The following is a 57,671-nucleotide window of genomic DNA, read 5'->3' on the forward strand; positions in this document are numbered from 1 at the left end:
CAGTAATATGCAGGCAATTCAACAAGCCTGTGAAGAGGGTAAAGTAGCCGGTGAAGTGGTTGCCGTTATTTCGAATAAAACGTCAGCCAAAGGTCTGGAAAAAGCGTCCGAAAAAGGTATTAGCACCGAAGTGCTGAGCCACAAAGAGTTTGATACGCGAGAAGCTTACGACGCTGAACTTAAAGCATTAATTGATAGCTATCAGCCTGACTTAGTGGTACTCGCCGGCTTTATGCGCATTCTGACCGGTGATTTTACGCGTCATTACGAAGGTCGTATGTTCAACATACATCCGTCTCTTCTGCCTAAATACAAAGGTATAAACACGCATCAACGGGCGTTAGATGCCGGCGATACTGAGCACGGTGTCAGTGTCCACTTCGTAACGGAAGAACTCGACGGTGGTCCGGTCGTATTACAGGCAAAAGTGCCTATTTTCGAGGGTGACACCGTTGACGAAGTTCAAGCCCGTGTTCACGAACAAGAGCACCGCATTTATCCGCTTGTAGTCAACTGGTTCTGCCAGGAGCGTTTAAAGCTCGAAAACGGCCGAGTGACCTTAGACGGTGAAGTATTAGGGGCCCAGGGCTACGCCTCGGAGTAATTAGACACCGCGTAGCCTGATCCTATTGCATCAGGTGAGATGGCTGACCTGACGTAAATAACGTCAGGCTACATCAAGGTGAATTGGTTACATCTCTAGGCTTCTCAAAGACATGGTGGCTTGTTCGTCACCTTCTTTGAATTGCTGCATTTTAACCATCACGTAGTTTAATTCGGGGGCAAACCAAAAAAACGTCTGGCGGCGATTGTTGTCACGAATTCGCCCTACTTTTATCGCTTCAACCTCGCCATACGGCAGTTTTAGTAGTTCACTGTCGGCCATCACTCTAAAACGATACTCATCTTCCCGGCCTTTTTCATCAACCAGTCGATACTCAAACGTTTTAGCTCCTCGAGCCAGGTCTATGCGCAGCTGCTCTGTTACATTGGCTTCATCAAATAAAGCGTCTTTCCAGTTAATGTCGAGCATGCGACCAGTATCGACATTGCGAACCGTCTTATCATCTGCTCGGAATTCACCATGAAAAGACTTGTCTGATCCGGTTCCCGTACGCATGTAAATAAACTCGCGGGGCTCCAGTCGGTTATTTTCATCATCCACAATAAAGACAGACCGAGCTTCTCTTGTGTCCGACAAAATGAACCAGGAAATGTCAGATTTTGTGCGCAACTGCCACTCGTTGTCAGGCGACACTTCTAAGTATCGATAGCCCTCACCATATTCACTATCGCCACGCGTAATAACGTAGTTTGCTTCATAAGGTTTCATGGTATCGTTAATGCCCTGAGTTGCTTTTGCAGTATCGTCTGCGTGAACTGGCGCAAGCTGAGAGAAACTCAGTACAGTAGAAGCCATTAAAAAATACATTGTCCGTTTTAACATCACCACTCCATTCGCCGTGACAACTGGATACTTACATTGACAGAAAATTCAAACGCGCGTTCAAATTTTTCTTGAAAATAATGTCTGGTTGATCTAACTTGCACAGTATAACTGGTCAGACCTCCAAATCGGAGTATTACACTATGAGTATTGCACTTTGGATTATCGCTACCGTTATTGTTGCGGCAGCTCTCATTTACAAGCGCGCCAGCCTACTGTTATTCAGCGTGGGCATGGTCGCTATGTTTGCTATTGGTAACGTACTGGAAATTGTCGGCCCTGTGCTGTGGACAATTCTTGCCGTTATCTTAATTCCTCTTAATTTAGCACCCGTTCGCCTGAACTTGCTAACTAAGCCAATTCTTAAAGCGTACCGCAAAGTCATGCCAGAAATGTCTGACACCGAACGCGATGCGTTAGAAGCCGGTACGGTTTGGTGGGACGGCGACTTATTCAGCGGCGACCCTGACTGGAAAAAGCTATTAGATGTGCCAAAAGCAGAATTGACCGCAGAAGAGCAAGCCTTTTTAGATGGCCCATGCGAAGAAGTCTGCAAAATGCTGGATGACTGGGAAGTCACGCATGAGCTAACCGATATGCCTGAGCACGTATGGCAGTATCTGAAGGACAATAAGTTCTTCGCGATGATCATCAAAAAAGAATACGGTGGTCTGGAGTTTTCCGCGTACGCTCAATCTCGCGTGCTGCAAAAGCTTGCGGGTGTTAGTACGGTATTAGCATCGACTGTCGGTGTACCTAACTCATTAGGCCCGGGCGAGTTGCTTCAGCACTATGGTACAAAAGAGCAGCAAGATCACTATCTGCCACGCCTGGCAAGTGGTGACGAAATCCCGTGTTTCGCTTTAACCAGCCCGGAAGCAGGTTCTGACGCCGGAGCGATTCCTGACTCAGGTGTTGTCTGTAAAGGCGAGTGGAACGGCGAAGAAATCGTTGGTATTAAGCTGAACTTCAATAAGCGCTATATCACATTGGCGCCAGTTGCGACCGTATTAGGTCTGGCTTTCAAAATGTACGATCCTGACGGCTTAATCGGCGAAGAAAAAGAACTGGGCATTACCTGTGCACTGATTCCTCGTGACACCAAAGGCGTTGAAATTGGCCGTCGCCACTTCCCGCTGAACGTTCCGTTCCAGAATGGTCCGATTCGCGGTAATGATGTATTCGTACCGTTAGACTACATTATTGGCGGCCAGAAAAATGCCGGTAAAGGCTGGCGTATGCTGGTTGAGTGTTTATCCGTAGGCCGCTCTATTACTCTGCCATCAAACAGTGCCGGTGGTATTAAATCTATTGCTCTGGCGACCGGTGCGTACTCACGCATTCGTCGTCAATTCAAGCTACCGATTGGTAAAATGGAAGGTGTTGAAGAGCCAATGGCTCGCATCGCAGGTAATGCGTACTTAATGGATGCGGTGACGACTCTGTCCACTAAAGGCATCGACTTAGGCGAGAAGCCTTCCGTTATCGGTGCTATCGCTAAATACCACATGACCGAGAAATTGCGCGCCTGCATGGACGACGCGATGGATATTCATGGCGGTAAAGGCATCTGTTTAGGTCCAAACAACTACTTAGGTCGTGGTTACCAGGGCGTACCTGTTGCAATTACCGTTGAAGGCGCGAACATTCTGACTCGTAACATGATGATTTACGGTCAGGGTGCCATTCGCTGCCATCCTTACGTATTAAAAGAAATGGAAGCGTCAGCAGAACAAGGCCCTGAAGCGCTTAAGAAGTTCGATAACGCTTTGTTTAGTCATATCGGTTTTGCTGCAAGCAACTTTATGCGTTCAGTGTTTTACGGCTTTGGTGGTCACCGCTTAAGTTCAGTACCAGTCAGTGGTCCTGCACGTAAGTATTACCAACAAATGAACCGCTTCAGTGCCAATATGGCGTTATTGTCTGACGTAGCTATGGGCGTGCTTGGCGGCAGCCTGAAGCGTAAAGAGCGTGTATCGGCCCGCTTAGGCGATATGTTGAGCTACCTATACATTGGCTCTGCAATTTTGAAACGTTTCCATGATGAAGGGCAAATTAAAGAAGACTTGCCACTGATGCATTGGGCTATGCAGGATACCTTGCACAAGCTTCAGGAAGCTCAACTGTCTATGTTGGATAACTTTGGTGGTGTTGGCTCTGTCATGCGCGCCATTATGTTCCCGTTGGGCCGCATTGCGAAGCGTCCAAGCGACAAGAACGATCACAAAATTGCGCGTATGCTGATGTCTCCAAATGATGTTCGTACTCGTCTGGGTAAAGGTCAGTTCCTGAGCCCTGAAGGTCACTTTGGTTTCTTAGAGGAAACACTGAAGAACGTTATTGCTGCTGAGCCACTGTACGACAAAGTCTGCAAGGCTGCCGGTAAACGCTTCAGCTTTACTCAGTTGGACCAAATTGGTGCCAAAGGTAAAGAACTGGGCGTACTAAGCGATGACGAAGTTGCTCTTCTGGAAAAAACGGAAGAAGGTCGTTTACGCACTATCAATGTTGATGACTTCGCACCGGAAGACTTACTGGCAGGTAAAGCGGCGTTTGATTACGCGCTGAAAAACCTAAAAGAAAGTGACGCAGCTTAAAACGTTAAGCACTCGAAAACCAATAAGGCGACTCTGTTTTGCAGAGTCGCCTTTTTTTTATGCTAGAATTCGGCGCTGATTTTTAAATTATGACGTTAAAATAATAAAGGCGAAAGCTATGCAGTCTTCCAATAATGGCTATTCAGAGACCAGTAAGCGCGGCTGGTTTACCCGATTCCTCGATATGGTTGAATGGTTAGGCAACTTGTTGCCTCACCCTATCACCTTATTCGCAATTTTTTGTTTACTGGTTATTGTTGCCAGCGGTGTGGCCGCCTATTTTGGCGTTAGCGCTATTGACCCTCGCGACGGCGAAACGGTCATTCAGGCGGTTAGTCTTTTAAATGCCGAAGGCATACAAAAAATTGTGACAAACCTGGTCACTAACTTTACTGGTTTTACGCCATTGGGAACGGTGCTTGTCGCTTTATTAGGTGTTGGTGTGGCTGAGCGTTCCGGGCTGATTTCTGCGGCTATGCGTGGCTTGGTTATGAAAGCCCCGCCTAAGCTTATTACGGTGACGGTCGTTTTTGCGGGCGTTATTTCGAATACCGCATCAGAGTTAGGTTATGTTGTTCTCGTACCTTTAGCGGCTATGATCTTCTATGGCCTGGGTCGCCACCCACTCGCTGGTCTGGCAGCCGCGTTCGCTGGCGTTTCGGCGGGCTATAGCGCCAATTTATTAATAGGTACCGTTGACCCATTACTTTCCGGCATCACTCAGGAAGCAGCAAAAATAGTCGACAAAAACTATACCGTGGGCGCTGAAGCCAACTGGTATTTTATGATGATAAGCACCTTCCTTATTGCCATTATGGGTGCGGTCATTACCGACAAAATCGTTGAACCTAAGCTGGGTAAATACAATAAGGACGAAGCGTCCATTGATTTATCCGATCAGTCATCGATGGAACCACTCAATATTATGGAGAAACGCGGTTTGAAACTGGCCGGCGTAAGTGCATTAGTCTTAGCCGGTATTCTTGCATTAACAGTGGTACCTGAGTGGGGTATTCTTCGCCACCCTGAAACCGGTGATGTGAAAGGATCTCCGTTCTTAAAGGGCGTTGTGGTTTACATTTTCTTCTTCTTCGCCATTCCGGGCTTTGTTTATGGTCGAGTCGTAAAAACCATGAAAAACGACCGTGACGTCATTGATGCGATGTCACACAGCATGGGTACCATGGGTATGTACATTGTGCTGGTATTCTTCGCAGCTCAGTTCGTTAACTTCTTTAAGTGGACCAACTTTGGCACCATCTTCGCTATTAACGGCGCAGAGTTTCTTACCAATATTGGTATGACCGGCCCGCTCATCTTTGTATTCTTCATTATGGTCTGTGGCTTTGTAAACCTAATGCTGGGCTCCGCATCGGCACAGTGGGCTATCACTGCCCCCATTTTCGTGCCTATGCTGATGCTTATTGGCTACTCACCGGAAGTGATTCAAGCGGCTTACCGTATCGGAGACTCGGTCACTAACGTGATAACGCCGATGATGAGTTACTTTGGCTTAATACTGGCTGTTGCTGCACGCTATAAGCAAAACTTAGGTATTGGCACATTGGTGGCTATGATGCTGCCTTACTCAATGATTTTCTTCTTAGGGTGGACAGTGTTGTTCTTTATTTGGGTATTTGGATTTGGACTACCGGTTGGTCCGGCAGCCCCCACCTATTACGGATAACTTTTTACTCTGGCCGGCGCATTACACGGTACGCTAGTACTGCTAATAAGCCGGCCACGCCTATTACCCACGCCATCGCGTAGTCCGTGAAGCTCCCCGCTTGACTCACACCGGCTGACACTAAACCTGCAATTAAGAACTGTAAACTTCCGGTAACCGCAGACGCTGAACCAGCGCGTTCCTGTTGCTCCGCTAGGGCGCCCGCCATAGCGTTCGGAAAGACCAAACCCAGCGTTGAAATATAAGCGAATAAAGGCAGTAAAATGCCCCAAAAGCTGGCATTAATATAGGCCATGACACACATAACGGTCGACACAATTGCCAGTATTGGCAAAGAAACATTCAATATTTCCCGGGAAGAATAGTACTTCAATAACCAGCCATTTAACTGAGAAAAGCCGATAATACCAATGGCATTGACACCAAATAGCCAACTGTAATGCGTCGGATCCAGCCCAAAAATTTCAATAAACATTTTCGGTGAGCCGGTAATGTAAGCAAATAATCCCGACTGGGCGATAGCACCGGTAAGAGAATAGCGCAAGAAGGAAGGGTCTCTGAATACCGCCCAGTAAGTAGTGCCGGTATGGCGCATACGCACGTCATAACGGCGACCGCGTGTTTCCGGCAGCACAAAGTGAATAGTCACTGCAGAAGCAACTCCCAGAGCAGCAACAATAAGAAACAGTGCTCGCCAGCCCATCCATTCGGTAATATAAGCGCCGAATAATGGTGCCAAAATAGGCGCAACACCCATAACCAGAATTAGAAACGAAAAGACTCGAGCTGAAGCTTGCGGCGTATAGAGATCACGCACGACAGCCCGGGCTATAACAATCCCCGCGCAGGCTCCAATAGCCTGAAAAAATCGCAGCACAATCAGCCACTGAATGTCCGGTGCAAATGCACAGGCAATGGACGTTACTACATAAATCGCCAGACCGATATAAAGTGGGTTCTTACGGCCAAACTTATCGGTTGCCGTACCGTACAGCAACTGTCCTATAAATAAGCCAAAGAAAAATGCAGTCAGTGATAGCTCAACGTGATGCGTGTCGGTGGCGTAGTCACTGGCAATTGCGCTAAACGCCGGCAAATACATATCAATAGACAGCGGCGCAAACGCGGTAAGTAACGCCAGAATGACAACAATAAAATCGAATCTGGCGTTATCGGAGACAGGTCTTGGCTCAAACGAGTGAGCCATTATTGAGCCTCTACAGGCGTATATGACTGAGTTGCAAACTCCTCAGGTCGTTGCAGAACCTCTTGAGCTCTGGCGTAATTCACCAGTGACTCAGCATAATCAATACCGGTATTACGGGCGCGGCCTCGTTCACTAACACGGTAAAATGTATCCCAACCGTCCTGGCCGCCGGCAATAAAACTGTTTGTTACCAAGATATAAGTTGCTCTGGCCGACATAGGCTGCCAGCTCTGGCTGCCTTTATCCCACACTTCCAGGTTAGATACGCGGGAGCCGGTTTCTTCGGTTAAATCGACTGAATAACGAATGCCGGCACCGTAAGGATATGCGCCTTGAGAGCCGCCATCAGAAACAGCATAGGCTAAAGCTTCTTCCATTGCCTGTTTAAACTCGGACCCAGTCAACTCTAGTTTCACCAACGTATTCGCGAAAGGCAGTACGGTAAAAGCGTCACCAACGGTAAAGTCGCCTTCAGCAATGTCCGAGCGTACCCCACCACCGTTTTGAATCGCAAAGTCAGCCTCTGGTACAGAGTGCAAAAAGGCTTCAGCAACCACTCGATGAGCACCTGAACTAATTACTTTCGCACAACCGGCTCGACGGTTTCTATCAACTTGTTGAGAGCAAATTTGCTGAGGCACGTCCGCAATAACCTCTGCTGAAAAATCGTCAACTTTGCTTCGATAGTCTTCTAATATGGACTGAAGCTCGGCATCAGGTTCTACGAAGCTGTAAACGCCGCTCTCTTTTAACGCAGTTTTAATCGGTTCATAAGTCGTCACAATACCATCAGCTACTTGAATATCTTCACTCAACAGATAATGTGGGCGACCGCTGCATTCTGCTATTTTGTCGCCATCAAATGTTGCTTTTAATTCGCCCACCACCAACGAATATTGATACGCATGAGCAACACAGACCTTTTCGCCGTTTACATTGGTAAGCTCTGTCGGATAAGGGCCAGCGGCGGTCATTCCAAACTCGCTAAAGTCGCCCAGTAAAGTATGTGAGTCTCCACCAACGACAACATCAACCCCCGGCAGCTGTTGAACCAGTTCCATGTCACGCTCATATTGGATGTGCGTCAACAAAACAATTTTTTCAACGCCCTGCTGCTGAACCTCAGCAATGTATTTTTGTGCCGTTTCAAGTTCGTCTAAAAACTCAGTACTTTTATCCGGCTGTGAAGATTTTTTGGTTTTACTGGCAATGGTTAAACCAATAATCGCCACCTCTTCACCACCACGCTTAACAATGGTGTAAGGCTTAAACATTTGCCATTGATTATCTGGCGCCAGCGGTGACTGACCCACTTCGGGTTGTATATTCGCACTCAGTTTGGCCGTCTGACACTGAGGTGACCCTAACTGCTGTAAGAACTTGGCAAGACCGGCGTCCCCCGTGTCAAACTCGTGGTTGCCTATGGTAAACGCATCGAAGCAAACGTTATTCATCATGCGGGCGTCGGCTTCACTACCAAACAAGGTAAAATACAAGCTGCCGGTTACCGCGTCTCCGGCATGCAGGGTAAGAACATGATCATTAGCGGCTCTTAGCGCTTTTATCTGCGCGCCAATACGAGGAAAACCACCGGCTTCTACCTGCCAATCCTGGTCAGCCCATACCAGCGTTTGCTGCTTTGCGTCTAGCGTTGAGTGGTGGTCGTTGACATGCAACACCGTCAGCTCAAAATTTTCGCTTTTGGGCATTGGTTCAGGTGCAGACGCACAACTGAGCACGGCCGCCGAGCCGAAAACGATAGTCATACCACGCGCTAGCTGACTGAAAAGACGCTTGTTCTTATTCACCTGCATACTCCTTCGTGTGGATTGCTATTAGTCTTTAATCAGACCAATTTCACGCAAACGCTGCATTAAATAATCATCGGCCGTAATCGGCTCGTCTCGCTGCGGGTTTTCGGCTGTAATACAGCTCTCAAGCGGCGTTATCATTACGTTCGGATTAAAGTGTAAAAAGAACGGAATTGAGTAACGCGACTTTTCATTATACGGCGCAGGCGGATTAACCACTCGGTGCGTTGTAGACGGTAATACATGGTTGGTTAAACGCTGCAACATGTCGCCCACATTACAAATAATCGCACCTTCGATAATCGTCACAGGTACCCAGCTGCCGTCTTTTGCTAAGACTTCTAACCCAGGCTCCCTCGAACCAACCAATAAAGTCAGTACATTAATATCTTCGTGTGCGCCTGCACGCACGGACGGCGTGTCTTCATCAATAATAGGCGGGTAATGCAGTGGGCGCAAAATTGAGTTGCCGTTATTCACTTTGTCGCGAAAAAAGTCTTTAGGCTGGCCTAAGTATACAGCCAACGCATCCAGCACCTGGTTACCCAGCTTATCCAGTGCTTCATAGATAGCTAGCATGTCGTCTTTAAACTTTGGTAACTCTGCTGGCCAGACATTCGGTAATAGTTGCGGATACGCAGGCGTACCCTCTACTTCTCGACCAACGTGCCAGAATTCTTTTAAGTCCACGTGCTCTGCGTCTTTGGCTATTTCTGTGCCAAATGGCGTATAGCCGCGCGCGCCACCTTCTCCGGGACGGTGATATTGTTTTTTCACTTCGTCCGGCAGTGCGAATAACTCACGACACGTGTCCAACGCACGTTCAATAAGCGCAGTATCAACACCATGCTGGGTGAGTGCAATAAAGCCATATTTTTCATAGCCCTGCCCAACATCCTGAGTAAAAGCATCGAAATTATCATGATAACGTCGCATATCGACGTGAGGAATAGACTGCATGGTGGTGTTCCAACTTATCAATTTAGAAATAACGGAAAGAGCCGATATTTTAAGGCTTGGGAGATAAAATCACAAGTTAGCCAAGGCCTCACGAACCGGCTTATAGTCGCGCCGATGAATAGGACACGGTCCATACTTTTTTAATAACTCAATGTGGCGCGCCGTTCCGTACGCTTTGTGCTTATGAAACTCGTATTCCGGATAGCGCTCGTGCCATTCGAGCATTTGCCGGTCCCGCTCAACTTTCGCCAAAATAGAGGCGGCGGCAATACAAGCTTCACTGGCGTCACCGCCCACAATGGCTTCGGCGGGTACATTCAATTCGGGAACGCGGTTACCATCAATCAATACCTTACTTGGGGCCACCGGCAAGGCTTCCACGGAACGCTGCATGGCTTTCATCGTTGCCCAGAGTATATTGATTTGTTCAATCTCGTCCGGATCAGACTGCGCTATCGCCCAGTACAGGGCTTTTTCTTTTATCTCTGTGCTGAGCTTTGCACGCTTTTTCTCACTCAACTTTTTCGAGTCATTGAGCCCTTCAATAGGACGTTCAGGATCAAGAATAACCGCAGCGGCGACAACCGGCCCTGCAATAGGACCTCTGCCCGCTTCATCGACACCACAAATCATGGGGAAATTTTCACCTTGTTGCTTTGTTCAGACACTAAATAATGGTTATGATACCTGCGGATAATAATTAGACCAATAAAATAACAATCAGGAATATACCATGGCTCAATCTCCTCAACCGGATCGTTCGCAAAAGGAAAAACCGAACAGTCTGCTCAACCGCATGCTCGACGGCGTAGAAAAAGTCGGCAATAAGCTTCCTGACCCGGCCGTTATGTTCTTCGGCTTACTCATTATTGTTTGGATCATGTCCTGGGCGATGTCAGGCGTTAGCTTTGACGAAACTCACCCACTAACCGGCGAAGCTATTAGCGTTACTAATTTGCTCAGCGGCCCTGAAATAACCGCATTTTTGGCCAACATGGTCGATACCTTTATGGGCTTTGCGCCGTTAGGCGTTGTATTGCTGGCAATGCTGGGGGTCGGTGTGGCTGAACGCTCAGGTTATATTGACGTAGCCATTAAGCTTATGCTGAACGTAACGCCAAAAACCTTACTCACACCAATGCTTATTTTGGTGGCTATTGTCAGCCACACTGCCGTCGACGCGGGCTACGTGTTGGTCATTCCGTTAGGTGGCGTTATCTTCTATGCGGCAGGTCGTCATCCACTAGCAGGTATTGCTGCAGCATTTGCCGGTGTTTCCGGCGGGTTCAGCGCTAACTTTGTGCCTTCCGCGATAGACCCTTTGCTGCAGGGCTTTACTCAAAGTGCGGCCCAAATTATTGATGCTGACATTCAGTTAAACCCGCTGAACAACTACTTCTTTACCGCAGCGTCTTCTGTTGTGGTAGTGGCTATCGGTTGGTTCTTAACTGACAAAGTCGTTGAACCTCGCCTTCGCGGTGCCGAGATCGACGGACATCCTGACGATATGCCGGCGGTTGATGATGTCTCTCCACGTGACCGCAAAGCGTTTTATGCGGCTTCTTTAACCATGTTGGCTGGCATTGTTCTACTGTACTTTTCAGCAACAGCAGAAAATTCGCCACTGGCCGATCCACAAACTGGTGAATTAGCCTCTCTGGGCGCACCATTAATGGGCATGATTGTCCCGCTAATATTCCTGCTGTTTATTATTCCGGGTATTGTTCACGGGTACGTATCAGGTAACTTCACCAATTCACAAGACGTTATCGGGGCAATGACCAAGTCAATGGAAGGCATGGCTTACTATATGGTCATGGCCTTCTTCTGTGCGCTGTTTATTAAAGCCTTTGGTGACTCTCAGCTGGGCACGCTCATTTCAGTAAAAGGTGCAAACTTTCTGGCGAGCCTTGAACTGTCAGGTGGTGTCACTATGGTTGGCATCGTTATTTTAGTCGCATTCATCAACTTATTTGTAGGTTCGGCATCAGCCAAATGGGCGCTTATTTCACCTATTTTTGTGCCTATGCTGATGCAACTGGGTTACTCGCCCGATTTAACGCAAGCAGCTTATCGCGTGGGCGACTCGTCCAGTAACATTATTACTCCTTTACTGCCGTACTTCCCTCTGGTTGTGGTTTACTGCCAGCGCTACGTTAAGAAGACCGGTATAGGCACGCTGGTTTCCATGATGCTGCCCTACACCGTTTCATTGCTGGTGTTGTGGTCGGCGTTCCTGGTTATCTACTGGACACTCGGTATTCCTCTGGGCTTCCAGGCTAGCTACACCTACCCAGCAGGCTAAACCGTGACCGCTATTGCTAATAAAACAGTCTGGCTGACCGGTGCCTCTTCAGGCATCGGTTTAGCGCTGGCGCATCATCTCGCAGAAAAAGGCGCTCGACTTATTCTTACATCGCGTCGTGAAGCTCAGCTGGAGGAGTTACGCTTATCACTGGCAAACCCCGATGCTCACAGCGTCTTAGCTCTCGACTTAAACTATCCAGAAAAAGCAAAGGAAACGGCGTCGTCAGCGTTAGCGAGTAAAACGGTAGATATTTTAATTAATAATGCTGGTGTTTCTCAGCGTAGTCTGGCAATGGAAACAGAGCTTCCAGTTTACCGAACACTAATGGAAGTCGACTACTTCTCGGTAGTCGCGTTAAATCAAGTCGTACTTCCGGGTATGATTGAACGTCATAATGGGCACATCGTCACCGTTTCCAGCGTCGCCGGAAAAGTGGGCACCAAACTTCGTAGCGGTTATTCCGGTGCTAAGTTTGCTGTTATTGGTTACATGGACTGTTTACGAGCTGAAATGGCTGAGCATGGCGTGCAGTGCACCACCATACTTCCAGGCTTTGTACATACACAAATTGCGCACAATGCGTTAACCGGTGACGGTTCTTTAAGAGGCAAGGAAGACACCGACAACGCAGGCGGTATTAGTCCTGAGCAATGTGCATCAGATATTATTCAGGCAATAGAAAACAATAAAGCGGAAGTGGTTAGCGGCAAAGGCATGAGCAAATTAGCGCCACTGTTGCAGCGCTTTATGCCAGGATTACTAAGGAAAATGCTAGCTAACCGTTAAGCTTGCTAGGACAGATGACTGACGGCGTTAACCACATTCGTTGCGCCTTCGTCTATCTCATCCATTACCGCTTTCACTTTTTCTATTTGCTCTTGTCCTCGTTGTGCCATCTCCTGAATATCGTCAATCGATAAGGAAATGGCTTCAGAAACTTCAGAGCTGCGTTGCATCACCCCTGATATTTCGCTAGTGGCCTGAGTGGTTCGTGTCGCCAGGTTTCTTACTTCTTCTGCAACTACGGCAAACCCGCGACCATGCTCTCCTGCTCTGGCCGCTTCAATCGCCGCGTTTAGCGCCAGTAGATTCGTTTGATCAGCCAGAGCATTTATCGTTTTCACAATGTCTTCAATACTATTCGCCTGTTCTTGCAACTGCTCAATAATGGCATCCGTTCTCTGGCTTTTAGCGAGTATTTCACTCGACATTTCCACCGAGACATCCATAGAAGCTTTACCGTCTTTCACTATCATCGCCGTTTGCTGAGACGTTGAATACGCAATTTCCGCTGCTTCTGTGGTTTGCTCGGCTTTTAACACTTGCTCCGTTACATCGCTGGCGAACTTAATAACCTTCACAACTTGACCGCTGCTATCAAAAATTGGGTTATAACTGGCTTCCAGCCATATCGGTTGCCCCTGCTTGCTGACCCGCTTAAAACGCCCGGTTTTAAACTCGCCTTTAGCAAGCTCACGCCAAAACCCTGGGTTCTCATCGTAGAAGCTTTGTTCACAAAATAGCTTGTGGTGTTTTCCGGTAATATCGCTTAACGAATAACCTACTGTTTTCAGAAAGTTATCATTTGCCCAGGTAATCATTCCGTCAGGTGAGAATTCAATCGTCGCCATTGACTTATTAATTGCTGTATTAATAGCGGTTTTCTGCTCTAAGGCTGTGACTTCATCAGTGACGTCACTGGCAATTTTCGTAATGAAAACCACCTCTCCTTTCTCGTTTTTAACGGGAAAGTACGTCGCTTCTAACCAAATAATGTCGCCATTACTGCGTAGCCGTTTAAACCGCTCACGTTGCGACTTGCCCTCTGCCAAGTGCTGCCAAAACGTTCGATACGCTTGAGAAGACGAATAGCTCGATTCACAAAACATTTTGTGATGCTTAGATATCACATCATCCAGACTATAACCCATCGTTTCTAAGAACTGATTATTGGCGTTCAAAACGTAGCCCTGAGGGGTAAAATCAATGCGTGCAACGTTACTGTCAATTGCATTCATTAATTGTTTGTACTGCTCAAGCTCTTCGGTGGTCTTGGCAAGCTGGTGTTTCGTTTTAGCGCAGAGCATCTGGGCATTCCTACTACAAATAAGGGCATCTGAATGCAGTATTTTACGCGTCGCCGCCTGTATCAGATCAAAACAAATTCTATTTTAGAGTAAATACTCACATATATTTGATCTAAATCAAAACAATAACTTTAACCAAGACTAGGAGCTCCACTCCGGATTCCAGGTAACTTCCCAAATATGGCCGTCCAGGTCTTTGAAGAAACCGCCGTAGCCACCCCAAAATAAATCTTTAGCCTCATGAAGAGTGGTTGCTCCTGCCAATTTCGCTTCATTCATGACGGCATCAACTTCAGAGCGGGAACTGACATTGTGGCTCAGCAGTACCTCATTAGCATTTTTAGCAACATCAACACCCATTTCAGCAGCAATGCTTTTACGCGGCCACAAAGCCAACCTTATGCCGCCCGGCAGTTTAAAGAAAACAACCGCACCATTTTCAAGATCCTCACCGACTATGCCATCCGTTTCCCATCCTAAACCGTCCTGATAAAAAGCGAGTGCACGCTTTAAGTCATCAACGCCCAGCGTAATAACACTAATACTTGGGTTCATAGAATCTCACTGTCGCAAAAGTTACACTCTTACTTTAATTAACGCTTAAGCCATGGTCAAAATATGGATACAACGTTGCTTGAACACTACAAAAATACCGACTACTGGTTTGTCGTGAATGAGCGAAAAATCACTCTGTCCGCTGGCGACATCAACAGCGATTTTGACTCTCTATGTCGTGACGTTAATTGTAAAACCGGAGCCTTTATAACTGCCTTTAACCCACACAGTGCGCCTTTAAGTATTAGCGAAAATAGACAACGTAACCGACTTTTAGAATCTGATTTAGAAAAATTAACGAATATTCGCTACTTTTACGGTGCAGGAGAAGATCGCGATAACCAATGGCCCGCCGAAGAAAGCTTTATGGTTTTAGGGTTGAGTCAACAAACAGTCATTGACCTTGCCCGCCGATATCAGCAGAATGCCTTTCTCTGGATTGAACACCGACAAACTGCAGTGCTCATCGACGTATGAGTTAAGGGGGCGCCATGCCATCACACCATAGCCGCTGATAAACTCGCTTTTATCTACGCCATTATCGCCGTTTTATTATGGTCGACGGTCGCTACGGCGTTTAAAATTACACTAGAGTACATGACGCCGTTACAGATGGTGACAGCCGCCAGTGCGGTATCCTTTGCTGTTTTAAGCCTCGTCTGTGTGATTCAGAAAAAATCTCACTTGTTGTTGCTTGAACTACGAAAAATGCCCTTGTACTACGTATTAATGGGGCTTATTAATCCTCTTATTTACTATTTGGTGCTTTTTCAGGCCTATAAACTGCTACCCGCCTCCGAAGCTCAACCCCTGAATTACACCTGGGCAATAGCACTCAGTATTATGGCGGCCTTATTCTTAAAGCAGCATATCCGTCGCCGCGACTGGGTAGCCTGTGCATTGGGTTATTTGGGGGTATTAGTTATCGCAACACGAGGCGATATTTTAGGCATGAGCTTTAGCAACCCCTGGGGGGTTTTATTAGCCTTAATATCAACCTTCCTGTGGGCCGGTTACTGGATACTGAACACCCGGCGCAATGCTGATTCTGTTGTTAGCCTGGTTTTATCCTTTGGTTTAGCTCTGCCGGTTTTAATTGTTGCCAGCTTTATATGGAGCGACTGGTCCAATATCCCCTGGCAAGGCTGGGCGGCTGTCAGTTATGTCGGGTTATTTGAGATGGGTATTACGTTTTTGTTTTGGCTAAAAGCCATGAAAACAGCCACTAACACCGCACTTATTAGCAACCTGATTTTTGTATCGCCGTTTATTTCACTGCTACTACTGTCAGCAATTATTGGCGAAACCATTTATGTCAGCACTATTGTAGGCTTAGCGCTCATCATTACCGGATTACTCGTACAGAGGCTTCACTTTAAGAAAAAGCTTAAGCCATAGCCTTTTTGACAATTTCATCGGCAGCTTCTTTGTCTTCCTCGTCAGGCGAAGGGCCGTCATTAATACCATTTTCACCGGGCGCAAGAGCCAGTTCCGTGAGTAGCGGGAAATGGTCAGAGCCAAACCCAGGTAAGCGAGTCATTGAGACCAGCGCAAAGTGGTGACTATGAAAAATATGATCAAGCGGCCAGCGAGCAAACCAATAGTCCGCGTGGAACGTGTTAAACATGCCCCGCCCCACACGCGGGTCTAACAGACCGCTTACCTTTCGAAAGAGCAGTGTCGTTCTCGACCACGCCACATCGTTCAAGTCACCAGTAACTATCGTTGGATGCTTATCAGGCTCAACCTGTCGGGCAACCAAAAGCAGCTCACCGTCACGTTCTTCCGACTCCTCATTTTCCGTTGGACTCGGCGGAGCCGGATGCACAAAGTGCGCTTTCACTTTTTGCCCGGTCGGTAACTCAATAAAGCAATGTATCGACGGCTTATCGTCCTCAATTAAGTATTCAACGCTAACGTCGGACAACGGCAATCTCGAATAAAGATGCATACCATAGAGATTATCCAGAGGCACTTTAACCGTATGAGGGTAATTCTCTTCAATAGCCTCTAACTGCTTCCCCCACCATGCATCCGACTCAAGCGTTACCAGGACGTCCGGCGTATAATCCCGAACTAGCTGAATAAGGTCATCACTGTTACGGTTAGGCGTCAGTACATTCGCCGTCATCAGTCGAAGCCGACCGCCCGCCTCACGCTTATTAAGCGCTTTCACCTCTTTGGGAAAAAATACCGTATAAGGCACCACCCACCACAGCTGACAAACAAGACAACCAATAATAAGCCCCATAGCCACCGCAGTAACCGACGTCCAGTCACGTATAACCACGAAGCCGACTACCAACAACGTACTTAGCACCACCGAAAGCTGTAACCTGGGAAAATCCAACCCGCGAATCCACCAAACCTGCGACCACGACAACGGCGCTAACGTCAGCACAGCCAGTAATATCGCTAAAGAAAGGTAAATAATTTCAAACATCTTGGCTCTCTATGCTTTTCAGATAAGAAAACCATAGCACAGCTATAGAAAATAAGGGGAAAGGAAGTGTTAAGCTTGGTGGAGCTCCTACGGATAGAGCACTCCGCTTGGAGTCAAAACCCTCTGATACAGGAGACGCAACAAGCTCATCCATGAGGGCTTGACGAAGGCCATCCATGGCCTTCGACACTCCTGTATCAGAGGGTTTTAACTCTAGGCGCTACGCCCACAACCCGTAGGATCTGCTAGCTTTATTTAACTTACTGAACGCAGATGTAGATAGCCAGAAACAAAAAAAAGAGTTAGGCGTAAGTTAAGAAACTGTGTGACGCCAAGGAAGGGTTCACTCAAGCCCCCAAGGAAGGGGGCACGGCGTGTTTCTTAACTTTTCTAACTCTTAGTTTCTGGCTCTTCCGTTATCTCAGACCATGTTAACCAACATGCTGGTTGGGTCTTCGAGGTATTCCTGCCAGAGTTTGTTGAAGCGGGCTATGGTACCGCCGTCGATAATACGATGGTCGCCTGACCAGCTTACCGTCATTATCTTACGAGCTACCACGTTGCCGCTTTCGTCAAAACGCGGTAATTCCTGCACTTTGCCTAAGGCAACAATGGCGGCTTCCGGCTTATTAATGATAGGTGTTGCCACCGTACCGCCGATAACACCAATGTTCGAAATGCTAATAGTACCGCCTTTCATATCAGCCTGAGGCACTTTGCCTTCTCGAGCAGCTTGAGTCAGACGAGTCACTTCGTTGGCCACATCGATAATACTCTTGTTCTGTACCTGCTTTACGTTAGGTACTAACAAACCAATTTTGGTATCGACTGCCATGCCGATATTGTGGTCATCAAAGTAAGTAATTTCAGTGCAGTCTTCGTTCACCTGCGCATTCATTACCGGAAACTCTTTTAGTGCCAGCGACAAAGCTTTAATAAAGAACGGCATGACAGTTAAGCGTACGCCTTTTTCTTTGTATTGCTCTTTCAACTTTTCACGCAGCGCAATCAGGTTCGTAACGTCGAACTCATCGGCATAAGTGAAGTGAGGAATGGTGCTGACCGAGTTCATCATTTGCTTAGCCATAGCCGCTTTTACGCCACGAATAGCTTCAGTGCGCGTACCGCCGCTAGTCGCTGCTGGCTGCTGAGTCGGCTTGCTGTCCGTGCTGGTTGCAGCACTTTGACCACCCGACTTGAAGGCTTCAATGTCTTTTTTCAAGACACGACCTTTCTTACCAGAGCCAGAAACGTCAGCGATATTAATGTCATTCTCGCGAGCTAAGCGACGTACTGCCGGACTGGCAATCGCTTTACCCTGGCGTGCTTTCGCAGGTGGCTCAGCTTCTGCTTTTGTAGCTGCCTGCGGCTTAGACTCTGCATTGTTTTGCGAAGCGCTGCCTGAAGCAGTCTCGCCGGAGCCTGAAGCCTGAACGCCGCCGGCTGGCTGCAAGGCAAATAAAGGCTTATGTACTTCGGCGATATCGCCTTTTTTGTGGTACAGCTTAACGACTTTACCGTCATCTTTCGCTGGAATTTCAACCGTGGCTTTATCGGTCATAACCTCAACCACTGGTTGGTCTTCTTTCACTTCATCGCCTTCAGCAACCAACCACTCAACGATTTCACACTCAACAATACCTTCACCGATATCCGGTAAAATAAAGTCAGTGGTTCCACCGCCAGCTGCTTGGTTACTATCTGGCTTACTGTCAGATTTTGGCGCTTCTTTCTCAGCCGTTTTTTCTTCAGCAGCTTCGCTTGAATCGCCCGCAGCATTAATGCGGAATAACGGCTCGTGGACTTTAGCAATATCGCCTTTTTGGTAATACAGCTTTTCAACCACACCGTCGTCTTTCGCCGGTATCTCAACCATGGCTTTGTCAGTCATGACCTCAACAACGGGCTGATCTTCTTTAACTTCGTCGCCTTCGGCTACCAGCCACTCAACGATTTCGCACTCTACGATCCCTTCGCCGATATCGGGCAGAATAAAATCTTTACTCATGTCGATGGGTCCTTAGTAGTTCATTGAGCGTTTGATGGCTTCGTAGATCTTCAAATGATCAGCCATATACTCTTTCTCGTGACACAACGGATACGGTACATCAATACCTGATACACGCGCGATCGGCGATTCAAGGTAAAGGAAGCACTTATCCTGAACAGTCGCCGCTATTTCACTGGCAAAACCACCGGTGATTGGAGCTTCCTGCGAAATCACTAAGCGTCCGGTTTTCAGTACCGACTGAGTGACTGTTTCAACGTCCCACGGCAAAATCGTCCGTAAGTCGATCACTTCACAAGACACACCGTCTTCTTCGGCTTTCTCGACCGCTTTCTCGGTCATTTCCATCTGTGCGCCCCAGCCCAGTACGGTAATATCCGTACCTTCTTTAACGACGTCGGCTTTGCCTAATGGAATGGTATACTCTTCTTCAGGAACCTCACCCGTCGATGCACGATACAGGCGCTTCGGCTCCATAAATAACACCGGGTTTTTATCAAAAATGGCGCTCAGTAATAGACCCTTAGCTTCGTATGGATTACGCGGCGTCACAATTTTCATACCCGGGGTGTGCGCAAAATACGCTTCCGGCGACTGCGAGTGATAGTGACCACCAGCAATACCGCCACCGTATGGCGTACGAATGGTTAAGCCGCCTACATCAAATTCGTTACCTGAGCGATAACGGAACTTAGCCGACTCGTTAACGATTTGGTCAAATGCCGGGAATATATAGTCACCAAACTGAATTTCAGCAACTGCATAGCTACCTTGTGAAGCCAGACCGTTAGCAAAGCCAATGATGCCCTGCTCAACCAGTGGTGTATTAAAGTTGCGGTGCTTGCCGTATTTTTCGGTCAAACCTGAGGTTGCGCGGAATACGCCACCAAAGCCACCAGTGTCTTCACCAAAGCTGTAAACATTGTCGTGTTTGGCCATCGCCAGGTCGAGTGCGCTGTTGATGGCTTGTAATAAATTCATTTTAGCCATTAGTCGATTCTCCCTGACGTTTTCGGATACGCATCCGGATATTTACGGATATGCTCTTTCAACTCTTCCAATTGCTCTTTCAGCAATGGTGTCGGTTCGTCATATACGTCATTAATCAGTTCATCGATATGTGGCGCAGGTACTTTTTCGGCTTCTTTTAATGCCGCCAGAACCTTCGCTTTGACTTCTGCATGATGCTCTTCAACATGGTCTTTATCCAACCAGCCTTCGTTCATCATCCATTTTTGCAGACGATCAAGCGGATCTTTTACTTTCCAGTCGTCTTCTTCTTCGCGCGTACGATAGCCCGTTGGGTCGTCCGACGTCGAGTGACCCGACATACGATAAGACATGGCTTCAATCAGTACAGGTTCGTTTTCTTCCACCGCTAAGCGACGTGCTTCTTGTGTCGCTCTTAGTACGGCAAACACGTCGTTACCATCGATACGGATGGTTTTCATGCCATAACCAATACCGCGTGGCGCAATGCCGTCACCGCCATACTGCTCGCCTTGCGACGGCGTTGAAATGGCGTAACCATTGTTACGACAGAAGAAAATAACCGGCACTTTGTAAACCGATGCCATGTTCAAAGCAGCGTGGAAGTCACCCTCAGAAGCAGCACCTTCGCCGAAATAGCAAATGGTACACTTGCCGGTTTTATCCATCTTCTGCCCGAACGCATAACCGGTCGCTTGTGGTATTTGTGTACCCAGCGGCGAAGAAATGGTCATAAAGTTTAAGTCAGCACAGCCATAGTGAACCGGCATTTGGCGACCTTTACCTAAGTCTTTTTCGTTCGAGAATAACTGGTTCATGAACTGCTCAACGGTAAAGCCACGGTACGCCAACGCACCCTGCTCGCGATACTGCCCCATGATCATATCGCCGTCATCTAATGCGGCCGCAGAAGCGACACTTTCAGCCTCTTCACCACGCGAAGCCAGGTAGAAGCTAATACGCCCCTGACGCTGCGCGGCAATCATGCGCTCGTCCAACGTACGAATGAACTGCATGGTGTCGTGAATTTTAACGATAAGGTCTTTATCGTACTCAGGCATGTCAGCGCCTTTATGGAAGCTACCGTCCTCTTTGAGGATCTGTAGCATCGGAATTGTGACCGACCCACCGTCAAACCATTGCGGCTTAGTCACAATCTCTGTGTTGTGTTTTTTATCCTTTGCCATAACCTTCTCTTTCGGTTGCAAGCTGGGTGAAATTTGCCGCTACTTTACCTTTACGTAAAGTGACATGCAAACCACAAACTAACGAAAAGTTAACGCAGTAAGTGTAAATAGAAACGAACAGGATTAACAATAAAGCCTGACTACTTAGACCAGTTTAGGCTACTTCAATTCGAGTGATTCTGTCGGTACTCTCACGACAGTCAGTAAGGCTCTTTGTCCCAAAGCAACCTTAGCGTTCGGGAAAATAATATGTTCGCCGTCATGCTGTGCGTAAAGGTTTTCATGCCCGTCTCGCGCCAGTAAGTCGCCCTTATCAAAAGACGTAAAGTTAGCCACATCGTCTGCAAAGTTAAGCTCAAAATCTTCATTCATGCGATTAATTGTCTGAGCTTCTTTAAAGATAAAATGTTTATTAGGATCGAACGGGCCAAAGTCAAGCAAGTCTTCGCTAATTAATCGACGTAGCGTTTGCTCTGCGGCAGCGAACTTCGAACGGTCATTCTCGCCAAACGGGCGTACTTTACCCAACTCAACGGTAAACGCGTGCGCGTTAAATTCATTCACGCTGAAGTATGAGAACGTGGTTGTCGGTGCTTGATTTAACAACACAGTATCGACACCACACGCTAATAGGAATTGAAGCTGATGCTTGTTGTACGGTTTCCCATGAGTAAATGGATAAACAGCGAATTTTTCACGTTTTGAGTCACGTATGGCAGTGTGCAAGTCATAGTGTAAACGCTCTCGCTCGCCCTCTGGGGCAGTTTCATAAAAGCGTCTTACATACTGTTCAATTTTAGCCGCGCGCTCGCGCTCTTTGTTGTACGCCTTACCGTTGCTATGAGCCCCACTGAACAACCGATTCATGTTTTCTTCAACGAAGCGTTCACCTTTATTAATAGATGCCGGATTCGCAATCAAAAATAAGGTTCTATGAGCGACTGTCTGCTTTTCGGTGATAATGTCATGAATAATATCGCGGCATATCTCAATAGGCGCGGTTTCATTACCATGTACAGCACAAGATAAGACAATATCTTTTTTCCCGGGCTTTGGTGGCGTAACTTCTAAAACACCGCTGTCCCATATGGACAGGGTGACACCGTTATTCAATGTTTTTTTCTGAGTCTCTTCACTGCCCCATTCATTGGCGCAGGTCCAACCTAAAAAGTCCTGAAATGCCTTATTCAAACCAAACTCCTATGATTTTTTCCCGGGTACAAAGCCTTTTGTTGCTAACAACTCACGCAGAACTCGAGAGCGATACTCACGACGATATAAAACAGCAACAACAATGAGACTTGAAATGACTAACATTGCCGGATGCAAAAACCACGACAAATAGGCCAATGCAAAGTAATACGTACGCAACCCCTTATTGTACTCATGTCCCGACTGATCCAATACTTTTGCCGCGTGGCGGGCAAAACGATCTCGCTCTTCCTGCGTTTTATTCTCTTTGTGATACTCAACCGATGCGCCCAGTAGCACTGATACAAAACCAAACTGCCTAATAGACCAGGTAAATTTGAAAAACGCATACACAAATATGAGCGCCAGCACAGCCAGTTTAAATTGAACCAATAGCGCATTCGTGTTCGGGCTCAACGGAATTTCGTTTAGAACCGTCACGACTTCCTCAGCATGAGCCAGCACGGTAATCACACCAGCCAGTACAAGCACAGTAGAGGAAGCGAAAAAAGTCACCGTACGTTCAACATTACCAATAAGGGAAGCGTCGGCAACTTGGTTTTCCTTATTTACAACCGTCGTAAACCAGTCAATTCGCAGAGAGCATAAAATACTCGAGAGGCAGTGGGTGGTTTTAGCGCGCTTACGGGCAAAAAGAGAGTAGCCTATCCAGCAAAAGAAGAACAAAGCCAATGCAAAAATATCGAGGAGTGACAGCAACATGTGAATGACCCGAAGCCTCAAATAATGTCTTAAAGTTATAGCATCAAGTTTACCAGTTTATGACAGCACATACGACAAAGCCGGCGCATTTTGCCCCGGCTTTGTGTTCCTATGACTTAACATTAATAGTCTTTCAATGCTTCCTCTGTGGTCATGTCTTTAGGCTCAGGCGGCTTCGCCAGACCATACCAGGACAAGAACGACTGAGTATTGCGTTTTGCATCAGCCAATATCAGGTACAAACATGGTATTAATAAGAGCGTGATAATCGTCGCAAAAATAATACCGAACGCCAGTGATATTGCCATTGGAATGACAATTTTAGCCTGCAGACTCTTTTCCAGTACTATTGGTAATAAACCGAAGAATGTCGTTAATGACGTCAGGGTTATAGCACGGAAGCGTCGGCAACCGGCGTCCAGTACCGCATGACGCAGGTCCGTACCAGCAGCCCGGGCTCTGTTTACGTAGTCAACCATTACTAATGAGTCGTTAACAACAACACCAGCCAGGGCAATAATACCAAATAAACTTAAGATACTTACAGGCATACCCAATACCCAGTGCCCTAATACGGCACCGATAATACCGAACGGAATAACTGACATTATAATAAGTGGCTGACTATATGATTTCAGCGGAATCGCCATCAATGCATAGACAGCAAGCATAGCGAGTAATCCACCAATAGCCAAAGAGCCGGTTGCTTCCGCTTCATCCTGCGTCGCGCCCTGAAGTTGGAAGCCAACACTCGGGTACTTATCCAGAATGGTCTGAATTTTCTGCTCACGAACTTCTTTAACGATACGAAACGGCTCGACTGATTCTTTATCTACTCTAGCTCTGACATTCACAGAGCGCTCGCGATCAATTCGGGTAATGGTTGAGTAGCCTTCAGCAAACTCGATATTAGCCAGTTCTGTAAATGGAATTTCTGCACCATCTGCAGTACGAAGCTTCATATCCTGAAGGTTTCCAACTGACTGTCGTTGTGACTCTGGATAACGCACCATTACTTTGACTTCTTCGTCGCCTCGCTGAATACGCTGAGCTTCTGCTCCGTAAAACGCATAACGAACCTGAGTAGCCAGTTCAGCAAGGTTGATTCCCATCGCATTAGCCAACGGCTTAGTGGTAACAAGAATCTCATCTTTGCCATCACCAAAGGTGTCCTCAATGTCAAAGACGCCATCGTATTCACTTAAAACCACCTTTAAATCATCGGCTGCAGCCTTAAGTTCATTTAAGTCATCACCAACCAGCTGGAACTCAAGATCAAAGCCACTGCCGCCACCAATACCACCTTGGAAGTTAATGGTTCGGACACCTGCTAATTCAGGAACTTTCTCACGCCACTGATTAACGATTTCGTAGCCATCGATGTTACGTTCTTCTCCCTTTTTCAGTTCCGCAAACACTGTCCCGGCGACCGTTCCGTTCATCCAAATATTCGTATGTCGAACAACACCTTCACCTTCAGCCTCTTCGGCTTTTTCATCCACTTTATTAAGTGCCGCAGATACTTCGGTCAGAACTTCAATAGTCCGCTCTTCTGAGGTTCCGGGTTGCATTTCAACATTGGCGCGAATGAAATCACTTGGAATATCAGGGAAAAACACCCAACGCACAATACCGCCACTAATAAGCCCGACCATTAAAATGAGCATAGCGACAAACGTTGCCAGGGTTGTGTATCGATAATGCAGACATTTCTTCAAAAACGGTCGGTATTTATTGGTGACAAAGCGTTGTACGGTATTGGCAAAACCGTTACGGAAGCGCTGAAACGCGTTCGGCTTTTCAGTTTCCGTTTTTGAATATTTCATGTTGGCAATGTGCGCTGGCAGAATCAGTTTTGACTCAACCAAAGAGAATGCCAGACACAAAATAACCACCCAGGCGATAGACTCCCAGATAGCCCCCATACCACCGTCAACCATCAGCATTGGAATAAATGCCACCATGGTTGTTAAAACACCAAAGGTTGCCGGCATAGCAACACGCTTCGCACCGGCAACTACGTTATCGACCGACTTACCCTTTTCTTCGATTTCGGTATACGCACTTTCGCCTATAACAATGGCGTCATCAACCACTATACCTAACACCAATATGAAACCGAATAACGAAATCATGTTGATAGAAATATCAAACATGGGTAACGGCATCATTGCGATAGTCCCAAGGAAGCATACAGGTATTCCCAGCATGACCCAGAAAGCCAAACGCAATTGAAGGAATAAAGACAACATCAAGAAGACTAATAAGCCGCCCATCCACATGTTATTTAGCATGAGGTCCAGACGCCCTTGCAGGTAATACGAAGAGTCTCCCCACTGTGCTAACTTAACTTCATCAGGCAGTTCCTGTTGTTTTCTATCAACGTAGTTACGAACATATTCTGCAATTTTTAAGTCGTTTTGATCACCTACAGAATTAACACGAATAAACGTCGCAGGCTTACCGTCAAAGCGAGTAAATGCTTCAGTTTCAACAAAGCCATCTTCAACTTTCGCTATGTCACCTAAGGTTAATCGAGTTCCGTCAGGGCGGCTAATCAATACAATCTTCTCAAACTCACCACCTTGATAAGCTTGGTTATTAGCCCGGAGTAAAATATCGCCGTTAGGTGTCTTGATAGAACCACCAGCCACATCAATAGAGGTACCTCGAACCGCATTAACAATTTGCTGGAACGTCAAATTATAACGCTCGAGATCCTGCTGAGAGATTTGAATAGAAATTTCGTAGTCACGTGCACCAATCACGTCCACTTTAGTAATGCCGCCGACCGTTTTTAACTCATCACGAATGCTTTTCGCCAATTCTTTTCGAGTCCGCTCATTAACATCGCCGTAAACCGTCATCCAAATGACTTCCCGATTCGGTCTGACACGATAAATATTCGGCTTTTCTATCTGCTGCGGAAAGTTTGGAATGGCGTCAACAAGCATTTTGACTTCATCCATTACAACCTGGACATCGTAGTCAGGTTCAACTTCTAAAGTCACGCTACCAATACCCTCTTGCGAACGCGACGTCATTTCCTCAATACCGTCAACGTCCTCAATGGCATCTTCGATGAGCATAATAACGCCCTGCTCAACTTCCTGAGGTGCGGCACCGGGGAATGGCACTTGAATACTGATGATATTCAGCTCTATTTCCGGAAACATCTGCTTGCGCACAGAAAAAACCGACATTGCGCCTGCGACCAGAATAAGAATCATTAATAAGTTTGCAGCAACGGTATTACGTGCAAACCAAGAAATTATTCCTTTACGAGTATCTATGGACATAATGCTTACTCACTCTCACTATTAGCAGTGTCGGCGACTTGCTCACCCTGCCCATCATTTTCAGTTACCGTTTCCATCTGCTCAGGAAGTGGATCACCGGGTAGACGAACTTTCATTCCGTTCAGTGCATTCTTCAATTGCGTAAGAACAACCAAATCCCCGCTTTCCAGGCCATCACTGACAATGCTTGTGTTTGCTTGAGTACGCACTACTTCAACCGCTTTTTTCTTAAGCTTACGTTCTTCACCAACGGTCCATACTGAGCCATCAGGGTTAATCGCATAAGTTGGAACTTCCATAACCCCACTGACCTTTTGCCCTTCTACCTGAGCCTGAACAAATCGACCAAAGCGCAAAGGTTCTTTGTGTGTTTCACCATTAAGGTTATAAGGGTCTTTTACTTCTACAACACCATAAATAACTCGGCTCGCTTCATCCAAAACGCCCTCGGTTCTAACCAAACTACCCAACCACTGAGTATCGACACCAGATACTTGAGACTCCAAAAGGACTTTCGGCTCAGTGTTAGACTCACCTGGCAAGTTCAAATAAGTAATGTCTAGGTCGCTTAATGGCAGACGTACTTCGGCCACTTCCGTTCCATACAAGGTTGCGATTTGCGAACCGGCACCGACAAACTGCCCTAAGTCTGCTTGCTTGCTTCTTAAGACGCTGTCATAAGGTGCACGTATTGTAGTACGTTCTAAGTTCCGTTCTGCCATAGCCAGGTTAGCTTCCGCTGACTCTAGCGCTGCTAAGGCACTGGCTAATTGAGGTTTGCGTAATCCCAGAGCCGGGGCTTCACCCTCTTTAAATTGCGCCCACTCTTCCTCAGCCACTCGAGCTCGAGCTTTTTCTTCCTCGAGAGCGGCCTGAGCTTGAAGTAACTGAGCTCGAGCTTGTTGAACCGCAACTTCATAGTCAGACGGATCAATTTGGAGCAGCGCATCCCCTTTTTTGAAAAAGCCGCCAGCATTGTATTTATCAGAAACACTAATAATTTGGCCGCTAACTTCAGCAACTAAAGTCGTGGAATGCTTCGGCACAGCAGTCCCCTGAGAATCAACCAGGAAGGTCATGTCTCGCGGAGTAACTTCCTTCACCTCGACCATAGCCGCAGGCTTCTGCTGTTGTTTCTTCTCTGGTGGTTTAGCAGCCATGCTCGCTAACACGGCAAGCAAGATTGCCAAAAGAATAATGAGAGGTGGTATAAAAGCGCGTTTTTTTAGTTTCATCACAGTTCGCTCAGCTTTAGTTAATTTTAAGATTTCTTATAGTGTTATTATCAACCTAACAAATGTAAATTGTTAGACCTTAACTGTTGCGAACTGTGATTTTTCCCTAATAAGTTGTAACGGACTATTACAAAACTAAGTTATCCCTCCAATAACCAACGCTCCGCAGCCTCTACATAGCGCGGTTTTCCGACTAACAGAACCACGTCTTGAGGTTCAAATTCGGTGGCATCGTCCGGGTTAGGATACTCTTCATCGTCCCGGCGTATCGCTTTAAGCTGAACATTATGCTCTTCCCAATTTAGAGATGCGACTGTTTTGCCGTTCGCCCAAGCGCCCTCAGGTAACGTTACCGCGCGCAAGAACTCCAGTTTATCCACCATTTCAGGACCCATATCAGTTTCTGAACCCTGGAAAAATCCGTGCATTTCCCCGTAATGATTACGACGCTCTTTATCCAGACGCGCCAAAATACGGCGAATAGGGATGCCACTGTGGCTTAATACATGAGAAATAAGCATTAAACTGGCTTCGAGTGTGTCCGGAACCACCTGAGAAGCGCCAGCATTTTGTAAGACACTTAAGTTATGGTCGTCTCTACTACGCACAATGACATAGGCATTCGGATTGAGTAACCGCAGCTCTTTTAATACCTCTATTGCTCGCACATCATCTGCAAAACTGATAATAACCAAGTCAACTTTCTCAGCGCCAACCGCCCTTAATATGTCTTTGCGAGCACTGTCACCAAAGTAAACACGTGCACCGCCAGCAACTGCTTCCTGGACACGTAACGGATCGTTATCAACGGCAATGTGTGTAATACCTTCGGCATCCAAGAAACGACTGATGGTTTGCCCTGTGCGCCCGAAACCACAAATAAGTACCTGATTTTCCAGTCCGTCCCCTTTTGGGGTACGCTGACTTTCTATTTGCTCAATAGGGTCAGGTGTACGAATAACTGCATCGACTAAAGGCTTGAGGCGGTGAATAATGATTGGCGTTATCGCCATACTAAACACACCAATACCTATCATGCTGGTAACAATTTCCGGCGACAAGAGATTGTGATTATTAGCCAAAGCCACAATAACAAAGCCAAATTCGCCCATTTGAAACAGCGATATCGCACTACCCCAGGAGTCAGTATCTCGCTCCCCCATCAGTCTCGCAACGGAACTGATAATGGCAATTTTAACAATAGACATGATCAAAACTGCCAGTAAGATCCAGTGCAGGTTGTTTACAAAGCCATCCAACTGTAACTGCATGCCTATGGTGGTGAAAAACAAGCCCATTAGAATGTCGCGGAACGGCCTAATATCAGCCTCTAACTGATGTTTGTATTGACTCTCGCCCAGCATCATACCGGCCAAAAACGCGCCAAGCGCCATCGACAAGCCAAATAAATGCGTCATACCACCGGCAACCAATGCGACCAACAAGGTTGCCAGTACAAACAGCTCGTCGGTTCTTTGCTTGGCTATTTCTTTAAATAAGTACGGTAGTACCCATTTACCCACAGCCATAAGTACAGCGATAACGGCGGTACCTTTGGCTAAGGCCAGGAGTAACGTATAACCGATACTGCCTGAATCTGACGCCAGCAATGGAATAACAATCAGTAACGGAACAACCGCGATGTCCTGAAACAGCAAAATGGCTACCGTCATTTGTCCTCGGCGAGTTGCGGTTTGTGCGCTTTCTTTTAGCTGCTTGATAACCACGGCAGTCGATGACAACGCCAGTGCCCCAGCAATCGCGAGTGACGCCGCCCACTCACCAAGCCAAAGGAAGCCGATAAGCATAAACACAAGTAACGAGCCAATGACCTGTGCTGCACCTAAGCCAAATACCCAGCGACGCATTGCCATCATTTTGGGCAAGGAAAATTCCAAACCAAGAGAGAACAGCAGGAAAACAATACCCAACTCTGCAACCAGGTGGTAATCGTCAGGATCTTTAATCCAACCCATGATTTCCGGTCCGGCAATAATTCCAGCCACCAGATACGCCAGTATTGCGGGTAGCTTTACTCTTCGGAAGAGCCATACAAGCACTACCGCTACCGCCAGTAACATCAATAAGCTGGAAAACGTCCCGTTCATTCAGTCCCTCTTTGTCTTAAGTATTGCTGTCAAAATATTAACACTGTTTTGTTTCAGAAAAACTCACTTTATAACCAATTGTTTTAATTGTAGTTTTTAATAGTGGCTTGAATTTTGCTTAACGATATTCAGACAAAATTCATTGGAGTCAAAAAGCACATGTTAGGTAAAGCTGTAATTAGAGATCGCTTAAACTCTGCTATAAACAAAACTCAGGCGTTGGTCAGCCAACTCACCTCAAGTGACGATATTAAAGCAAACTCATCGTCGTTGAGCGAGAAGTTACAGACAACGCTTGATATTACCTCTTTGCTGTCAATATACAGTCATGCCGTTTTAGAGCGAATGCCGGTCAAAGCGATGCAATTTGTCTCCGATGATCAAGTAATTAACTTATGTGGTCAATACGACGAAAGTCACTTTGAATATGCTGTCATGCTTTACGCTGACGACCAATACCTGGGCCAAATGCTTTACCAGTTCAAGCAGCCAGCGTCGTACGCTGTGAAACTTCGCCTTGAGCAAATGCATAAACAGTTGACTTTCCCTTTGCGCAATTCCATGGCTTATTCCAAAGTGCGCCAGGCGGCTGTTAAAGACCATCTAACCGGCGTTGGCAACCGTTCTCTGCTCGATGAAACTCTGGCACATATCACCGCCAAACTTAAGCGCGACCCTCAAAAAGACGTCAGTATTGTGCTTATCGACATGGATAACTTTAAACAGGTGAATGATAATTTTGGTCATCAACAGGGTGATGAAGTGTTACAGCAGTTCGCTCAGCTTATCAAACATCAACTTAGAGACACCGATCGCGTTTTTCGCTACGGCGGAGATGAGTTCGTTTTGGTTTTGGAAAATACGCCCAAAAGCCAGGTGAGCGAAATTATAGAGCGTTTAAAGAAAGCGATTAGTCGCGATTCAAAGCTGATGTCTTTGAATGTTGCTTTTAGCTCTGGCGCTATACAGATGGAAAGCTTCCACTCCGCAGACGATGTTCTGGACGAAGTGGATAAGCGTTTGTACGAAGCAAAGTCATTGCGATCTAGGGTGAACTAATCATTTAGCCATTGTAGCGACGTTTCCCAGCTTGGTATTAACGCCGGCGGTTTATGGCTTTCGGGATCCGTGCTCAACCAGCCTGTGACAGGTGTCCAAATAAAGTGGTCACCAGATTGCAGAACCGGCATCCGCTGCCTCAACCAAGGCGCTAAACCTCTTTCTTTCAGCCAGTCTATTAACTTTTTCCGTCCGTTCCGCCCAGGCTTGCCAAGTCTGCTTTTCGGATGGATACAACTGATGGTCAGTCGTTCCGACTCCGCCAGTAAACTTTCTGGAACCCGCAAACTCCCCCACTCGCCAAAATTTGTCACTGGTTTGGAAATGGTTACTTCGGAAATAGCTTCCGGAGCACCGTCATCAACCCACAGAGCGTTCTGAAAATACCGAACCCAATAGCCTTGGCAGTTAATTTCCAACTGACTGTCTGAACGAACGTTCAAACTTTGCCGCCTTATTTGCTCGAGTTGCTCATAACTCGGCAAACTTTTGCCGAGCGTTTGAAGCCAGGTGCGTAGTAATGCACGTTGCATTGCCGCCGATGCGTCTTCGAGTATATTCAGAGGAAAACAATCGGAGCACTTCTCTTGCTGAGCCACCTGTAACTTTTCCAGAAGCAACTCATTCATGACATCCTGCTGCTCGGCACACAGCCTGGCGGCACGAATGACACTCATACCAAAGTGTGGCCAGCGTTTCTCTAATGTAGGAATAACGTCATGCCTTAAGAAGTTACGCTCAATAGTCGTGTCGTAGTTGGTGTCGTCTTCAATCCAGGTTAGCTGATTAGACTGGGCGTACCCTACAATTTCTTCTTTACTGGTACTCAATAACGGTCGACAAATAGTTCGTTCCCCTTCCCAGGGCTGAATCTCAGCCATAGACGCTAAGCCCTTAGGGCCGCTACCACGTTTTAATTGCAGCAAAAATGTTTCTATTTGATCATTCTTATGTTGCCCGAGCAGCAACACCGCATTCGATTCGGTCAGCTCTGCCAACCGCTTATAGCGAAGCTCTCGACCAATAGCTTCTTTGCTCACACGAGTTTTCATGGGGACTTCAAGAGGCTCAAAAATGGTATCAACCCCATAAGCCTTTGCCGCTTCGTGAATAACGTCTGACCATCGGCCTGAGTCTGGATGAAAGCTATGATCCAAATGAATAGCTAAGTAATTGTACTGTGGGTTGTCGCGCCGAAAGCGCATCAATAAATCGAGGATGGTTTGTGAGTCGGCTCCACCACCTAAGGCAGCAACAATTTGCTGCCCCGGGTGCAGAGATAGTCGGTTAATAACATTTAAGAAACGCTCATAAAGCGCATCAGTGGACATTATGCTTAGCAGTACCCAAACGACATCAGTTTTTTGTAACGCTGATCCAAACGTTCAGACTTACTCAGTCCTTCCAATGATTTCACGTCTGACAGCAGTTGCTGCTTCAAACGGCTCGCCATTTCCTCTGCGTGGCGATGCGCACCGCCCAACGGCTCTGGGATAATAGCATCAATAAGGCCAAGCTCTTTACTCCGCTGCGCAGTAACCCCCATGGCTTCTGCCGCTAACGGCGCTTTACTAGCACTTTTCCATAAAATGGACGCACAACCCTCGGGTGAAATAACCGAGTAGGTGCTGTACTGCAACATATTCACTTTATCGCCAACACCAATCGCTAATGCGCCACCTGAGCCTCCCTCACCAATTACCGTACAGATAATCGGAACATTAAGCCGTGACATTACTTTCAGGTTACGAGCAATGGCTTCACTTTGTCCGCGCTCTTCGGCACCAATGCCCGGGTATGCTCCAGGGGTGTCGATGAACGTAATAATAGGTAAATTAAAACGTTCAGCGGTTTCCATTAATCTTAGCGCTTTACGGTAGCCTTCTGGTTTTGGCATACCAAAGTTACGGCGAATTTTTTCTTTGGTCTCGCGTCCTTTCTGTTGGCCAATCACCATCACCGGTGTGCCATCAAGGCGCGCCATACCGCCAACAATAGCCTCGTCATTCGCAAACGTTCTATCACCCGCCAGTTCATCAAACTCGGTAAAAATCATCCGAATGTAATCGAGTGTATACGGTCGTAATGGATGGCGAGCCAGCTGCGCAACCTGCCAGGCGCCTAAATCAGAAAAGATTTTTTCTGTGAGCTCCTGACTCTTCTTTGTTAAACGCTGAACTTCTTCTTCAATATTAATGTCAAGTTCGCCGCGCTTACCGACTGACTTCAATTCTTCGATCTGCGCTTCGAGCTCAGCTATTGGCTGTTCAAAATCCAGAAAATTAAGGCTCATTCGCTGTCATTTCCTTTAAAATTCGAGTGAAACCTGCTGATTCCCCAGCAAGTTCTGTAATTCGTCTATTAATTCATCCGATGGCGTCACATACCAATTCGCTTCCACTGACAACTCTGCCTTCGCATAAGACGAGTTATAACGAAGCTTTATTGGGCAGGTTCCTTTCGCATAAGGCGCTAGCACTGTTTCTAGCTTACCTGCCACACCGTTTTCAAGTGCGTCTTCAGTCAGCGTAATCGACAAACTGCGTAAATAACTCTCACGCGCTTGCTCAATTGCCATCACTTCTCTAGCGGTCATTGTATTGCTATTACTAAAGTTATCAAATCTGACCTCACCTTTTATCCACAAAATTCGGTCTTTTTCGAGCAATTCTTGATAACTTTCATATTCATTGCTGAATAATCGTACATCCATACGTGCCGTTTTGTCATCTAACGTTACTATAGCAAAACGCTGGCCCCGTTTGTTTGTCAGCACACGAATATCTATTACGAGCCCCGCAATAGCAACACTTTGATCTTTTGGTGTTGGTCCCACATTAGACAGAGTATTTGAAACATAATGCGTCAACTCACTTCTAAAGCGGTTAATGGGATGCCCGGTGAGGTAAAGCCCGAGCGTTTCTCGTTCCCCTTCTAACCACACGGCCTCCGGCCAGTGACGCACTTGCACAAATTCCTGCTCAACGGCTTCCGGTTCGGTAGTCAGCACGCCAAACATATCGGACTGACCAATTTGTTCTGCCTGCAAGTGTTGTTCTGCCTGACGAATGGCCTTTTCCAACGTCGCCATAAGCGCCGCACGGTGTGGTCCTAAATTATCCATAGCACCAGCTCGTATTAGCCGCTCCAGAACCCGCTTATTCATCTTTTTCAAATTCACCCGACAACAGAAGTCGAACAAATCTTTGAACGGACCACCTTCGTTTCTGGCTTGAATGATAGACTCAATCGGCGCTTCGCCAACACCTTTAATGGCCCCAATGCCATAAACAACGCGCTGTTGTTCATCAACAGTAAACTTATAGGCGCCCTTATTGACGTCTGGCGGCAATAATTCAAGACCCATTCGCTCACATTCATCCGCCAGCGTGACAATTTTATCGGTATTATCCATATCCGCTGACATTACCGCAGCCATAAACTCGGCCGGATAATGAGTCTTCATCCACAACGTTTGATACGACACTAAGGCATAAGCAGCCGAGTGCGATTTATTAAACCCGTAGCCTGCAAACTTCTCTACCAAGTCGAAGATTTTCATCGCCAGTTCAGGGTCAATATTATTCTTCGCTGCCCCCTCACGGAAAATCTCGCGCTGTTTCGCCATTTCCTCGGGCTTTTTCTTACCCATAGCTCGACGTAACAAGTCAGCGCCACCCAGCGTGTAGCCCGCCAGTACCTGCGCAATTTGCATAACCTGCTCTTGGTACAAAATAACGCCGTACGTCGGTTCGAGAATAGGCTGCAAGCTGTCGTGCTGGTACTTAACATCAGGATAAGAGATCTCTTCACGACCATGCTTACGGTCAATGAAGTTATCGACCATGCCCGACTGCAACGGTCCCGGTCGGAATAGAGCAACCAATGCGATGATATCTTCAAAAGAATCTGGCAAAAGTTTCTTAATTAGCTCCTTCATACCGCGCGACTCCAACTGGAAAACGGCGGTTGTTTCAGCTTTTTTAAGTAATTTGAAACACGCCGGATCGGTCAGATCGATAGCGGTTATATCGATAAGTTCTTCGCCTGCTTTCTCCTTGCGGGCATTCACCATATCGACGGCCCACTGAATAATGGTTAGTGTTCGCAAGCCTAAAAAGTCAAACTTGACCAAGCCGGCCGATTCAACATCGTTTTTATCGAACTGGGTGACCGGGTTTTTGCCTTCATCGTCGCAATATAGCGGTGAGAAGTCGGTAATAGTGGTTGGCGAAATAACCACACCACCAGCATGTTTACCGGCATTACGTGTGACACCCTCTAGAATCCTAGCCATATCAATAATGGCTTTTACCTCACCGTCCTGATCATACAATTCTCCTAGCTGAGGCTCTATTTCAAAGGCCTTCTCCAGCGTCATCCCCGGGTCACCAGGCACTAACTTCGATATGCGATCCACAAAACCGTACGGGTGTCCCAGAACACGTCCTACATCACGTATTGCGGCTTTCGCAGCCATGGTGCCGAACGTAATGATCTGCGACACGGCTTCTCGGCCGTATAAATCGGCAACGTGGTCAATAACCTCGTCACGACGATCCATACAGAAGTCCACATCAAAGTCTGGCATAGAGACCCGCTCAGGGTTTAGGAACCGTTCGAAAAGCAGGTCAAATTCCAGCGGATCCAAATCAGTAATTTTCAATGCGTAAGCAACTAACGAACCCGCTCCCGACCCTCGCCCCGGACCAACGGGTATGCCGTTGTCTTTACTCCACTGAATAAATTCCATAACGATAAGGAAGTAGCCTGGGAAGCCCATCCCGTTAATGACGTTAAGCTCTTCTACTAGACGCTCATCATACTCTGGACGTTTAGCCGCGCGTTCTTCCTCGTCAGGAAAGAGAAACTCGAGACGCTCTTCTAAACCTTCTTCAGACACTTTGACCAAGTAGTCTTCCGTCGTCATATTTCCGGTCGGAAATTTCGGCAGAAAGTATTCGCCTAAACGGACCGTCACATTACATCGCTTAGCGATTTCAACGGTATTTTCCAACGCTTCAGGAATATCGGAGAACAGCTCCGCCATTTCTTCGGCCGTTTTTAGATACTGTTGCGGCGAATACTTCTTGGGGCGGCGGCGATCTTCAAGCTGATAACCGTCATGAATAGATACACGAATCTCATGGGCGTCAAAGTTTTCTTCCTTCAGAAAAACGACTTCGTTGGTCGCAACGACGGGTAGCTGTGTTTCACCAGCTAACTTTACCGCTTTGTGCAGGTAGTCTTCTTCTTTAGGACGTCCAGTTCGCACCAATTCAAGATAAAAGCGATCAGGAAAATACTCTTGATAAAAGTCCAATGCCGCATCAAGTTCTTTATCGTCGTTTCTCAATAATGCATGGCCGATATCACCTTCACGAGCGCCGGAGAGCAAAATAATCCCCTGGTTGTGCTCTTTTAGCCAGTCTTTATCAATAACGGGTTTATCCGCTATGTGTCCTCGCAAATAAGCTTTCGACATTAACTGTGTAATTTGTTGATACCCTTCGTTATCCATTGCCAGCGCCGTCAGACGAAAAATTTCACCCTCCGGATAACTGTGTTGCACCCACAGGTCACAACCTATAATAGGTTTTAACCCCAGCTTATGAGCCGTACCGTAGTAGCGAACCAAGCCACAAAAGTTCATTTGGTCGGTCATGGCCAATGCCGGCATACCTGCGTCAGCTACCGCTTCACAGATAGGGCCAACTTTTGCTAAGCCGTCAACCATGGAGAAGTCGCTATGAATGCGTAAATGGATAAAATTTGGTGCTGTCATTTCGCCGTTTCAGTTTACGTTTTTATTCTAATATCAGACGCCATATTGTGCCTGATGCGACTACTGAAGTATATCGTCAATGCAACTTCAAGCGTGGTTTCACCGCATGATTTAACTTGTCTACCAGCAATATCAAAAACATTTTCCACCAGCCGTGCAATGCCCGCTGATGCATGCGGTACAAGCTCGCGTAAGCCCAACGTGCCAGCGTGCCTTCAATCGACATCGACACACTTTTACTTTGCATTAAATTACCAACGGCAGAAAAACGACTCAGTGAAACTAACGAGCCCCGGTCTTTATAGCGAAACGGCTTAGGCTCACGTCCGCCGTACTCTCGTAAGATATTTTTGTATAAGCACTCTGCCATTTGGTGGGCTGATTGAGCGCGTGGCGGTACCCAGCGTTCGTCGTCAATCCGGCAGGCCGAACAATCGCCCATTGCATAAATGGACTTATCTGAAACTGACTGAAGGTACTCATTAACTTCTATTTGATTGTTTTTTCTAAGTTGTAAATTCCAGGACTGGGTAATATCCGGCGCTCTGACACCTGCTGCCCATACCATCATATCGGCCGTTATTGGCTCCCCCTCTGAAAGGCAAAGCTGTTGTTTTGTTACCTCTTTAACCGGGTTATTCAAGATGACCTCCACACCCAGCTTACGGAGTTTCTTCAGAACGGAAGTGGATAAACGTTCCGGTAAAGCCGGTAGCAACCTCTCTCCAGCCTCAATCAACTGAACCTTGAAGTGGCTTCTATCGAGATGTTTGAGTCCGTAAATAGACAATAAGGACACCGAGTGAACAAGCTCCGCAGCTAACTCGACGCCAGTCGCACCGCCGCCAACAATAGCCAATGACAATTCAGCCTCTTTACCATCCTCGAGAGCTTGGTTCACTCTTAAGAACTCATCGAGCAGCTCAGCATGAAATGCGTCAGCTTGTTTTAAAGAGTCCAAAAAATAGCAATTCTCTTTGACCCCAGGGGTACCGAAATCTGCAGTGACACTGCCAACGGCTAGAATCAAACGATCATAGGGCACGTTTCTTGTACTTAGGACTTCCTCACCCTCGCTATTATTAATGGCCGCAAGGGTGACAGTTTTGGCATCTTTATCAACGTGTTCCAACGTACCAATCAGAAACTGAAAGCCTTCCCGGGCGCTTTGTCCTCGATAATCAACCTCTGCCAATCTTGAGTCTAAAGCGCCAGAAGCAACCTCATGTAATAACGGTTTCCAAAGATGTGTTGTGTTGCGATCTATCAAGGTAATTTGAGCTTTACCTTTACGCCCCAATTTACGACCTAGCTGTGTCGCTAACTCAAGTCCACCTGCGCCACCGCCAACAATTACTATCCGTTCCTTCATTACCGACCTCATCCTGTAGATACAAAAAAGCCACTGACGATGATAACGCCAGTGGCTTTTTATAGCGACTATTCAGTCATTTTTTATAGCAGCTTAGTCGATACTTGGATCCGTCAGACCTCGACGCTCCAATAACGCTTCAACTGTTGGCTCTTGACCACGCCAATCGATGTACTGCTGCATTGGATCTTTACTGTTACCTTGCGACAGAATCTCTTTACGGAATGCTTGGCCATTTTCCAGCGTTAAACCACCATTGTTGTTCATATGTTTAAACGCGTCAGCCGCTAAGACTTCACTCCACATGTACGCATAGTAACCTGCAGAATAACCACCCGCGAATACGTGCGCAAAATAAGTCGAACGATAACGAGGAGGCACCGCTTCAACTAAAACACCGTTACGCTCTAACGCTTCTTTTTCAAACGCTTGTACGTCCTTAATTTCAGTACCTGGTTCAACCGTATGGTATTCAAGATCCAGTAACGCAGCTGCTACATACTCTAGAGTATCAAAACCTTGGTTGAAATTACGCGCAGCTAATACTTTGTCCAACAACTCTTGTGGGATTTGTTCACCCGTTTCGTAGTGCTTCGCAAAGTTATTAATCACTTTTTCATTCAACATCCAGTCTTCCTGGAACGTTGAAGGGAACTCGACATAGTCACGAGACACCGATGTACCCGCTAATGAAGGGTAAGTCACATCTGAGAACATGCCATGAAGCGCGTGTCCCATTTCGTGGAACATTGTCGATACCTCATCAAAACTCAGGAATGTCGGCTCACCCTCTGGCGCTTTTGTGATATTCATGTTGTTCAGAATAACCGGCTTCTGGTTCATCAGCTCAGACTGAGTACGGAAAGAGCTCATCCATGCGCCGCCACGCTTACTATCACGTGCATAATAGTCAGCGTAGAAAAGGCCTAAACTGCTGCCGTCAACGTCGAAGACTTCGTAAACTTTTACGTCTTCCTGATATACAGGAATGTCTTTACGCTCTTCAAACTTAATACCGAACAGCTCACCCATTGCATAGAAAACACCGTCTTCTAATACACGGTTAAATTCGAAGTATTTTTTTACTTCATCAGAATCGAGTGAATACTTCTCTGCACGCACTTTCTCAGCGTAATAGAACCAGTCCCAAGGCTTCAATTCGAAATCTTTACCGTCCGCGTCAATCGCCGCCTGAATTTCCGCCGCTTCACGTTCCACATTTGAAACTACCGCAGGCACTAAGTCGCGCAGCATTTTCTTCGCCGCATCAGGGTTACCTGCCATGTTCGTTTCCAGAACATAGTCACCCCAAGAGTTGTAGCCCAAAAGTTGCGCTTTATCAGCACGCAGCTTAACTAACTGTTTAACCAATGGGTTTTGATCGGTTTCCGTGTTGCCAGTACCACGGTTTGCAGACGCTTCCCAGATTTCCTGACGAAGCTCACGATTTTCCAGTTCAGCTAAGATAGACTGGCGAGTGGTATTCGTCAGAACAATCGCGTACTGGCCTTCTTTATCGCGGCTTTTCGCTGCATTCGCCAGACTCTCAATACGGCTATCACTTAAGCCTGCCAACTTTTCTTTGTCGTCAACAAACACAACGGTTTCTTGGGTCAGCGACATTAAACCATCGCGGAATTCGTTAGTCAGGCTTGAAAGCTGCTCATTGATTTCACGAATTTGCGCTTTCTCATCTTCGTTTAGGAGTGCACCTGAACGAACGAAGTCTTTATAGGTTTCTTCCAGAAGGCGCTTTTCTTCACCATTTAATTCCAGCTCATCGCGCTGTTCGTATAAGGTTTTGATTCGAGCAAACAAGTCTGGGTTTAAGCTAATGTTGTCACCATGAGCCGCCATTTTGGGTGCAAGTTCAGCTTGCAGTTCGCGAATTTGGTCATTCGAGTGTGACGAAGACAAGTTATAGAATACAGAGCTTACACGACCAAGAATTGCGCCAGACTTTTCCATCGCAACAATAGTGTTTTCAAACGTTGGTTCTTCAGAGTTGGTCGCAATGGCTTTAATTTCTTCCATATGCTCTTTCATGCCACGCTCAAAAGCAGGCTTGAAGTGTTTAAACTCAATGGCATTGAAGTCAGGCGCTTGATAAAGCAGTGAGCTGGCTTCGAAGAATGGGTTCATTGCCGTTGCTTCCTGGCTACTTTCAGCTTGTGCAGAACCGTTTTCAGTATTTGATGGCTTGCTCGCATCGCTGCAAGCGCCGAGTGATACCGCTGCACCAATTGCGACGGCTAATAATGTTTTACGCATGGATAACTCCCACTGTTTCTTGTCATTGTGATTTTTGTGCCATTACTCTAGCCCTGTATGAGCGCTTGCTCAAGGGGTAAGCGTCAAAAAGCCCATTCTTAGAGGTAAAAAGCAGGAGGTACAAGTCGAATGCGAAAACGATTCAGCCAAACCAAGCAAGACCAGCTTTGGTGGTATCTAAAAAAATAATTGGTGATGCTGCACAGATTTGCGCTTAAGAAAAATGGCGGAGTGGACGGGACTCGAACCCGCGACCCCCGGCGTGACAGGCCGGTATTCTAACCAACTGAACTACCACTCCGCAAAAATTCGGGGGATGTACTAAATGGCGGAGTGGACGGGACTCGAACCCGCGACCCCCGGCGTGACAGGCCGGTATTCTAACCAACTGAACTACCACTCCGCATCAGTACTGCGTTGAAGTATGTCCCTCAACGCGGCGTGCATATTACGAGTGAGGGACAAATGAGTCAACACTTTTTTTAAAGATTTTTTCTGTTTGTCTGATTTATATTCAGTTTTGCGGTTTTTTAACCACTAAGCGTCATTTTTATCAGTTTTCTTCTTTCTGAACTTAAACCACCACAGTGCAAAAAGCGCGATAAAAATTATCAATAGGTTCACTATGACAATGATAATTAAGTTCATCATTGCCTGCTTTTCCTTTGCTTCACGCTCTTGTCGTTCAACTTCCCTCTGACGCTCTGCTTCAATACGCTGCCGTTCTGCTATTTCCGCGGCTGTGGGTTCAGGTGGCGGTGGCTCTGTGGAAATAAAACTAAAATCATCAAGCCTGGCTTCAAACTCACGTCCGGCCAACGTGGTCGCAAAAATATCAATATCAATTAAGTGCTTACCGAATGCCAAATTCGCAATAGGCACCTGATACGGAAATTCATCAACCTGGCTAAAGGTAAATTTGCGCACTTCGCCATTAGGAAATTGCGTTTCACCATTAACCACCAAACTATCCGGGTCTATTTCGTTCTCATTAACCGTTACAATCAGTTGGTGGTCATCTTCTACAGCGTCAGACTCTATCACTTCAAAATCAACGGGTAACGGCTTAACCACTAAAGGACCAAATTCAAACACTCGCTCATAAAGCGGCGTGGTCATTTCATAAGTCGCCATCCATTCGCCGGGTTCAACATCTAAGTTAAAAAAACCGGTAAACACGCCGTCACCAACACGCTCGTCATGACCGCGCCCATTATCCAGGAACTGCGCCACTCGCACTGGTGTCGCGCCAAAGTTATCAAAATCGGCGTTATTGGTACTGATAAAAAGCACATCGAGAGTCACCGTCTGTCGAAAACGTGCTGTTTCGACAATGTCTTCTCCATTATAGAGTCGACCTTCTACTTTCAGCTCTTCGTTCTGATACAGCGGCTCTGGCAACGGATCGGCTTCGAAGCGAATATCAGAAACGACTAAAGCCTTATTCTCTTCATCAATACGCCCTGCCGCCTGCCATGGACCGGGCTGCGGTTTTTTAATGCGAATAATGTCGAAATTTGGATCGGTATACCAGGTCACTTGGTCGGTAGGGTAGCGGCTGTCATACCACTTGCTACCGTCAGGCTTAATTAATATTAAGGGCTTACTGCCCGGCTCCCGAAAAAATAGCAAGGTGATTTCATCAACGTTTTCATCAATTCGAAAGCGCTGCCCGTCGATAGGAAGTTTGTTGCTCATGTCACCATCGATGAGCGACATCGCCTTTTTAAGAGCGTCGTCCTTAGATGACGCGTCCGATGTTTGCTGTACTGCGGTCACTGAACTGGAAAGCAGAACAAATGCCAGCGCAGCCCAGACAAGCTGAGTTATGAATCTAGCCACAAACAGCGCCCACCCTCTTCTTTAACTTTATCAAGCCGTTGTTGATGTAATACTTCTTCATCGGCTGATGCACGCAAAACCTTTAATTGTGGACGGTTATCAATGGCCTGATGCTGTATTTCACCGGCAACACCCGATGCGGACTTTTTGTTTTCTGACAAGTTGAGGGCTCTTTGCCCACCGGTCATCATTAAGTAAACGTCAGCCAGTATTTCCGCATCGAGTAGGGCTCCGTGCAGCTCACGCGACGAATTGTCGACATCATAAGCACGGCACAAAGCGTCCAGGTTGTTCTTTTGACCCGGCCGCATTTCCCGGGCGAGCTGCAAAGTATCCAGTACGGTACTGAAATCGCTGGTCAGACCCGGGAAAGGCTTCATTCTCGAAAACTCAGCGTCCATATGGCCGACGTCAAACGGTGCATTGTGAATCACCAGCTGAGCGCCTTTAATAAACTCAATAAAGTCGTCACAAACCTGAGCAAACACCGGTTTATCGATCAAGAAATCGTTAGTAATACCATGAATTTTTATGGCTTCTTCTTCCACCACTCGCTCAGGGTTGATGTACACATGAAAGTGATTCCCGGTGAGCTTCCGATCAATAAGCTCAACACAGCCTATTTCAATTATTCTGTGCCCTTTCTGAGGGTCTATGCCCGTGGTTTCCGTATCTAAAACGACCTGACGCATTTAAAATTCCTGATATACTGGCTGAAACTTTTCAATATAGTACCAATTAACATGCCCAACTCAAAAACTGTTCACATCTATACTGACGGCTCATGCCTTGGCAATCCGGGGCCAGGGGGTTATGGCATTGTTATGGAGTATGGTTCTCACCACAAAGAAATGAGTCAGGGCTATCGGTTAACCACGAATAATCGTATGGAAATGCTGGCAACCATTGTTGCGCTAAAAGCGTTAAAACGCTCCTGCGAGATCGTCCTTTCCACAGACAGCCAATACGTTAAACAAGGCATTGAGCAGTGGATGACCAAGTGGCGTAAAAACGGCTGGAAAACAGCCGCAAAGAAGCCGGTTAAAAACCAGGATCTCTGGGTTCAGTTAGACGAGCAAGTTCGAAACCATAAAATAAAATGGCAATGGGTAAAGGGCCATTCAGGGCACCCTCAAAACGAGCGTTGTGACGAGTTGGCCCGCGACGCAGCGAGCCGCAAGCCTCTACTCGAAGATACCGGGTTTAAACCTGAATAACCGAGCTATTCACCCGCCACGACTGGTCGTTTTTCTTCCTGCCATGCCGTCATGCCGCCGTCAACGCTGTAAACGTTACTAAAGCCCATGCGTTCAAGGCTTTCAGCGGCTAGCGCCGAGCGCCCTCCGGTTTTGCAGATAAGATACAAAGGCTTTTGCGAGATGCGCTCTAATGCATCATCGTATCCAGCAACGTCGGGGTGCTGGTTCAACTGCATTTCCAACACGCCGCGCGGCATGTTCACGGCTTCGCGAATGTGTCCCTGACTGTATTCCGCCGGTTCGCGAACATCAATCACTCTAGCACCCTGCTCTATGGCTTTTTGCAACTCTTCCGTATTCGCTTCTTTTACGTTTGCTTTCGCTTTTCCACATAATTCTTTTGCTGTAATCATAATTTACCTCTCTGACTTATCTAATTTAAAACTATCCGATGTCATTGCTGTTGCTGGCTGCCGCCCTGACAGGCGGATCTTGCGTCGTGTCGATACTGAGTTAATTCGACCAATCAATGTCTGCTTGGTCGCCACCAAGAAATACGCAGCGCTAACCGGCTTAACTTTTTTACAAAGTGCACTGGACCAATCTTCTCCTTGGAATTCAGCTTTATGCAACAAATGCGGGACGAAATACTCACTGTATTTTACGTCAAACCCCAATAGCGCCAGCCAGTCTTTCATTCTTGCTATTGAAAAATAACGTCCGCACCAGGGAAATGGTTTCACATGGCGCACGAAAAAACCGCTTGCCACCGCCGGACTGAAGGGGTTAAACCCCATTAATACCAAGACACCATCGTCGTCCAAAACCCGTGTGTACTCTCTTAAAAGTTGGTGGGGATGTTGGTGGAATTCAAGGGTAAAGGGGCTAATTAACGTATCGACACTGCCAGTTTGTATTGGCAGTTCGGTCAGTATCCCTAACATATCCGCTTGCCCCGATGGCGCAACGGAAACCCTGTCTATATGCTCTTCTTGCTGAAGTTCTGCACCCAAATTACCGACAATGACCTGGCAGCCAGGCTTCATCTTGCGCTCATAACGGTGCATAACCTCACGGGTTTGCGACTTAATGAAGTCACCGCACGCCAGACTGCTCCACTGTGTAGGTGTCTTTAACGGAGCCTTAGAATATGCCGGTTTAATAAACACTGCGTCATCCTGTATTATGGAAGCATTCTGTCACTATCGCTAACTCATCATAGCTTAGCGTTATCGAGGTTTCTATGCGAGTTCACCCTATTTGTGCGTTTGACGACAATTACATTTGGGCAATTGAGACAAACACAAACGATGGCGTCATTATTGTTGATCCCGGCGAGTCCCCTCCCGTTTTTGAGTGGCTGAAAGAGAATAGTAAAACCATTACCGCTATTTTTGTCACGCACCATCACTATGATCATACTGGCGGTATTGCTGACTTGCTCAAAGAATACGCATGTCCGGTTATTGGTCCACACAACCCCGAGATAAAAACCATTACCCAGCCGGTCAAAGAAGGTGAGCACTTTTCAATGGCTGGCGTTGAATGGGAAGTCATGGAAACTCCAGGACACACACTTGATCACATTAGTTTTTACACGCCCGGATTTCTGTTCTGTGGGGACACGCTATTTTCCGGTGGCTGTGGACGTATGTTTGAGGGAACGCCGGAGCAATTTAGTCGGTCGTTACTTAAGCTTCGTCAACTTCCCGGGGATACTCGGGTGTTTTGCGCACATGAATACACACAGGCGAACTTAGCCTTTGCGCAAAAAGTAGAACCTAATAACGCGACACTGAAGAGTTATGCCGAAAAGGTCAAAATGCTACGCGAACAAAATGAAATTACTCTGCCGAGCACACTGCAACTGGAGCTTGCGATAAATCCGTTCCTTCGGTTTGATCAAAAAACAGTGATGAAAGCGGCTTCGGAACATGCCGGAAGTGTAAAAAATGCCCCTGAGGACGTTTTTTACACTATTAGACAGTGGAAAGATAACGGCTGATTCTTTAAACTTCACCAAGTTTTAACATATTCAGGGTTTTATAATTCATGGTAATCAATAAAAGCAGCAAGACTTGGCTAAAGTTGAGTGTACTGACCAGCGCTATCGCTCTCTCAGGGTGCCAAAGCACTGGTCTTTTCTTTGCTGAGAAACAGCAAGAAACTAACCATGAAAAGCCCTCTTTAGAGTTAACACCGGTACCTGAAGAAGTCGTTGCCGATACCCAAACAACAACGAAGAAAAAACCTGAACCGGTTCAATTAACACCGCAAGAACAAGAAGACTTATGGCAGCGTGTTCGTCAGCAGCTGGTCTTTGACGTACCGAATGTGCAGCGAGTCCAAAGTCAACGAAATTGGTACGCCAGCCACCCTGAGTATTTAGATCGCGTAGCCAAGCGTGCCGTGCCTTATTTGCATTTAATTGTCGAAGAGTTAGAGCGCCGTGCAATGCCGGTCGACCTAGCGTTACTACCTATTGTCGAAAGTGCGTTTGACCCATTCGCCTACTCTCACGGCAGTGCGTCGGGAGTTTGGCAGTTTATTCCCGGTACAGCCCGTCAGTATGGATTAGATATCAACTGGTGGTACGATGGTCGCCGCGATGTCTACGCAGCGACGCATGCCGCGCTGGACTACCTGGAAGCCCTGCACCGCTATTTTGACGGTAACTGGATGCACGCGTTGGCAGCCTATAATTCCGGCGAAGGTCGTGTTGGAAATGCCATTCGCAGAAACAAACAAGCCGGTAAACCAACCGATTTCTGGAGCCTGGACTTACCGCGTGAAACGCGCGCTTATGTTCCTAAACTATTGGCGTTGGCTGATATCCTTGCCAATAGCGAGAAGTACGGTATTACCTGGTACCCAATTGAAAATCAGCCCATGCTTGAAATTGTCGAAGCGCCAGCACAAATCGACTTAGCCTTAGCGGCTGAAATGGCTGAGTTATCACTTGAGGAACTGCATCAGTTTAATTCTGGTTATAACCGCTGGGCGACGGCACCCGATGGCCCTCACCGCTTTTTATTGCCGGCAAGCAATGCGGAGCTATTCAGTCAGGCGTTGAAAGAAACCGAGCCTAAAGACTGGCTAACCTGGACACGCCACAAGGTGAAGTCAGGAGAGAGCCTGCTGACCATCTCTAAAAAATACAATACGTCCGTTGATGTCATCCAACAGCTTAATGACATTAGCAGTCACATCATTCGCGCTGGTGAGCACCTGCTGGTGCCCGTTGCCACTCTAGGTGAAGAAAGTTACACATTGTCGCAAGATCAGCGCCGCGAAAACCGCCAAGATCAAAAACGCGACGGTAAACGTATTGATTATATCGTCCAGTCGGGCGACACTCTGTGGGATATCAGCCGTGCTTACGATGTCAATTTAAGGGACTTGGCCCGCTGGAATTCGATGGCGCCCGGCGACTACTTAAGACCTGGTCAAGAACTTGTTGTTTGGACCGAAGCTGAGCCTTCTTCTGTTGTTCGCAGTAGTGTTAACAGCATTATTCGGACAGTGAATTACCGTGTACGGTCAGGAGATTCTCTTGCAAGGATAGCTAATAAATTTAACGTGACCATTCGCCAAATTGAGCAATGGAATAACATTCAACGCAACCGTTACCTGCAACCTGGACAGATGCTGCGACTGAAAGTAGATGTAACCGAGGTGAGTAGTTGAGGCCCGTTATGAAACTGTTTAAATACGCTATTACTTGTATTGCTTTAATATTCAGCACCCAAAGTCTGGCAGACTGGGAAGCTAAAGGGGAAGGCAAGGTGATTTACCCATCGGGTAGGACTGAGCCTCTGAACTTCGGTTTTGAATATAAGAAAGTCTATGACACCGTGGTATTTACCGCTGGTAAATCACAAATGCGCACTTCTGAAATGCCACCTAACTACATTCTCAATATGTTCGTGAATGATAAAGGCCAGGTGTACGTTGCTGAATTCGCCGAGGGCTTTTTCAAAGGCTTTGAGCTTGCTATCGGTAAGCACAATATTGTAGTCGAGCACAGACGTGAATTTGATGAAGAAGAGCCGTTATCACACCTGAGGGTTCGCATTAATGATCGCAGTTACCTGCTGGATACCACACACCCGACTATCAAATTCGAGTTTGACGAAGAAGACGGTATCGCCGACATTAGCGGCTCAGGCCTTTTAAAAGACCTGAGCACCCGCAGCCGCTAACTCTTTAACAGCTCTTTTAGTTCGTCTTCGGACAGTATCGAAAGCCCAAGCGACTGGGCTTTCGTCAGTTTTGAACCGGCACTTTCTCCAGCGATGAGCGCGGTTGTTTTCTTAGACACACTGCCACTGACTTTTGCTCCTAGCGCTTCTAACGCCTGTTTGGCTTCGTCACGGGTCATTGTCGACAACGTACCGGTAATGACGTAAGTATTTCCAGCTAAGCGATCGCTTTGTATGTCGCCCGCGTCTTCGCCTTCCGGCCAATGGATAAACTTACGTAGCTCTTTCACTACGTTTTCGTTATGCGATTCGCGGAAAAAGCGCACAATGTGTTCGGCCACGACCGTGCCAACATCAGGCACTTCCTGCAATTGCTCGCTGCTGGCGGACTGAATCGCCTCAAAGGTTTTAAAGTGTCTGGCTAAGGCCTTTGCAGTAGCTTCACCCACCTCTCTAATACCTAACGCATAGAGAAAACGAGCCAACGTTGTCTCTCTGGTTGCTGCTATTGCGCTTTTAAGATTTTCAGCGGATTTAGTCGCCATTCTTGGCAAGGTGGCCAACTCGGCTTTACTCAAACGGTATAAGTCAGCTGGGGACTTTATCCAGTCCTTTTCAACCAAGACATCAACCAGTTTGTCTCCTAACCCGTCGATATCCATGGCCTTACGCGAGGCAAAGTGCTTAATTGCTTCTTTGCGTTGAGCCGCACAATAGAGTCCGCCACTGCAGCGAGCTACGGCCTCGCCCTCGATGCGCTCAACGTCAGAATCACACACGGGGCAATGTGTCGGGAAAATAATGTCCTGCGCATCCGTCGGACGCTTGTCTTTTAACACACTGACGACTTGTGGAATGACATCACCGGCGCGCCTGATACTCACTGTGTCCCCAATTTGCACACCCAAGCGCTCAATTTCATCGGCGTTATGCAGTGTTGCATTCGATACGGTAACGCCTCCCACACTTACCGGTTTCAAGCGAGCGACTGGTGTAATTGCGCCAGTACGTCCTACCTGAAAGTCGACGCCAGTAATAATCGTCAGTTGCTCTTGTGCCGGGAATTTTCGGGCAATAGCCCAGCGAGGCGCTCTAGCAACAAAGCCAAGCGTTTCCTGCAGTGCGATGGTATCGACTTTAAAAACCACCCCATCAATGTCGTAATTCAATGAGTCACGGCGCTCAAGTATTTTCTCGTAGTAATTATCGCAACCCTCAACGGAGTCTACTTGTTCAATTTCACTGTTGACAGGAAGTCCCCAGCCAGCGAGTTGTTGAAGCCGCTCATAGTGGCTGTCCGGCAGTACGGTTTGTTCGGAAACTAATCCCAGACTATAGGCATAAAAATGCAAAGGTCGCTTGGCGGTTATCCGGGAGTCCAGTTGCCGTAAGCTGCCCGCTGCCGCATTTCTTGGGTTAGCAAATACTTTCTCTCCCTGTTGGCGCGCCTTGTCATTAAAGCGATCAAAGGCGCTAATTGGCATCACCACTTCGCCTCTCACTTCCAGTCGTTCAGGAAAATCGCCTGTTAATTTGAGCGGGATATTGCGAATGGTTTTGACATTTTCGGTAATGTCTTCGCCACTTTCACCGTCGCCACGGGTTGCGCCGCGCACCAGTACTCCTGACTCATACAGCAAACTCACTGCCGCACCATCCAGCTTGGGTTCGCAACAGAACGTGACCTGAGTTCCCTCATCCAGCTTTTGCCCAATGCGCTTAGAAAATGCCGCAAACTCTTCCGCAGAAAAGGCATTATCTAAAGACAACATCGGTACTTCATGTTTTACCGTATTAAATTTGGCTAACGGCTTACCGCCCACTTTAGTCGTTGGCGATGTCTTACTTTTTAAGTCCGGGTTTTGCTTTTCCAGTTCCTGCAATTCACGAAATAGTTTGTCGTACTCAGCATCAGGAACCGACGGCTCATCATTTTCGTAATATTCTTTGTTGTAGCGATTCAGTAATTGTTCCAGCTCTTGCATTCGCCGGGCAGTAGATTGATTCATAACACCTAATTCTATGCTGAATGTTGACGTTCAAACTCACGGATAGTTTGTCTCGCTTCGTGAATCGACTGGCGGGTTAACAGTTGCCGTTGGCCATCTAAAACCTGCCCCTGAGGTATTTCTGTCGCCAGCTTTTTGGCGGCATTAAGCATCATATTAAACGCTTGCTGGCCGTCAAACTTCATCGGCAAAGTCATGAAAAACGCAACGCCGTCGGTTTCAAAGTTTTCCAGGTTATCGAGGTCAAAAGTGCCTGGATTAAACATATTGGCGACACTAAAAATTAACTCGCCCGTGCCCGCCGTGTTTTCGTACCGGTGAAAAATTCCTAAATATCCAAACTTACACCCAAGCTCGGTCATCATTTGCAGCAGCAATGCGCCTTGGACAGAACCTTTTACATGCAGCGCTATCACCTCTTCAGGCTCACCGATGTCTGAATCAGGTTGCGTTTCTGACTCTGCTGCTTCATTTGACGCTTCAGAGTCTTGAGAACTCTGGTCTTCTGAAGGTTCTAGCGATAATTCCGTTTGCTCTACTTCTTCGTTTTTCTCCACCCGCATAGAAGGCAATGGCGATTCTATTTCGTCATTAACGTCCAAATCCATAGCCATTTGCTCAGCCGCAGAAAGAGGCTGACTTGGTTTCTCCTGAGCTTTTTCTTGAAGCTTTTCTTCGCGCTTTGGTGTATTCGGCCCAGCAGTAGAGTCTCTGACACTCGTATCTTCATCGTCAGCTGACGCCGAGTCCGCGGTATCCGGTGTTTCAGAGAGAGCCTGACGAACCACCCTAACTTCACCTATGCCATCGTCGTCAAAACCACCACTTTGTTTCTGGCGCTTTTCAGCAACACGTTGTTCTTGTTGGCGTTGCTGCTGGTTCCCTTTGCGAATTTTCCATAGTCCGTGCGCGATAATACCAGCAATGGCCAGTACCCCTAAAATTCCGAGCGTCAGTTGTAAATTGCCCATGTGCTCTATCAACCTTTTTATTATCGTCAGGCTTCCGTCATAGCGACGGCCTGCTCTACATCAACGGCAACCAGGCGCGACACACCTGCTTCCTGCATTGTCACCCCGGCAAGGTGTGACGCCATTTCCATAGCCACTTTGTTGTGGCTGATATATATAAACTGTACCGATTCCGACATTTCACTGACTAACCGGCAAAAACGCCCCACATTTGCGTCATCGAGCGGCGCATCAACCTCATCTAACAAGCAAAACGGTGCTGGGTTCAACCGAAAAATGGCAAACACCAATGATAATGCGGTCAATGCTTTTTCTCCACCACTTAGCAGGTGAATCGTACTATTCTTTTTACCCGGTGGTCTTGCCATGATGGTGACGCCGGTTTCCAATAAATCGTCATCGGTGAGCTCAAGACTCGCGCTACCGCCACCGAACACTTTCGGAAATAAAACCTGTAAGTCGTTATTCACTGCATCGAAGGTGGTTTTAAAACGGTGTCGGGTTTCTTTGTCAATTTTCCGAATCGCTGACTCAAGCGTTTCTAACGACGATGATAGGTCATCCACTTGCTGATCCAGATACTGTTTACGCTCTCTTTGCGCTTCAGCCTCTTCAATGGCAGCCAGATTAATAGCACCAAGACGCTTAATTTTATTTTGCACATTCTCGAGGTTGACCTGCCACGGCTGTTCCTCAGCCTCCTGTGGCAGCTCCTGCAGCAAGGTTTTTAAAGTCATTCCCGTTTCTGCCAATCCCTCAAGAACACCCTGGCTGCGTTCTTGCAACTTAGCCTTTTCAATCTCGGTACTTTGCAGTGCTTCTTTGGCTTGTGCAATGCGCATTTGCACGGCCGACTGTCCCTGATTGAGCTCTGACAGTTCGTGCTCTAATTCGGACAGTTGTGCGCGTTGCTCCTGCAGAATAGTTTCCTGCTGCTGACGCTGGTCGAGAAGCTCTGTCAGTCGCTCTTCCAATTCCTGCTTATTTTCTTCGCCGTCAGAGCTTTGTTGCGTGGTCTTTTCATCCACTAACTGCTGGTAACGCTGTTCACTGCGTTGTAAGACCGTGTCGAGCTGCTGTACCTGAACAGTAATGTTTTGTTGCTGCATAGACAGCTGCTGTTGTTTAGACTTTAGTGCCTGCAGCTGCTCTTTCTTGTCGCTGGCCTGCCGTTCTAACTCATCGCCTGAGTCATCATCCGCCGCGTCACTCTCCAATAACCGTTCGTTCAGCTCTTCGCGCTGTAATGCCACTTCCTCAATACGCTCATTAAGCTCTTCCGCTTTTTGCTCCAGCTCTGATTGTTGCTCGCTAAGCCTCTCCAGTTGTTGTGTATACTGTTGTTGCTGTTGCTTAGCCCAGCTTAACTGCTGCTCCGCTTTATTTATGTCATTCTGCGCGGCCTGTTGCTGTTCTTGCTCTCGCTCCAGTTCCTGCTCAATCTCTTTTTGAGAAGCGTGCGCCTGTTCCAACTTTTGTATTGTTGTTTCTAGCGAACCTTCTAACTCTTCTTGTTCACGTTTCAGGCTTTCACACTGACTCTGCAACTGCAGTTGGCTAGTGTTGCTATCAATTCGCGATGACATGAACCCGTTAGGCCAATGCCAGTTACCCTGTTTTGACACAGCAAACTCAGCATCACCCTCTAATACCTGCTTTTGTGCTTGCTCATCACTGTCAGCCACAGCACACAGTTGCAACGGCGGCCAATATCTTAATGCACCCGAGACTTTGCTCGCCAAAGTGCCGGGTTTAGGCTCTCCGGCGCTTGGCCATATCAGTTTCAGGCCGGCTACCGATTCAGTTCGCTCAGGTGCGCTTTCAAGAACCGCGGCATCCAGCCACTCATACAAAAACTGTTCGACAGCCAACTCCCAGCCAGCCTCAGCTTTCAGAACGTCACGGACTCTCGGGGTATTTGGATAATGCGTTTCAAGCCACTCATCCGCGCTGTCATCGCCTGACTGATGCTTGACGAGTAACTGCTCAATGGCTTGCAGGTTCGCCTGTACTTTATTTTGTTCTAATTCAACACTGCGCTTCGCTTCCTGGGCCTGCTCTACCTGCTCACGACTGTCCGTTAACCGTTGCTTTGTCGTTTGAAGCCGCTCAATAGCGATGTTTAGTCGCTCATTAGCCTCATCAAATTCGCGCTGCAAGCTGTCTGACGATACCTCACCAAGCTGCCTTTTAAGCTCTTGTTGCTGGTGGTTAATTTGATCTAACTGTTGTTCAGTGTAATCACGGCTTTGCTGAAGCTGCTGTTCTTTCAGCTGCGCCTGTTGATGCTGTTGTTCAATATCACGAACTTTTTGCTGCTGTGAGCGTTGTTGCTGTTGCCAGCTTCGGTAGTTTTCATCAGCCAGTTGCGCTTGCTCCGAAACCTCTTCAACCTGCTCAGCTAACTCTTCAAGCTGCGGTTCAAGCATCATTTCCTGCTCAACCAACTGCTCCTTTTGCAGTTTATCTTCGTCAAGTTGCGACTCAAGTTGCGTCAGTTCGCTTTGAATTCGCTGCAAACGCTCTTCGCGCTGCGCTTTAATTTCATGCTGATGCTTTAGAGTTTGCTCAATGCGGGTCACTTCATTACCCAAGGTGAACATTGTCTCTTGCGATTGTTCAACTTGAGAGCGTAACTCTTCAGCCCTTTCTTTCAGCTCTATAGCTCCACGTTCGTCGCCGCTTTGCTGCGCTTGCCACTTTTCAAGTTCGGCCTGCTGCTCAGAGTATTGGGCATCAAGTTGTTGCCGCTGGTTATCTAACTTTAACCAACGCAGTGCCTGCAGCTCGCCTTTCAATTGGCGCTCTTGTTTCTTCAGTTCTTTATAGCGAATTGCCGCAGCCGCCTGACGCTCTAACTTATCCAGCTGCTGGCCCAGTTCTTCACGCACATCACTCAGACGCTCCAAATTTTCGCGCGTGTGATTCATCCGATTTTCTGTTTCGCGGCGACGCTCTTTGTATTTGGAAATACCTGCCGCCTCTTCAATAAACACCCGCAACTCCTGCGGTTTTGATTCAATCAATCGGGAGATCATACCTTGTTCAATAATGGCGTAGCTGCGCGGTCCAAGTCCTGTTCCGAGGAATAAATCAGTAATATCGCGACGGCGGCAACGACTGCCATTCAGAAAATAATTGGACTGCCCGTCTCGGGTGACTAATCGTTTTACAGAAATTTCATTGAAAGCAGCGTATTCTCCCTGAATGCGTCCGGCGCTGTTATCAAATACCAGCTCAACACTGGCCTGGGAAACAGGTTTACGGGCGTTAGAGCCATTAAAAATAACGTCAGTCATGGCGTCGCCACGCAGGTTTTTTGCCGAACTTTCTCCCAGCACCCAACGTACCGCGTCAATGACATTGGATTTGCCACAGCCATTCGGACCTACAACACAGGTCATTTGATCAGGAAAAGGTACTTTGGTTGGGTCGACAAACGATTTGAAGCCCACGAGTTTGATGTGTTTCAGTCGCATTCGGCTGTTTTTATAGTTATTACTGACGTTATTTATAATCCAAAGACTCTAGCAGATCCCGTAGTCATTTGTAACAATTTCAACGACACATAAGGGTGGTTTTGCCCTATTATGAGCAACAAAAGTGACAGCAGGAGTTCGCATGCACAAACCGATCTACAGTGAGTCGGGAATATCCTATATAGGAAGGGGCTTACAGCTCATTCGCACCAAAGGGCTACGCCGCTACGTTATTGTCCCTATTCTGGCCAACCTGATTCTCTTCACCATTGCCTTCAGCTGGCTGTACAGCGAAGCCGACTACTGGCTTAATAAGTTTATGGCTTGGCTACCCGACTTTTTCCAATGGTTAGAATTTATCTTATGGCCACTGGTGGTCATTGTGATGGTCGCCTTTTTCTCCTTTATTTTTACCAGCATTATGAACTTTCTGGCGGCGCCGTTTAATGGTCTGCTCGCGGAGAAAGTCGAGCGCTATGAGAGTGGTGAGGCATTAGGTGATGAAGGCTTTATGGGGTTAATTAAAGACATACCAAGAACCGTTGGCCGTGAATTCCAGAAGTTGATGTATTACCTGCCACGGGCTATCGGCTTCTTCTTGCTATCGCTTATTATTCCAGTGTTTGGGCAAGTGCTCTGGTACGTTTTTGTCTGCTGGATGATGTCCATTCAATACCTGGACTACCCGTTTGACAATCATAAGCTGTCCTTCAAGCGTATGCGTTCGGAACTAAACCAGCAGCGCGGACGCACGTTTTCGTTTGGCCTGGGCATTACCCTACTGACCATGATTCCTCTGGTAAACTTGATTATTATGCCGTTGGCGGTTTCTGGCGCAACGGCGTTGTGGGTTGACCATTACCGACGTAGCGCATTAGAGCCGCGCTAAAGCGTTAATGACGACTGAGCACATTGCTCAGTCGTCATGTTCGGTGTCACTCTCTAAATAGTCAGAATTTAATCGTTTATTGGTTTGCACACCCATCTGACGGAATTTATCGACCCGCCCAATGAGGTTACCTCGCCCGGTACTTAGCTTTTTCATAGCTTCCTGGTAACGGTTATCCAGCGTTTGTAAGCCGTTACCGATTTTTTCCAAGTCTTCCACAAAGCCCACAAACTTGTCGTACAAACGTGCGGCGTCGGTAGCAATTTTCTCAGCGTTTTGATTCTGGTATTCGTATTGCCAGATATTATGAACCGTGCGCAGCGCAACCAGTAAGTTCGTTGGGCTCACCAACATGATCTGATTGTCCAGTGCCAACCGAATAAGTTCTGGATCACGATCAACAGCCAACAAAAACGCTGGCTCAATCGGAATAAACATCAACACGTAATCCAGCGTGCGCAGCCCTTCCAGTTGGTGGTAACTCTTCTTACCCAACTGTTTAATATGCTGCTTCAGTGACTGAACGTGTTCATTCAACGCGCGCTCACGCTCAAGGTCATCGTCCGAATTAAAGTAGCGTTCATAAGCCGACAAACTGACTTTCGAGTCAATCACCACGTCTTTTTTATTCGGCAAGTGCACAATAACATCCGGTTTAAAAGACTTTCCGTCTTCATCTCGATGATGTGCCTGGGTTTGATATTCGTGCCCTTCACGCAAACCCGATTGCTCCAGAATACGCTCGAGTACGACTTCGCCCCAGTTACCCTGTTGCTTCGTATCGCCTTTTAAAGCTCGGGTTAGCGCTTCAGCCTCAGACGCCATTTGGCGATTCAAATCCTTAAGCGACATCACCTCATTTTTAAGTGCTGAACGCTCTTTGGTTTCGTCCGTATACTGCTGAGTAATTTGCTTTTTAAAGGCTTCAATTTGCTGTTTAAACGGCTCTAGCGTTGCCTGCAATGACTGCTGATGGTGCTGTTGCATGCCTTTCGATTTTTCTTCAAAAATGCGATTAGCCAGGTTTTCAAACTGCTGCGTCAGTCGCTCCTCGCTCGCTTTCAACAAGTTCAGTTTTTCTTCTGCGGTTTTTTGCTCATGATCAGCCCGGGCGAACGTCTCGCGAAGGCGGCTGTCTTTTTCATAAACCTCGTGTTGAAGCTCATCAATGCGTTCGCGAAGAATCTCAGCGTCTTGCTCCAGTACCGTATTTTGTTGCTCTGCTTGTAAGCGCAAACGGCGCTGCTGTTGCCAAAGCAACAACAACGCCGTAATGACCGTCACAACCGGCACACCAATTATTGCCATCCATTGCCACAGTGCCAGCGACATCATTAAGCTCCTAGTTTTTCATTCAAGTCAGCAATTTTCGCTTTCCAAATAGCAGGACCTTGAGTATGTGCATTTTGACCGTCGCTATCGACAGCGACTGTGACCGGCATGTCTTCCACTTCAAACTCATAAATGGCTTCCATACCCAAATCTTCAAACGCGACGACTCTGGCTTTCTTAATAGCCTTAGCAACTAGGTACGCAGCACCGCCCACCGCCATCAAGTAGACGGCTTTGTGTTTGCGAATACTCTCTACGGCTTCTGGTCCGCGTTCAGCTTTACCAACCATGCCAATAATGCCGGCTTCTTCGAGCATCTGATCAGTAAATTTATCCATACGCGTTGACGTTGTCGGACCTGCCGGACCCACAACCTCGTCACCCACAGGGTCAACCGGACCAACGTAGTAAATAAAGCGATTGTTGAAATCTACCGGTAACTCTTCACCGTTATCCAACATACCTTTAATGCGTTTATGAGCCGCATCACGCCCGGTCAGTAACTTACCAGACAAGAGCACGGTTTCACCCATTTTCCAATCCTGGATGTCTTCTTTAGTGACTTCGTCCAAATTCACACGACGCGCGTCATCACCTAGCTCAAAAGTGACATCCGGCCAATCTTCTAATTTCGGCGGGGCTAAATCGGCAGCGCCACTGCCGTCCAACGTAAAGTGGACGTGACGCGTTGCCGCACAGTTTGGAATTAAAGTGACTGGTTTAGAAGCGGCATGGGTTGGCAATGATTTAATCTTCACATCCAACACGGTTGTTAAACCGCCCAGTCCCTGAGCACCAATACCTAAGGCGTTCACACGATTAAAAATCTCTAAGCGCAGCTCTTCTTCGGCGCTTTGTGGACCTCGCTCTATTAGCTCATGAATATCAACAGATTCCATCAATGATTCTTTGGCCAGCACCGCTGATTTCTCGGCAGTACCGCCCACACCAATGCCCAGCATACCTGGCGGACACCAGCCCGCGCCCATTTTCGGCAAGGTCTCAACAACCCAGTCGGCAATCGAATCGCTGGGGTTCAACATGACCATTTTCGATTTATTCTCAGAACCGCCGCCTTTCGCGGCAATCATGACTTCAATTTCATTGCCCGGCACCATATCAATATGCACCACGGCCGGAGTATTGTCGCCGGTGTTCTTGCGGGTGCCTGCAGGGTCGGCAACAATTGAGGCGCGTAGCGGGTTGTCCGGGTTGCTGTACGCACGACGCGTGCCTTCATCCACCATTTGCTGAACGGTCAGGTCGGTTTTGTCCCATTGCACACCCATGCCCACTTTCACAAAGCAGGTGACAATACCAGTGTCCTGACAAATCGGACGATGTCCTTGTGCCGACATCCGCGAATTCGTCAGCACCTGCGCAATGGCATTCTTTGCCGCTTCGCTCTCTTCACGCTG

Annotated in this window: 43 protein-coding genes and 2 tRNA genes (2 of these 45 running past the window's edge); 13 read left to right on the top strand and 32 right to left on the bottom strand. The window is 47.3% G+C overall.

Annotation, left to right across the window (positions count from 1 at the left end):
- A protein-coding gene (gene purN / locus EST55_RS09605) for a phosphoribosylglycinamide formyltransferase (RefSeq protein WP_129497304.1) crosses the window boundary here: on the top strand, positions 1 to 604 show its 3' portion. 35 nt of this gene lie to the left of the window's left edge; only the last 604 of its 639 coding nucleotides appear in the window; its start codon lies off the left edge, out of view; its stop codon occupies positions 602 to 604.
- Positions 605 to 691: 87 nt separating this feature from the next.
- Here purN and EST55_RS09610 read toward each other — a convergent pair whose 3' ends face one another.
- Positions 692 to 1,447: a DUF3108 domain-containing protein gene (locus tag EST55_RS09610; RefSeq protein ID WP_129497305.1), complete on the bottom strand. Its 756-nt coding sequence runs from the start codon at positions 1,445 to 1,447 to the stop codon at positions 692 to 694.
- Positions 1,448 to 1,590: 143 nt separating this feature from the next.
- On the opposite strand from EST55_RS09610, the gene fadE reads away from it, so the two are divergent.
- The gene (fadE, locus tag EST55_RS09615) at positions 1,591 to 4,044 is read left to right on the top strand and encodes an acyl-CoA dehydrogenase FadE (RefSeq protein ID WP_129497306.1); all 2,454 of its coding nucleotides are present in this window, start codon (positions 1,591 to 1,593) and stop codon (positions 4,042 to 4,044) included.
- Positions 4,045 to 4,162: 118 nt separating this feature from the next.
- Entirely contained in the window at positions 4,163 to 5,731 is a 1,569-nt protein-coding gene (locus EST55_RS09620; RefSeq protein ID WP_129497307.1) for an AbgT family transporter, read from the top strand.
- A 4-nt stretch (positions 5,732 to 5,735) separates the two neighbouring features.
- Here EST55_RS09620 and EST55_RS09625 read toward each other — a convergent pair whose 3' ends face one another.
- The 4 genes from EST55_RS09625 to rnhB form a co-directional block, all read right to left on the bottom strand.
- Positions 5,736 to 6,938, bottom strand: coding sequence for a multidrug effflux MFS transporter (locus EST55_RS09625; protein WP_129497308.1), 1,203 nt, complete (start codon positions 6,936 to 6,938; stop codon positions 5,736 to 5,738).
- Entirely contained in the window at positions 6,938 to 8,746 is a 1,809-nt protein-coding gene (nadN, locus tag EST55_RS09630; protein WP_240665294.1) for an NAD nucleotidase, read from the bottom strand. Before nadN ends, EST55_RS09625 begins: the two co-directional genes overlap by 1 nt.
- Before the next feature lie 27 nt (positions 8,747 to 8,773).
- Entirely contained in the window at positions 8,774 to 9,709 is a 936-nt protein-coding gene (locus EST55_RS09635; protein ID WP_129497310.1) for a 2-oxoglutarate and iron-dependent oxygenase domain-containing protein, read from the bottom strand.
- A gap of 69 nt (positions 9,710 to 9,778) precedes the next feature.
- Positions 9,779 to 10,342: a ribonuclease HII gene (gene rnhB / locus EST55_RS09640; RefSeq protein WP_088767885.1), complete on the bottom strand. Its 564-nt coding sequence runs from the start codon at positions 10,340 to 10,342 to the stop codon at positions 9,779 to 9,781.
- Positions 10,343 to 10,442: 100 nt separating this feature from the next.
- Between rnhB and EST55_RS09645 the strand changes: the two genes are divergently transcribed.
- Positions 10,443 to 12,014 carry an AbgT family transporter gene (locus EST55_RS09645; RefSeq protein WP_129497311.1) on the top strand — a complete coding sequence of 524 codons (1,572 nt, stop codon included), beginning with the start codon at positions 10,443 to 10,445 and terminating at the stop codon, positions 12,012 to 12,014.
- A 3-nt stretch (positions 12,015 to 12,017) separates the two neighbouring features.
- Positions 12,018 to 12,803, top strand: coding sequence for an SDR family oxidoreductase (locus tag EST55_RS09650; protein WP_129497312.1), 786 nt, complete (start codon positions 12,018 to 12,020; stop codon positions 12,801 to 12,803).
- A 5-nt stretch (positions 12,804 to 12,808) separates the two neighbouring features.
- Here EST55_RS09650 and EST55_RS09655 read toward each other — a convergent pair whose 3' ends face one another.
- Entirely contained in the window at positions 12,809 to 14,104 is a 1,296-nt protein-coding gene (locus EST55_RS09655) for a PAS domain-containing methyl-accepting chemotaxis protein (protein WP_129497313.1), read from the bottom strand.
- 141 nt (positions 14,105 to 14,245) lie between these two features.
- Positions 14,246 to 14,659 carry a VOC family protein gene (locus EST55_RS09660; RefSeq protein ID WP_100691829.1) on the bottom strand — a complete coding sequence of 138 codons (414 nt, stop codon included), beginning with the start codon at positions 14,657 to 14,659 and terminating at the stop codon, positions 14,246 to 14,248.
- A 63-nt stretch (positions 14,660 to 14,722) separates the two neighbouring features.
- Here EST55_RS09660 and EST55_RS09665 point away from each other — a divergent pair, with 63 nt between their 5' ends.
- Together EST55_RS09665 and EST55_RS09670 are read left to right on the top strand one after the other, a co-directional pair.
- Positions 14,723 to 15,136, top strand: a complete 414-nt coding sequence (locus EST55_RS09665; protein WP_129497314.1) for a DUF3293 domain-containing protein — start codon at positions 14,723 to 14,725, stop codon at positions 15,134 to 15,136.
- Positions 15,137 to 15,187: 51 nt separating this feature from the next.
- Positions 15,188 to 16,057: a DMT family transporter gene (locus EST55_RS09670; protein WP_346437949.1), complete on the top strand. Its 870-nt coding sequence runs from the start codon at positions 15,188 to 15,190 to the stop codon at positions 16,055 to 16,057.
- Here EST55_RS09670 and EST55_RS09675 read toward each other — a convergent pair.
- The 9 genes from EST55_RS09675 to EST55_RS09715 all read right to left on the bottom strand — a co-directional run bounded on the left by EST55_RS09675 (position 16,047) and on the right by EST55_RS09715 (position 29,843).
- Positions 16,047 to 17,102, bottom strand: a complete 1,056-nt coding sequence (locus tag EST55_RS09675) for an endonuclease/exonuclease/phosphatase family protein (RefSeq protein WP_129497316.1) — start codon at positions 17,100 to 17,102, stop codon at positions 16,047 to 16,049. The two genes, EST55_RS09670 and EST55_RS09675, sit on opposite strands and share 11 nt — an antisense overlap.
- Positions 17,103 to 17,523: 421 nt before the next feature.
- Positions 17,524 to 19,110: a dihydrolipoyllysine-residue acetyltransferase gene (locus EST55_RS09680; RefSeq protein WP_129497317.1), complete on the bottom strand. Its 1,587-nt coding sequence runs from the start codon at positions 19,108 to 19,110 to the stop codon at positions 17,524 to 17,526.
- 12 nt (positions 19,111 to 19,122) lie between these two features.
- Complete coding sequence (locus EST55_RS09685; protein WP_053952456.1) at positions 19,123 to 20,100, bottom strand: transketolase C-terminal domain-containing protein; 978 nt, start codon at positions 20,098 to 20,100, stop codon at positions 19,123 to 19,125.
- Positions 20,100 to 21,287: a thiamine pyrophosphate-dependent dehydrogenase E1 component subunit alpha gene (locus EST55_RS09690; protein WP_129497318.1), complete on the bottom strand. Its 1,188-nt coding sequence runs from the start codon at positions 21,285 to 21,287 to the stop codon at positions 20,100 to 20,102. The genes EST55_RS09685 and EST55_RS09690 overlap by 1 nt, the downstream gene beginning before the upstream one ends.
- 159 nt (positions 21,288 to 21,446) lie before the next feature.
- Entirely contained in the window at positions 21,447 to 22,478 is a 1,032-nt protein-coding gene (gene astE / locus EST55_RS09695; protein WP_129497319.1) for a succinylglutamate desuccinylase, read from the bottom strand.
- 9 nt (positions 22,479 to 22,487) lie between these two features.
- Entirely contained in the window at positions 22,488 to 23,201 is a 714-nt protein-coding gene (locus EST55_RS09700) for a DUF599 domain-containing protein (RefSeq protein ID WP_129497320.1), read from the bottom strand.
- A gap of 122 nt (positions 23,202 to 23,323) precedes the next feature.
- Positions 23,324 to 26,500 carry an efflux RND transporter permease subunit gene (locus tag EST55_RS09705; RefSeq protein ID WP_100691821.1) on the bottom strand — a complete coding sequence of 1,059 codons (3,177 nt, stop codon included), beginning with the start codon at positions 26,498 to 26,500 and terminating at the stop codon, positions 23,324 to 23,326.
- Between the two features lie 5 nt (positions 26,501 to 26,505).
- On the bottom strand, positions 26,506 to 27,735 hold the full coding sequence (locus EST55_RS09710; RefSeq protein WP_100691820.1) for an efflux RND transporter periplasmic adaptor subunit: 1,230 nt from the start codon (positions 27,733 to 27,735) through the stop codon (positions 26,506 to 26,508).
- A gap of 140 nt (positions 27,736 to 27,875) precedes the next feature.
- On the bottom strand, positions 27,876 to 29,843 hold the full coding sequence (locus EST55_RS09715) for a monovalent cation:proton antiporter family protein (protein ID WP_129497321.1): 1,968 nt from the start codon (positions 29,841 to 29,843) through the stop codon (positions 27,876 to 27,878).
- A gap of 159 nt (positions 29,844 to 30,002) precedes the next feature.
- Here EST55_RS09715 and EST55_RS09720 point away from each other — a divergent pair, with 159 nt between their 5' ends.
- Entirely contained in the window at positions 30,003 to 30,902 is a 900-nt protein-coding gene (locus EST55_RS09720) for a GGDEF domain-containing protein (RefSeq protein WP_129497322.1), read from the top strand.
- Here EST55_RS09720 and tilS read toward each other — a convergent pair.
- From tilS to dnaQ, 9 genes are all read right to left on the bottom strand, one after another.
- Positions 30,899 to 32,233 carry a tRNA lysidine(34) synthetase TilS gene (gene tilS / locus EST55_RS09725; protein ID WP_129497323.1) on the bottom strand — a complete coding sequence of 445 codons (1,335 nt, stop codon included), beginning with the start codon at positions 32,231 to 32,233 and terminating at the stop codon, positions 30,899 to 30,901. The two genes, EST55_RS09720 and tilS, sit on opposite strands and share 4 nt — an antisense overlap.
- Before the next feature lie 5 nt (positions 32,234 to 32,238).
- A complete protein-coding gene (accA, locus tag EST55_RS09730; RefSeq protein WP_088767869.1) occupies positions 32,239 to 33,195 on the bottom strand; it encodes an acetyl-CoA carboxylase carboxyl transferase subunit alpha in 957 nt (318 codons plus the stop codon).
- A 15-nt stretch (positions 33,196 to 33,210) separates the two neighbouring features.
- Positions 33,211 to 36,687, bottom strand: coding sequence for a DNA polymerase III subunit alpha (dnaE, locus tag EST55_RS09735; RefSeq protein WP_129497324.1), 3,477 nt, complete (start codon positions 36,685 to 36,687; stop codon positions 33,211 to 33,213).
- A gap of 76 nt (positions 36,688 to 36,763) precedes the next feature.
- Positions 36,764 to 38,059 carry an NAD(P)/FAD-dependent oxidoreductase gene (locus EST55_RS09740; protein WP_129497325.1) on the bottom strand — a complete coding sequence of 432 codons (1,296 nt, stop codon included), beginning with the start codon at positions 38,057 to 38,059 and terminating at the stop codon, positions 36,764 to 36,766.
- Between the two features lie 93 nt (positions 38,060 to 38,152).
- A complete protein-coding gene (locus EST55_RS09745) occupies positions 38,153 to 40,330 on the bottom strand; it encodes a M3 family metallopeptidase (protein ID WP_100691814.1) in 2,178 nt (725 codons plus the stop codon).
- Between the two features lie 224 nt (positions 40,331 to 40,554).
- Positions 40,555 to 40,631 (bottom strand) — tRNA-Asp (locus tag EST55_RS09750).
- A 25-nt stretch (positions 40,632 to 40,656) separates the two neighbouring features.
- Positions 40,657 to 40,733, bottom strand: a tRNA-Asp gene (locus EST55_RS09755).
- A 134-nt stretch (positions 40,734 to 40,867) separates the two neighbouring features.
- Positions 40,868 to 42,172: a TIGR03503 family protein gene (locus EST55_RS09760; RefSeq protein WP_232709787.1), complete on the bottom strand. Its 1,305-nt coding sequence runs from the start codon at positions 42,170 to 42,172 to the stop codon at positions 40,868 to 40,870.
- On the bottom strand, positions 42,157 to 42,864 hold the full coding sequence (dnaQ, locus tag EST55_RS09765) for a DNA polymerase III subunit epsilon (RefSeq protein WP_100691812.1): 708 nt from the start codon (positions 42,862 to 42,864) through the stop codon (positions 42,157 to 42,159). The genes EST55_RS09760 and dnaQ overlap by 16 nt, the downstream gene beginning before the upstream one ends.
- 51 nt (positions 42,865 to 42,915) lie before the next feature.
- Here dnaQ and rnhA point away from each other — a divergent pair, with 51 nt between their 5' ends.
- Positions 42,916 to 43,389: a ribonuclease HI gene (rnhA, locus tag EST55_RS09770; protein ID WP_129497326.1), complete on the top strand. Its 474-nt coding sequence runs from the start codon at positions 42,916 to 42,918 to the stop codon at positions 43,387 to 43,389.
- Positions 43,390 to 43,394: 5 nt separating this feature from the next.
- Here rnhA and EST55_RS09775 read toward each other — a convergent pair whose 3' ends face one another.
- Both EST55_RS09775 and EST55_RS09780 read right to left on the bottom strand, forming a co-directional pair.
- Positions 43,395 to 43,784 (bottom strand): rhodanese-like domain-containing protein, encoded by a 390-nt coding sequence (locus tag EST55_RS09775; RefSeq protein WP_129497327.1) that lies wholly within the window; start codon positions 43,782 to 43,784, stop codon positions 43,395 to 43,397.
- Positions 43,785 to 43,787: 3 nt separating this feature from the next.
- The gene (locus EST55_RS09780; protein WP_129497328.1) at positions 43,788 to 44,540 is read right to left on the bottom strand and encodes a methyltransferase domain-containing protein; all 753 of its coding nucleotides are present in this window, start codon (positions 44,538 to 44,540) and stop codon (positions 43,788 to 43,790) included.
- Positions 44,541 to 44,614: 74 nt separating this feature from the next.
- On the opposite strand from EST55_RS09780, the gene gloB reads away from it, so the two are divergent.
- The 3 genes from gloB to EST55_RS09795 are packed head-to-tail and all read left to right on the top strand — an operon-like array spanning position 44,615 to position 47,573.
- Positions 44,615 to 45,376, top strand: coding sequence for a hydroxyacylglutathione hydrolase (gene gloB / locus EST55_RS09785; RefSeq protein WP_129497329.1), 762 nt, complete (start codon positions 44,615 to 44,617; stop codon positions 45,374 to 45,376).
- A 47-nt stretch (positions 45,377 to 45,423) separates the two neighbouring features.
- Positions 45,424 to 47,058: a LysM peptidoglycan-binding domain-containing protein gene (locus EST55_RS09790; protein ID WP_129497330.1), complete on the top strand. Its 1,635-nt coding sequence runs from the start codon at positions 45,424 to 45,426 to the stop codon at positions 47,056 to 47,058.
- Between the two features lie 8 nt (positions 47,059 to 47,066).
- Complete coding sequence (locus EST55_RS09795; protein WP_088767858.1) at positions 47,067 to 47,573, top strand: hypothetical protein; 507 nt, start codon at positions 47,067 to 47,069, stop codon at positions 47,571 to 47,573.
- On the opposite strand, the gene ligA is transcribed toward EST55_RS09795, so the two are convergent.
- The 3 genes from ligA to smc are packed head-to-tail and all read right to left on the bottom strand — an operon-like array spanning position 47,570 to position 54,032.
- Positions 47,570 to 49,582: an NAD-dependent DNA ligase LigA gene (ligA, locus tag EST55_RS09800; protein WP_129497331.1), complete on the bottom strand. Its 2,013-nt coding sequence runs from the start codon at positions 49,580 to 49,582 to the stop codon at positions 47,570 to 47,572. The genes EST55_RS09795 and ligA overlap by 4 nt on opposite strands.
- An 11-nt stretch (positions 49,583 to 49,593) precedes the next feature.
- The gene (zipA, locus tag EST55_RS09805) at positions 49,594 to 50,553 is read right to left on the bottom strand and encodes a cell division protein ZipA (RefSeq protein WP_129497332.1); all 960 of its coding nucleotides are present in this window, start codon (positions 50,551 to 50,553) and stop codon (positions 49,594 to 49,596) included.
- Between the two features lie 26 nt (positions 50,554 to 50,579).
- Positions 50,580 to 54,032, bottom strand: coding sequence for a chromosome segregation protein SMC (smc, locus tag EST55_RS09810; protein WP_129497333.1), 3,453 nt, complete (start codon positions 54,030 to 54,032; stop codon positions 50,580 to 50,582).
- 142 nt (positions 54,033 to 54,174) lie between these two features.
- Between smc and cysZ the strand changes: the two genes are divergently transcribed.
- Positions 54,175 to 54,921, top strand: a complete 747-nt coding sequence (gene cysZ, locus EST55_RS09815) for a sulfate transporter CysZ (protein ID WP_129497334.1) — start codon at positions 54,175 to 54,177, stop codon at positions 54,919 to 54,921.
- 27 nt (positions 54,922 to 54,948) lie between these two features.
- Here the strand turns inward: cysZ and rmuC are convergent, their stop codons facing one another.
- Both rmuC and EST55_RS09825 read right to left on the bottom strand, forming a co-directional pair.
- Positions 54,949 to 56,256: a DNA recombination protein RmuC gene (gene rmuC, locus EST55_RS09820; protein WP_088767853.1), complete on the bottom strand. Its 1,308-nt coding sequence runs from the start codon at positions 56,254 to 56,256 to the stop codon at positions 54,949 to 54,951.
- Positions 56,256 to 57,671, bottom strand: the 3' portion of a protein-coding gene (locus EST55_RS09825) for a fumarate hydratase (RefSeq protein WP_129497335.1). It continues 108 nt past the right edge of the window; 1,416 of the gene's 1,524 nt are visible here — the last part of the coding sequence; its start codon lies off the right edge, out of view; its stop codon occupies positions 56,256 to 56,258. Before EST55_RS09825 ends, rmuC begins: the two co-directional genes overlap by 1 nt.

The organism is Idiomarina sp. 29L (genome assembly GCF_004123135.1).
Classification (GTDB): domain Bacteria; phylum Pseudomonadota; class Gammaproteobacteria; order Enterobacterales; family Alteromonadaceae; genus Idiomarina.

Coding starts and splice junctions, on each gene's coding strand:
- smc (WP_129497333.1), bottom strand. CDS start 54,032: ATGCGACTGAAACACATCAAACTCGTGGGCTTCAAATCGTTTGTCGAC.
- EST55_RS09655 (WP_129497313.1), bottom strand. CDS start 14,104: ATGCTCTGCGCTAAAACGAAACACCAGCTTGCCAAGACCACCGAAGAG.
- EST55_RS09795 (WP_088767858.1), top strand. CDS start 47,067: ATGAAACTGTTTAAATACGCTATTACTTGTATTGCTTTAATATTCAGC.
- dnaE (WP_129497324.1), bottom strand. CDS start 36,687: ATGACAGCACCAAATTTTATCCATTTACGCATTCATAGCGACTTCTCC.
- EST55_RS09665 (WP_129497314.1), top strand. CDS start 14,723: ATGGATACAACGTTGCTTGAACACTACAAAAATACCGACTACTGGTTT.
- dnaQ (WP_100691812.1), bottom strand. CDS start 42,864: ATGCGTCAGGTCGTTTTAGATACGGAAACCACGGGCATAGACCCTCAG.
- EST55_RS09720 (WP_129497322.1), top strand. CDS start 30,003: ATGTTAGGTAAAGCTGTAATTAGAGATCGCTTAAACTCTGCTATAAAC.
- accA (WP_088767869.1), bottom strand. CDS start 33,195: ATGAGCCTTAATTTTCTGGATTTTGAACAGCCAATAGCTGAGCTCGAA.
- gloB (WP_129497329.1), top strand. CDS start 44,615: ATGCGAGTTCACCCTATTTGTGCGTTTGACGACAATTACATTTGGGCA.
- EST55_RS09710 (WP_100691820.1), bottom strand. CDS start 27,735: ATGAAACTAAAAAAACGCGCTTTTATACCACCTCTCATTATTCTTTTG.
- rnhA (WP_129497326.1), top strand. CDS start 42,916: ATGCCCAACTCAAAAACTGTTCACATCTATACTGACGGCTCATGCCTT.
- EST55_RS09635 (WP_129497310.1), bottom strand. CDS start 9,709: ATGCAGTCTATTCCTCACGTCGATATGCGACGTTATCATGATAATTTC.
- ligA (WP_129497331.1), bottom strand. CDS start 49,582: ATGAATCAATCTACTGCCCGGCGAATGCAAGAGCTGGAACAATTACTG.
- EST55_RS09705 (WP_100691821.1), bottom strand. CDS start 26,500: ATGTCCATAGATACTCGTAAAGGAATAATTTCTTGGTTTGCACGTAAT.
- EST55_RS09690 (WP_129497318.1), bottom strand. CDS start 21,287: ATGGCAAAGGATAAAAAACACAACACAGAGATTGTGACTAAGCCGCAA.
- EST55_RS09745 (WP_100691814.1), bottom strand. CDS start 40,330: ATGCGTAAAACATTATTAGCCGTCGCAATTGGTGCAGCGGTATCACTC.
- EST55_RS09700 (WP_129497320.1), bottom strand. CDS start 23,201: ATGTTGCTGTCACTCCTCGATATTTTTGCATTGGCTTTGTTCTTCTTT.
- rnhB (WP_088767885.1), bottom strand. CDS start 10,342: ATGATTTGTGGTGTCGATGAAGCGGGCAGAGGTCCTATTGCAGGGCCG.
- EST55_RS09660 (WP_100691829.1), bottom strand. CDS start 14,659: ATGAACCCAAGTATTAGTGTTATTACGCTGGGCGTTGATGACTTAAAG.
- EST55_RS09775 (WP_129497327.1), bottom strand. CDS start 43,784: ATGATTACAGCAAAAGAATTATGTGGAAAAGCGAAAGCAAACGTAAAA.
- cysZ (WP_129497334.1), top strand. CDS start 54,175: ATGCACAAACCGATCTACAGTGAGTCGGGAATATCCTATATAGGAAGG.
- EST55_RS09625 (WP_129497308.1), bottom strand. CDS start 6,938: ATGGCTCACTCGTTTGAGCCAAGACCTGTCTCCGATAACGCCAGATTC.
- EST55_RS09620 (WP_129497307.1), top strand. CDS start 4,163: ATGCAGTCTTCCAATAATGGCTATTCAGAGACCAGTAAGCGCGGCTGG.
- rmuC (WP_088767853.1), bottom strand. CDS start 56,256: ATGATGTCGCTGGCACTGTGGCAATGGATGGCAATAATTGGTGTGCCG.
- EST55_RS09740 (WP_129497325.1), bottom strand. CDS start 38,059: ATGAAGGAACGGATAGTAATTGTTGGCGGTGGCGCAGGTGGACTTGAG.
- EST55_RS09685 (WP_053952456.1), bottom strand. CDS start 20,100: ATGGCTAAAATGAATTTATTACAAGCCATCAACAGCGCACTCGACCTG.
- EST55_RS09715 (WP_129497321.1), bottom strand. CDS start 29,843: ATGAACGGGACGTTTTCCAGCTTATTGATGTTACTGGCGGTAGCGGTA.
- EST55_RS09675 (WP_129497316.1), bottom strand. CDS start 17,102: ATGTTTGAAATTATTTACCTTTCTTTAGCGATATTACTGGCTGTGCTG.
- fadE (WP_129497306.1), top strand. CDS start 1,591: ATGAGTATTGCACTTTGGATTATCGCTACCGTTATTGTTGCGGCAGCT.
- tilS (WP_129497323.1), bottom strand. CDS start 32,233: ATGTCCACTGATGCGCTTTATGAGCGTTTCTTAAATGTTATTAACCGA.
- EST55_RS09790 (WP_129497330.1), top strand. CDS start 45,424: ATGGTAATCAATAAAAGCAGCAAGACTTGGCTAAAGTTGAGTGTACTG.
- EST55_RS09610 (WP_129497305.1), bottom strand. CDS start 1,447: ATGTTAAAACGGACAATGTATTTTTTAATGGCTTCTACTGTACTGAGT.
- zipA (WP_129497332.1), bottom strand. CDS start 50,553: ATGGGCAATTTACAACTGACGCTCGGAATTTTAGGGGTACTGGCCATT.
- EST55_RS09680 (WP_129497317.1), bottom strand. CDS start 19,110: ATGAGTAAAGATTTTATTCTGCCCGATATCGGCGAAGGGATCGTAGAG.
- EST55_RS09645 (WP_129497311.1), top strand. CDS start 10,443: ATGGCTCAATCTCCTCAACCGGATCGTTCGCAAAAGGAAAAACCGAAC.